Below are 57,671 nucleotides of genomic sequence, written 5' to 3' on the forward strand. Positions count from 1 at the left end.
TCGCCGGCGAGATGCCCGGCCCGACCCCTCCGGCGCCTTCGCGTCCGATCTTGCCGTACAGGTTGCCGCCGGTTGGTGCCGGCAGCAGACGTTTGCTTGGCCACTGCGGAAAATACTCTCGACCGCTCCTGCGGGAGCTATCCTCCGCGGCAGGCTGTCACCGCAGTCCGACCGCGAAGCGGGCGAGGAGTTCCACGTCGTCGAGCCCCCTCACGGCGGGGAGATCGAGCTCAACGCTCCATCTGCGGCCGCGATCGGGGCCGTCGGCGGCCTCGTCCAGGAGCACGGGGACGACTTCCTCGAAAGCCTCGGGCGCCGGCTTCCCGCGCGGCAGCGGGCGCCAGTGCACGGCCTGCAGCTCTGGCTCGAACGCCGCGCGCAGGAGATAGGGAAGGACATCTTCGCCGATCTCGATCGTCGCCGTCGTCCCCGCCGACCTCAGGAGCTCGTACCAGGTGTCGCCGAAATCGTGCCGCAGGCTGAGCATCTGCACGGCGCCGGCGGTTTCTCCCGGGCCGGAAATCGCGTTCAGGCCGTCCCTGATACGCTCCGCCGCCTCGTCTGCGTCGGCGGCGCGGCCGGGCTTCGCCGTGTAGCGGAGGGTGAGCCACACGTCGCTGATCGTCCGGTAATTGTAGTGGCGGATGGGGTAGGGCAGGGCGAGCAGCCACTCCGTGATGACGCCACGCCCCTCCGCCGGAAGATAGAGGTCGTCCTGCAGGGACAGCTCGAAGACGCCCGCGTCCTCCCGCCCGGTGCTGAGAGCGACAGAGACCGCCCCGCCCCTGTCCTCCACGAGATCGGCGCCGGGCTTCAGCCGCCGGAAGCTCCGCTTCAGCGTCAGCGTGCCGGTGATCGGTGCCGTCGGCTCCGCGACGCGCGAGATCGTCACCTGGACACTGGTCAGCCGGCGGTCATAGTGCCGGGGGTGGTCGATGTCGAACAGCACCTCCGGGATCTTGAAGTCTGCTCGACCGCTCTCCCTGAGGCTCGCGAGAGCGGCGGGCGCGATCTGCCGCAGCGAGACCTGCCGGACGAGCTCCGGCTTTCGCTCGTCGGTGGCGTGGAAGCTCCGATCCATCTCCGCAAGCGCCGCCAGGAGCTGGTGCCCCGCCGCGAGTTCCTCTCGCGCGGTCTGCGGCCGGCCGACGGTGACGAAGCGGCGTGCCTCGCGTTCGTAGCCATAGCACGCCTCGGCCTGGCGCGCCCGCTCGAGAGCGAGGTCAAAGAAGCGGCGGAAGAGCTGAAGCTGCTGGGCGATGCGGAAATCATAGAGCTCGGCCGTCGAGAACTTCGTCCTGAGCGTCTCCTCGATTTCGCTGGCGTGGTTGAACGCCTTCTCCTGGTTCGCCTGCTCACCCCGCGCCACGGCGACCCGGATCTCGGCGACGATCGCCTGCCGCTCCGCCCGCAGGGCGTCCTCGGCGGCCTGGTTGAGCTGCAGGACCCAATCCCGCTCGCGGAGCACATAGGCGGCCTGCTTGCCGTAGACGCTGGCGACGAAGCTGTGCATCGCGCCGGCGGCGTGCTTGTTGCGGGAGGCGGCCGACGCGGCGGCGGCGAGCGCCTGACCCCCGAGGTGGATCGCGGCGCCGGCGCCGAAGGGCTTCACCGCGGCCTCGAAGTTCGGAATGAGGCCCAGGACCGAAGCGAGAAGGTCGAGCTCCGCCGCCTCGTAGGTGCGCTTGACGCTCTCAAAGGATTCCTCGAGCTCGGCCTTCTCCTCCTGCAGCACCGAGCCGCCGACGAGCGCGACGCCGCCGGTCGCCTGGTCGAGGCGGCTGCGCAGGGTCTTGTCGAAGCCGCCCACGGGTCCGACGCCGTCGAACTGGATGCGCAGCCCGGGCAGCACGGTGAGAGCGTCGAACTTCACCTGATCGGCCGGGACGAGCAAAAGGTTGCGCTGCGGGCTGCCGAATACGTTCTTCTTGTCCGCCAACGCCTTGAGGCTCGGCTCTTCGAGCTTCGCGCCGAGCAGGCCTCTGTAGTGCCGCCAGCGCGTCACGGGCGCGTCACGGTCGGCGCGGGCTGCGACCAGGGCCGACTCCGCCTCCCGTACCCGTTCCAGGCCCACCTGCCGCACCGCAGCGGCCATGGCCGTCTCGTGGGTGGCACGGCGGAGGGAGAGGTCCTCCGTATCGCGCTTCTCGCGCGCTTCGCTCAAAGCCGCGCCGAGACGGACGACCTGCTCGGCGAGCTCCACCGCCTGCCGGTGGAGCACCCGGTAGCGATGGCTCGGGAGCGGTGCGTCCAGAGCGTCGGCGGCTTCGCGGATGTCGAGCCCGGCGGCAGCCGCCGCGGCGAGGAGGGCGGGATCGATGCGAGGCGGGAAGAGGGGCATCTGCATCTGCACCCCTTCGAGGTTCATCCCGTTCCGCAGCTTGAAGAGACGGTCGTCCACCTCGTCCCAAAGGGCGAGCAGCTTTTCGTTCTTCGGGATCCCGAAATACCCGACCGAGGCGCGCTGCACAGCGCCACTTGCGATCCGGTCGCCGCCCAGACCGGCCGCCGGCGCGACGCCGAACAGCTCGGTCTCCGCCGTGTAGACGACGTTGCCGAGGGCGTCGAGGTGGGGCCGGAGCTCGGCGTAGGTCATGGCCGGCATCGTCGCCCGCTGCGGGACCATCTCCGGCCGTGGACCGAGCACCTCCTTCGCAACGATGTATTCGGGCGTCGCGAGATTGACGAGCTCGGGATCCGGAAACCGCTGGAAGGCGGCGTCGCCACGCGCGATGCGAAGCCGCACGTACTCGGCGAGCGCCCATCGCTTGTATGCGCCAGGCCGGAGCCGGGCGATGCGGTGAGCTTCGAAGGGGAAGAGCCGCATCGCCGTGATCTGCGCCAGCACGGACGCTCTTTCGGGATCCCCGTCCGGCTTTCCCAGAGCGGCGAAGATCCCGTCGATGCGGAGCGCCCGGGCCCGACGCAGGCCCGTGAAGCGCCACGCATCGTCCGGCCTCCCGCCGGACGCGACCGGGTCGAACACGTGGTGGAACACGTCGAGTGCCGCGTCGAGCTGGTTGTTCTCGACGAGACGGCGATAGAGCAGCATCGGCGCGTGGAAGAAGACCTCCCAGTTGTAGTTGCCGTACGCGGTTTCCGCGCCGAACTCGACGCCTTCAGCCCCGGGGGGCGCGACCCGGTCCGCGTTCGGCGCGCATGCTCCGGCGAACGTGGCGGATGCGGCGACGGTGCGGGTCTGCATCGCCGGGTCGAGGAGGGCCGACAGCCCGTCCCGCTTCAGCGTGCGGACGAAATCGTGCGCGAACGGATGGGAGAAGGGGCTGACCTCGAGATCGAGCGCGTCGACCGTGAGTGTCCTCGTCCGCGGCAGGAAGCGCGAAGCGACCTCGACGCCGACGCTTGCCTTCAACTTGCCGATGATTCCGTCTTCGACGTCGGAGGGTCGGGCGGCCGTCTGAAAGCTGCCGACGGACGAGGCCGCGGCCGGAGCGGACTGCATCAGCGGCGCCGCCACGGCCGCGAGCTTCTGCTGCCCCCGCATCGCCCACGGGTTCGCGACGAACTCGCTGACGCGCCCGGAGAACGCCTTCGCGATCGCCCCGCTCGCCGCGCCGGCGGGCTCCACGGCCATGGTCTCGACCGTCGTGGTCGTCCCGGCCCTCGCCTCGGCGAAGTAGCTGGCTCCCGGCAGGCTGATGAAGAGCGGCGCCTCCAGCGGCGCCTGGTACTGCTGGTTGAGGGTCACGATGCGCGTGCCCGGCGGCGCGGTGAACAGCCGGTCGCCCGCGGCCCTCGCCGGCGAGGAGACGGCGGACACCGACCCGCTCACGCCGATCCCCATATACGCCCCGTTCAGGCCGCCCGCGCGGATCCCGGCATGGTCGCCGCCGAGCGTGCCTACCGCATCGCCCACTTCCATCTCGCTCGCGCGGCGGGCGAAGGAGAACTGGAAGCGCGCCCTGACCTCTCCGGTCGCCTCCCGTTCGGCGAGGATGATCGAGAGCCGCTGACCCTCCACGGCCGACTTGAGAACGAGGCTCGCCGGCTTCGGGAACTGCGGCCGCGCGGGGGCGAACAGGATCTGGGGCGCCTCTGAAAACACGAACGAGTCCGCGAACCTGCCCGTGATGGCGGTGGACGTCGCGGCCTGGGCCGGGTTCTTTTCTTCTTCTTGCTCGTTGCCGGAGCCGTTCCCGGGACCCACCACCACGTCTCGCCGAGCGCGGAGGACTGCTCCTTGGGCGTGAAGGATTCGCCGGCGAGCCGCGTCCAGTTGAGCTTCACCTCCCAATAGGGCGAGGAAAAGCGCGACTTCACCGTCGGATTCGTCGAATCGATCTCCGGCGCGTCGTCCTCCGAGGGTTCGTCCACCTTGCGGACGAATGTCGGCCAGAACAGGTGCAGCTCCCCCTGCCAGACGACCGGCAGGACGTGGACGCCCGGCTCGAACAACGCCGCGTCGTCGTCGATCTTGCGGCCCCCCGGCCGGTCCCTCTCCACGCCCTGGATGTCGACCTCCACCGGTATCCAGTCCGTCCACTCGCGGTAGCCGTCGAACGTGTTCAGGCGCCGGTAGAAGTGGCGCCGCCCGACGCCGCCCCGCGACCGTCCGACGACGTGGAGGACGGACCGGAAGATCCCGGCCTCCGCTCCCTCGAAGGCGACCTGGAGAAACGTGCCCACGACCTCGAGTGCGGCGACCGAGGCGAGGTTCTCGAGGTATCTGCCATAGGCGGCGGCGGCATTCGTCGGGGTGGCATCGGACTGGCGGATCTGGTCCTCGAAGTCGCGGAAGGATCTCGTCTTGTTGTCGCGCCATGCGGGATCGAGAAGGTCCTCGGGTGAGATGAGGGTCCTCAGGCGTGCCGCCCAGATCGGGAAGCGTCCGATGACCCGCCACTCCCGCAGGTCGATCTGGTCCGGCAGGATCCCGTTCTTCGCGACGAGACCCATCGCGCAGCGCTGGACATAGAGCTGCACCGCGAAGATCGCCTGGCGGATGCGCGAGGTGAGAACAAACGCATTGATGCCGGTGTCGATCAGGAGCAGGCCGAACAGCTGGTCGGGGTTCCTCAGGCCTTCGCGCTGGACGAGATGGGCGACGAGTGCATCCCTGCTGGCCTCGCGGATAGGGTTGGCCATGCGGCGCGAGATTTCGAGCCAGACGGGGGCCTCGTACCGGGAGCGCACGCCGGTGGCGAGACGGGAGAGCGCGGCTGGCGCGATCGGGTTCTTGACCGTCTCGCCGACGGCGGAGGGCAGGAGCCCAATCCGCGCGGCGAGCGTGACCTGCTCGGCCGCGGCCCGGAACGCGGCCACGGGATCCTCCCGGGCGGCGGCGCGGGCGAGTGCCGCGCTTCCGCCCGCCACGGCATCGGCGGCGAGGAGGGGATCGACACCGAGCGCGCCCGCGAGGGCCGAGAGAAACGCGGCGCTTCCGACGTCTCCGTCTGCCGCCGCGAGCGCCGCGAGCGCTTCGCGGGCGAGCGCTGCGTCCTTCGCGTCCGCGAGCATCGACTTGAACGCGCCGAGACGCGCGATCATGGCGACGAGTGCCGCACGGTCCGGCTCGCCGGCGAGGGAGGCGAGGACCGCGGCGGGCGCGACCCGTGCCGGTCCGGCGAGCAGCCGGAGGGTGGGGACGTCGAGTCCGGCTGTCTTCGCCAACTGAGCCAGACGGGCGAGCCCGGAGAGCACTGCGGTCGCCTCGGGGAGAAGCGCGTCCGCCTGGGCCTGGTCCGGCTTCCTTGCCAGATCGAGGAAGAGCTCGATCGCGGACCGGCCGGCAAGGCGGAAGAGCGGCTCTTCCGTACCGTCCCCGAGCGCCAGCCTCACCAGATCAGGGTCGATGCCGAAAATGGACGCGAGGACGAGCCGCGCGGCCTCCGCCCGCGCGGCCTCCTCTGGCGGCACGGCCGGGTCGCCCTCCGCGCCTTCGCCGTCACCGGGCGCGCCCCGCGCGAGGGGCTGCAGCGCGTCTCCGAGCGCCTTGACGATCCGGTCCGCCTGGAGGGACGGCGGGTCCTCGCCGATGACGACGCGGATCTCCGCCGGCCCCAGACCGGAGGACCCGAGGGCGCGGACACGGGCGAGCGCGGCCGAGAGAGACGCGGCGTCGCGGGGCTTCGTGAGGCAATCCTCCCCGAGGATCGTGCAGAAGGCGACGAGGTCTTCCGGCGACATCCCGAGCGCGCGCGCCAGGACGACGGTCCGGTGGAGGGCGGATATGGCCGGGCGGTCGAGCGTCTCGACGCGAAGCGACTTCGCGAGCGCAGCGAGCTTGCCCGCGTTCACCTGGAGCACGGCGGCGAGGCTCGGGATGACGGGACCGATGGACGCCCCGGCCTGTCCGGGGTCGCCGTCGGCCGCGGCGAGCGAGGGATCGAGACGGGCGACGCCGCTCGCCACGAAGAGCTTCCGCCAGAGCGCCTCGCCGATATCGGCGACGAGCGAGGCCGCGACCGCCGGTTCGAGCGAGAGCTCGGCGCCGAGCGCCCGGAGCCCGGCGAGGCGGACGAGGCGGTCCGGCCGGAAGCTGCGCGGCTCGTCGGCAGGCGTCGCCGCAAGCAGCGTGTCGAGGACCTCGAAGCTGACGCGCATGCGCTTGGCGAGCCGGACGAAGCGGTGGACGGCGAGGAACTCGCCCGCGGCGACCGGCGAGGCGTCCAGATGGCGGACGAAGAGGTGGTCGAGATCGCAGCTGATCGGCGGGTCGAGGACCCAGGTCGTCGCCAGCCTGTCCGCGCTTGCCTCGACGATCGCCCGCACGTCCGCGATGGCCAGACCGCCGCGCTCGAGCGCCTCGGCGATCTGTGGCGGCGGCTCCGCGTCGAAATCTGCGCGCAGCGTCGCAAGCTGCTCGACGGTGAGGAAGAGGCGGGCCATGGGGTCGTCGGGCGATCCCGAGGGCACCTCGCCGCCGACGAAATCCGTGCGCATCAGGGCAACGAGTTCGCCGAAGCTCACGTCGAGGGCCTCGAGGAGGCGGCGGACCGAACTCATCTCGTCCGTCCAGCCGGCAGCGGCGCGGCCGAGGAGGGCGCCGGCGCCCTCCGGCGCGGCCGTGAGCGTCTCGTCGGTCAGGATCTCGACGTCCTTCGGCAGAAGGCCAAGGCGCTCGGTGGCGGCGGCGAGGGCACGTGCCTCTTCGTCGCCCGCGCCGAAGACCCGGATCAGGGCTGCACGGTCGACGCCCGCCTCCTTCGTGATCGCGCGCGCGCTCGCGACCAGCCGGTCGTAAGGCAGCGAGATCGGGTAGACCGCGTCGCCGAGGATCTCGTATGCGCGCGCGACGACGTGCTCCGGCGCGGCCGAGAGCTCGGCGCCCGTCACGCCCGGCGAAGGCTCGTTCGGGGCGAGGACCGGCGGCGCGAGGGGTTCGCCGGCATCGTCGGTCGCGAGCGGCGTCACCTGGCCGAACGCAACGACGCTCTCGAGGATCTCGTTGATCAGGTCGATCGTCGGGATCGTGGTGTTGGTGTTCTCGCAGGTCAGCTTGATGTGCGCGAGGTCGGGCCGCAGCCCCGTCACGGGGTGTCCCTGCCACGACTTCGACGGATTTCCGATGAGGACGTCGAGCGGCGTGAGGCCGTCCTCGTTCGCCGCGCAGCGCTTGTCGAGGAACTCGAAGAGATCGACGAGATAGGCCGCCGGTCCGACGACGGAGCGGCATTCCTCGCACTCGCACATCTCCGCCCCGCCGAAGAAGTCTGCGAAGGAGGCGATCTCGTCCGGGGCTCCGAGAGCGGCCGGCCGGACCTCGCGGGCTTCCTGATACTCGTTGACCAGGAGCGCCGCCACCGTCTCCGCCTGCGCGCGAGCCTTGCTGTGCATCGTGCTGAGCGCTTGCGCCTCGCCGGCGGTCGCCGTCGGGAAGCGGGAGAGGAAAGACCTCTCCCCGAGACGCGAGATGTCGAACGCGCCCTGGAATGTATGGCCACCCGGGCCGGTCGCGCGCAGGACCGCGCTCAGCGTGTCGGGGTCCGGGCTGATCTGATAGAGGCGCTGAATGCGCTTCAGGCCCGCCGCCGCCCTCTCCCGTGCCTCGGGGTCGTTGACCCCCTCGAAGAGCACATCGGCGTGCCGCTCGACGGTCGCCGCGACCGGGTCGCGGCCGAGCTCGAAAGCGGTGTGGCGCACCGCCCGGTCGAGCAGCGCCGCTGTCGCGGGATCGACGGCGGACGGCGCGGCGGCTGCGAGCCCGCGCGCCGCGCGCGCGACGACCGCGGTCGGATGCAGCGTCTCGATGAGGCCGACCAGCTCGGCCGTCAGACGGTCGCGCGCGGCCGGCTCGTCCTCGTCCTCGGTGCGGTCGAGGGGAAGCGCACCGAGGGTCTCGACCGCCTCCGATATCGTCTGCGGCTCGAGATCGAGCGCGAGGGTGCGAAGCGAGGTCGCGTTCGGCGCCTTCGCCTTCAGGGCGTCCGCGAGCCCGAGATCGTTGCGCGTCAGCGTCCCGAGCTCGATCGCGTAGCGGACGGACGGGATGTCGACCTCCGCATGCTCCGCTGCGAAGCGGCTCCAGCCGGCATCGCCGCCGTCGCGCAGGGCGGTCACGAGCGCAGCGCGCGCCTGGGCGTCCGGAAGCGTGGAGCGGAGGACGTCGTCGAGCGAGCCGGCCCCCTCGCCGGTGGGCAGCGACATCGCCTTTGCGACGGCGGCGCTTCGAACCGCCGCGACCGCAGCCTCCAATTCGCCGCCGACGGGCGGGATCAGGTTCCGCTCGTCCGCGCGCCGGACGGCAGCAACGAGGTCGTCGAGCCGCCGGGCCGCGATCGCATGCGGGGCGAGCGCGCCGCTCTCGCGGGCGAGCGCGTAGAGGAGCGCCGGCTCCGTCCCGGGCAGGTCGTCCCGCGCCGACCTGAAGGCGGCGGCGAGGTCCGCGACGAGGGCGCGGGGGGCGCCGATCTCCCGGGCGGCGAAGCTCACGTCGCGCGTCTTCGCCTCGTCGAAGTCGGCGAGGGCGACCGTCCGCGTCAGCGGCTCGAGCGCCGCGAGCAGGCGTTCGAACTCGGAAGGCCCCCGCGGGACGAGCGCCGTCGTCGCGCGGATGCGGACGAACTCGTCGCTGCGCGCGACGATGCCGAGGGCGAGGTCGTCCTCGCCGGCCGGAAGCTCGGCGGTGATCGTGGCGTCGTCGTCGACGGGAAGCCGGACGATGTCGAGCGCGTCGATCAGGACCCCGTCGCGGGAGAGGCCGAAGAGGAGGTCGACCGTCGTGCGCCCGTCGATCAAGCCCTCGCCGTCGGCCGCGTCAGCGGGATCGTAGGGGATCTCGAAGGCACCTTCCTCGTCGGTGTCGTCGCTGCCGAGCGAGGTACGGCCCGGGCCGATGTCGCGGTCGAACGCCTCGACGCGCACGCCGGGGAACCGGCGACCTTCGGCGTCGAAGACGGTGCCGCGGACGCGCGGGCCGGCCGGCCGGCGCGCTTCGGCGGGCAGCGTGAGGTCGATGCGGATCTCCCGCTCCGTGGCGCGGACGGGGTCGGAGCGCGCGGTGCCGGGGCGGTCGCGCCAGGCGGCCGTCGCGACGAGATCGGGCAGGTCCTTCGGGCGGCCGACGCCCGGCCGCTCGCGGCGATAGAACGCGGGGTCGTAGAAGGCGCGATAGCCGCCGTCCGGGCCGGTCGCGGCCTCGGCGCAGCGGAGGTCGTTGTCCGCATCGCCGATGGTGACCGGCACGTCGGCGGCGGCCTCGCCGGACGTGTCGACGACGCGGCCCTCGACGAGGGCGAAGATCTCCCTGTCGAAGGCGACGCGATTGATCGCCTCCGCGCTCTCCGCGTCGAGCTCGCCCGGACGCGCCTGTTCGATGCCGAACTCGTGGGCGAGGCTCTCGACCATCCGGCGGGTGGTCGGACCGTAGCGCGCCTCGTCCCGCTCCTCGGCATCGATGCGGTCGAACCCTAGCCGATCGAGCAGGGCGTGGAGGTTCGAGACGGCCGGCCCGGCGGCGCCGAGGGGAAGAGCGGCGAGGGCGAGGAGGGGAGGGGTTCCATCGGAGCTTTCCTTCTGCAGGCTCGAGTTCGTGCCACCCGCTCGATGCGCCGCGGTTCGCCACGCGCGAGGAGAGAGTCTGGTCAGGCGGTCCAGCACCTTCGGAACCGTCATTCACTTCTTGCTTCGCCAGGCGCTTATCCCCAGCATGGCGATGCCGAGAGGTCCCATCGCCAAGGCACCGGCGACGGTCGCCCCTTCGCCCACCGCCGTGAGACCTGCGGCGCTCGCGCCTGCCACCTGACTCTGTCCTTCCGTCGCGTGCATCTTCTTGGCCAGCGATTCCGCCGCAGTTCCCGCCGCTCGGATGCGGTCATCGCCGCCCGTTCGTTTGATCCCTTCTTCGATGACGAGCGTTTCTGCTGTCGCGACGAGTTCGATCAGCCCTCCCGTCGGATGAAGTGCCATCACGGCACCACCGACGCTCACGACCCCCCGCGTGGTCTCGGCCGTCTCTTCGATCTTGTCTAACGTTGTCGTGGCTTTGGGCCGCGTCGCGGCCTCGGCTGAAGTCGCGCCGGCCGTTAGAAGCAGTGCACCGACCGCGAGAGCAGCCCCCACCGGCCCCACCTTGGGCGTCGATTTCAACCCGCCCGCCACCGTATTGGCCGCTTCCGCCGCATCCTTGGCCTGCTCGAACTCTTTCAGCTTCTGAGCGGTCTGGGCCAGCGTTTGCGTCTCGAAGAGATTACCGAGTTGCCCTAGCAAGGCTTCGTTCACCTGGGTTTCCTTCACGATGGATTGGGTGGCCTTCAATGCATCCTTCATGGCGAGCGCGGCCTCGCCTACTTCGGAAGAAAGGGAAAGCCCTTTTCCTGCCTCGATGGTCTTCTTCGCTGCGAGAATTCGCGCGCTGTCAGCCCTCTGGATGCCTCGACTCGCGTGCGTCTTCATGAGCGCCGTGGCACGCTCAACGACGACGGTAACGTCCTTTTCGTATCGTGCCCGAGTATAATCAGATAATCTTGTGTAAGGATTGTACGTTAGTTTTTGAAGTATTCCCTTCGGCAAGACGTGTTCAGCTTCTGTCACGATTTGACCGAATAGTTTCCTTGGGTTCACTTGTCGAGAGTACTCTTCGACATAGCCCAGGGCTCCCGGCGGAACGCCGGCCCGGCCGGTGGGATCGACCAGGCGAACCGGATTGTTGGAGGCGTAGGTGTACAGCGATAGCCCGCCGGCCAGCCCTGCCGGGTCGCAGGCGAGCCAGCGGCCGAGCCACGGCGCGTAGTAGCGCGCACCGTGGTAGGAGAGCCCGGTCTCCTCGTCCCGCTCCTTGCCGGTGAAGCGGTAGCGCTTCGGCGTCTCGGCCTGGCTGCGCACCGCCTGGTACGACGTCCCGCCATAGGGGGAGAACTCCTCGTAAGTGATGACCGCCGCGGCGTCGTCGAGCTCCACCGTGGCCGAGCCGAGATGGTTGTCGTACTGGAAGCGCCAGAGCCGCGCCGGGCCGGCCTCTACGCCCTGCGTGCGGGTTTCGACATCGAGCATCGCCTTGTCGCCGTCCGACACGCGCAGCGTCTCGCGTTCGAGAAGGAGCGCCCCGCCGGGGCTCCACCGCCGGAAGATCTCGAAGCCGCCGAGATAGAGCCGCTCCTCGACGATGCCCGGGGCGCCGCCGGCGCCCTGACGGACGATCCGCTTGCGCACGCGTTCGCCGTCGGACCCGTAGCCGTAATGGGCGCGGCCGCCGCCGCCGAGGTCGGCGCCGACGAAGCGGTCTAGGTCGTCGTAGACGAGCGACGCGAGGCCGCGGGTCCGGATGACGTTGCCGTGCGGGTCGTAGGCGAAGCCTTCGCTCGCCTCCGTCGCGGCAGCCCGACCCGTGTCGGTCCGGGTCGGCCGGTTCGAGACGTCGCCGGCAGCGAGGGGATTGGGCTCGAGATAGCGGTATGTCCGCGTCCAGCCTCCGCCGTTCGCGACATGGCGGACGCTCTCGATGTTGCCGGCGAGATCGTAGGCGTAGATCTCCTCGTAGCGCCGCATGACGCTTCCGTCGCCGGGATGCGGGCCGCGCCGCGCCTCGTCCGTCTCGGTGGTCCAGGGGCGCGCGACCTGGCCCGGATGCTCGCGGCCGCTCGCATGGACGAGCCGGTCGAGCGCGTCGTAGGTGAAGCTCTGCAGGGCCTCGACGGCGGCGCCGTCGAAGAACACGGTCTCCTGCGCATCGTCCGCCACCTCCGTCACGTTGCCGGCGGCGTCGTAGGTGTAGGCGAGGTCCTGCACCAGGCTCGCCGCACCGGGACGCGTCGTCCGGATGCGGGCGAGCCGGCGCGACAGCGGGTCGAAGGCGACCGTCGTGATCGTGCCGTTGCCGTAGACGACCCGGGTGCGACGACCGTGGGCATCATGGTCGACCGCGTTCACCACTCGTTTCGTCGCCGTCGCGGGATCGAGGGGCCCGGCGGGAGGGGCCGCGCCATCGAGCCAGAGGTCGACGGTGGCGAGCATGCCGGACAGGCCGTAGCGGAGCCCGACGGTGCTCGCCGTGGCGCCCGGCCGGTTCGAGCGCGGCGCAGTCCTCTGCCGCGGGCGGCCGAGCGCGTCGACGCGGACGGCCGTCGTGAACACCTCGCCGGCGAGGGGCGGGTCCTGCGACCAGTCGGGCACGGTCCGGGCATCCGCCACGAACTCGCGCTGCGTCTCCACCGCGACGCCGTGAATGTCGTAGCGGCTCGCCGTCGTCCGCCCCGCGCCGTCCCACGTGCGCCAGACGCGCCCGCGGTGGTTGCCGGCGTCGCCCTCTGCCTCGCCGTAGGCTGTCCGGGTGCGGGTGCGGACGATCCCGCCATCCTCAACGTCGTGCGCGACCAGCCTCCGTGCGGCGTCGTAGCGGAAGCGGTGGGTGTGGCCACGCTGATCGCGGACGAGGACGGGCGCCCCGTCGACGGCGCTCAGGCGGTGGCGCACGCCCGCGTCGATGCTGGCCTCCCGCAGCCGGGCGCCGAGGAGGTCGCACGCATAGACCGCGATCGTCCGACCGCGCGGGTCGATGACGGCGCGCGGATGACCCGCATCGTCGAACAAGGTCGCGACGACGGCGAGACCGGCCGCGCCGCCGTCGGCGACAGCGATCGCCGTCCGCCCCAGCGCATCCATGTAGGCGGTCGACGGCGTGTCCGCATTCGCCTCGGACGCCAGGGCCGCGCGGCCCTGCGGGGTTCCCGGCGCCCCGATGCGCTGCGCGTACCACGTCTCCGGCCGGTCCTGCGGCTCGAGCCGGGCGACGAACGGGCCGAGGTCGGGATCCGTGCGGTGGTCCCTGCTGGTCGCGGTGTCGTTCGCGTCGAAGCTCACCGTCGTCCACGGCGTCGTGCGGGTCTTCGTGAGCGTGCCGTCGGGGTGGAGCGCGCCGACCTGCCGCGAGAGGGGATCGAAGAAGGCGATGGTGGAGACGCCGGCGCGCCGGTCCGGCTCGAACTCGGGGCCCGCCGAGAAGAACGGCTCGTAGGTGCGGACGGGATTGCCCTTGTTGTCCAGGATCGTCCAGCCGCTCGTGATCCATCGGGTCGGGGCCGCGGGGCCGCCGTCCTCGATCGGGCCCGGATCGGTCAGCGTCTTCGTCTGGAGGACGCGGCCGAGCCCGTCGACATGGCTGACGGACACGAGGACGCGGGAGGCCTCGCCGTCGGCGAGATCCGCGACGTGCGTCTCCCGCGTCAGCGCCACCGTCACGGCGGGCTTGCCGGTCCGTGCGAAGCGAAGCGCGTCGACGACGTGGCGCGTGGTCGCGGTGCCGAGGACGGCCGCCGCCGCCGCCTGCTGACGCATCGGATCGGCCAGCGCCTCGAGAAGCGCATCGACGTCCACCGCGGCGAGCGTCTCGGCGTCATCGGGAAGGATGTCGCCCGCCGCCTCGCCCTCCTTGCCGGCGATCGCCGTCGCCGTCACCGTTCCGTCCACCGCGAAGGCCGCAAAGCTGCGGTTCCGGTTCGCGTCCGTCACCGTCCGCGGCGACATGGTTCGCCAGTCGATTTCGGCCGTGACGATGTTCCCGACCGGGTCCTCCGTCCGGAACGGGACGAGATCCCGTTCATGGTCGATGAAGGCGTGGTTGCCGTGGGGATCGCGGACGGAGCGCACGAGGTGGAAGTGGCGCGCGGCCTCAGCGCGCTCTGCCGCCGCGAGGGCCGTTCGGGCGGCTGCCGTCGGCGCGTCTTCCGGGTGGTCGCGCGTTCGCAGGAAATAGGTGCGTCCGGACGGAGCCCAGAGCGCTCCGTCACCGTCCAGGTCCACGAGACCCGTCTGCGCGATCGCCTCCGCGTCGGGCTCAGCGGCGCCGAAGACCGCAGAGAGCCTCCCCGCCGGAAGGGCCAACGCGTAGCTTTCGAAGGCGAGGCCCAGCGGCTCCTGCAGGCCAGCCGGCAGCGGACCTTCCAGATCGTCGCGTCGGAAGAGGGTGCGGTTCGCCGCGACGAGCACCCGGCCGCACGGAGTGGCCGCGGGGTCGAGCGCTTCCGCGTCTGTCGCGGCGGCGACGACGGCACGCAGATCCTTCTCCGCCAGTGGCCACGCCGCCGCCGAAAGCGGCCGGCCCGCGTATGCGTTCCGCCGCGTCTGCCACGGAGCCGGCATCCGCCGCGCCTGCGGCGTGTCTATGTCCTGCGTCAGGTCGGTGACCGTGACGGAGAGGTGCGTCCGCCTCACCTCCTCGGCGGCGTCTCCGCCGACCGGCGGCAAGGGCCCGCCGAAGGCGATCGTCGCCTCCTCCACGACTTCGCCGTAGGGCCCGTGGGCGAGAGCCACCGTCTGGGCGACGCGCGGCTCGTCGTCGAGCGTGCGCTCGAGATGGAGCGTCAGCGTCTCGCGAGGCGCGATGTGGGCGACCGCGGGCCGGCCCGCGGCGGCAGAGACGCGCACGAAGGCGGCGTAGCCCGATATGCTGACGGTGTACGGCACGCGCGAGCCGCCATCATCCGCGCTCACCTCCTCGCGCAGGAGCTTCCCTCTGAGCGCGCGGCAGGCGGCCCGGTGGTCCGCCGCGGAGAGGCCGTCCGGGAAGGACGCCTCGGCGATCGAGAGGCGGGCGTGGAGCGCGGCCGCCGCGGCGCCGCCGCGCCGCTCCGAGGTGCCGAACGCTTCGCTCTGGACGCGCGACGAGGCGTGGCCGCCGCGGATCGTCTGCCCCGTGTGATACCAGCGGCGGGTCAGCACCGGCGGCACAGTGGTGGCCGGGTCGGCGTTGGCGGCAAGGGCGAGCGGCTCGGCCCAGCCTTCCGCGTCCCACTGCTCGACGAACGCGAACCCGGCGAACTCGCGCTCCCGCCCGTCGTAATGCCCATGATGATAGGCGAAGCGGGAGGTGAAGCGGTGGCCGCTGATGCGGTCGCGCGTGGCGAGGCGCTCGACCACCTGGACCGGAAACGGGAGGCATCCGACCCAGCGCCTCCCGTTGCGCTCGTCCTCGAGCGCGAAACGTGTCGACGGCGCGTATTCGATCTGCGTCTCCCCGCCCCGGCCGTTGTCGACGCTTGTGAGGACGTACGGCTTGCGGTCGCCCGCGAGCGCAAGGAACCGGATCTGGCGGTGCACGCCGTGCAGGACGCGGGTCGACCACACGAGGCAGCCCGTGCCGTTTCCGAGGAGGTCGACGGGTTCGATGGCGGACAGCGTGTCGAGCGGGGGCGCGCTTTCCCAGGTGCGCGGGGGGGCGTAGCCGTTGCCGGCGCAGTTGACGTGGAGGGTCCAGCCGTTGCCGCCGTCGCCGAGATAGACGAGATCGGCGGTGCCGGAGCCGTCCGCGTCGACGAGACGGACGCGGGCCGGGTCGAACGCGGAAGGGGCGGCGAGGGCAGGCGGATTGGCCATCGCGACTTTCGGGCCGAAGCGACCGTAGCCGAGGCTGGGCCAGTACTCGACGGACCGGGCGCGGATGCGGACGAGGTCGGGGAGGCCGTCTCCGGTCATGTCGGCGGCGAAGATGCTCTCCCCGTCACCGCGGAAGACGAGCCGCGGTCCGTCGTCCTCGTCGGCCGCGAACGGCGTGAAGCTCGCCTCGCCCCAACCCTCGAGGCCGAGCGCGGAATGCCATACGAGGCGGTCGTCCTGCGTGATCGCAAGATCCGGCAGGCCGTCGCCCGTGAGGTCGATGAAGCGGATGTCGGAACTTGCCCAGTCGATACCCGGGATCGCGCGGAAAGGCTGGCGTCGGCACCAGCCCCCGTCCTCGTCTCGGCGGAACACGCCGGGGTCGGGATGGCTCGTCGCGATCGCCTCCTGCCGCCCGTCTCCGTCGATGTCCGCGAGATGGACCGGGCCTCGACCATCCGACATCGGCGCCGACGGCACCAACACGGCCGCGCCGAGTGCCCCGGCCGGCTCGCCGGTGGCCGCCGTGGCGAGGGGCGACAGGTTCGGCTTGTAGCGCCACGGCATCCCGCCTTCGAGGAGCGCGCCCGGCAGGCCGTCTCCGGCGAAGTCGATCCAGCGGACCTCTCCGCCGGCCGCGCCGCCGGCGATCTCGTCGGGCGCCTCGTCCGTCACCAGGCGGCTTTCGGGCTCGAGCCTGTCGGGCAAGGCCTGATAGGAGAAGCCGAGCGGAGGCGCCAGCATCGCTCCGACGGGGCCTCCGGGGCCGGCGGCGTAGGCTGTCGTGGAGACGCCGGTGAGCAGCGAGGTTGCGGGCGTGCGCGCGTAGGTGAAGGTGGTGGCCCGCACGAGGGTCGCGTCCCCGTCGCGTCCGTCCGGGAAGCGCTGGAACAGAAGTGCCCGCTCGCACAGCGCCGTCGTCCTCACCTCGAAGCCCGGCCGTCGGACGGAGAACGGGTCCGGTCGGGTGGCCCAGTCAGCCGTCGGCTCGCGCCCCGGCACGGGACCGGGGTGGTCGCCGTAGTCGAACACGAGCTCGAAGTGGAAGAGGTCGTCGCCCGGCTGCCCTTTCGGAGCGACGTTCCCGTAGAAGATGCGCTTGAGGTATCGTTGTGCGGCGGCACCGGGGCCGGCCGCGCCGGCGGCGCGTTCCCACTGATACAGGATGCGGTTGCCGCGGTCGTCGTAGGTCTCGGCGATGAGCCAGGAGAAGATCCGCCATCCGTCGGGACCGTCGCTGATGCGGGCTGCGCCGTCGGTTCCGAAGAGGCTCGTGACGTTGCCGTCCGCCGTGACACGCCAGAAGTCGGTGTCCGTCCCGGCCTTCTGCCAGTGCTCGATCCGGGCGAAGCTCCCCTCCGTCCTCGGCGCGAAACGCCGGACCGTGAAGCCATCCGGCGGCTCTTCCGATCTCTCGACGGGGACGAGATGATCCTGTCCGGCGAGCACGAAAGTGTCCGCCTCGTCGAGGTAGCGCGGCAGCCCTCGATCGGTGCGCCGGCTCACGGAGGGCGCGTCGAGCGACCAGCCGAGACCGAACGGGCCGGCTCCGGCGGCGGACCCGTACACGAGCCGATGGCTCGGCGCTCCGCCTCGACCCGGCATGAAGGGGAGCGGAACCGACAGGGAAAGCGTGCCGGTCGCGGGCGAAACTTCAAGCGACTCGCTGATGCCGGCCAGTGCTCCGCCGCCCTTGGGCAAAGCGACGCTCGGAAGAGCCTCGAACGATGCGGTCGCGCCAGCTTGCTCTGCGCGTCCCTCCGGAGAATCGGCGCGCTGTCGAGAGACGGAAGAGGTCGGCTCCGAACGCCGACCCGGACCTGACCCTCCCGACTGCGCCACTCGCTTCCCCCTGTCATTGGGAGGCCAGCTACCGCGCGCAGGACGGCGTCGCAGGGAGCGATTCATAGTCGCGCGCGGATCGTGGCGGCAATGTGACGCTGCGGAACCGCGCCTGAGCCGCGGTGGAGCGCGGCGCCTCCGTCCGCACCGGCCCGCCGATTCTACCGTCGATTTGATCGATGTTGAGCCCGCTCCGGCTCGTTCCGCGCGTTCGACATCTTCCAAATGCGCTCACGCCGCCCCATCTCGAAAACTAGGTCACGCAGTCGGGTTCCCGGATCAGGGAGGCGTTTGATCATGTCGGGCCTGTTTGACACCTACTCGCGCAACTACGAGGCGCGCCGCGAGACCCTGATGACGGTCTCCGAGTATCTGGAGGGTTGTCGCGACGATCCGCTGATGTATGCGGGTCCGCATGAGCGCCTTCTGGCGGGGATCGGCGAGCCGGAACTCGTCGACACCTCCAGGAACCCGCGGCTCGGACGCATCTTCATGAACCGCACGATCCGGACCTACCGGGCCTTCGCCGACTTCTACGGCATGGAGGAGACGGTCGAGCGGATCGTGGCGTTCTTCCGCCAAGCGTCGCAGGGGCTGGAGGAGAGGAAGCAGATCCTCTACCTGCTCGGTCCTGTCGGCGGCGGCAAATCCTCCCTCGCCGAGCGGATCAAGGCGCTCATGGAGGCCGAGCCGATCTACGTCTTGAAGGCGGGCGAGGAGCTCAGCCCGATCTTCGAGAGCCCGCTGCGCCTGTTCGACCCCGAGACGATGGGCGACCTCCTCGAGGACGAATACGGCATCCCCAGACGTCGCCTGACCGGCCTCATGAGCCCGTGGTGCGTGAAACGCCTCGACGAGTTCGGTGGCGACATCCGCAAGTTCAAGGTCGCCAAGCTCATGCCCTCCCGTCTGCGGCAGGTCGCCGTCGCCAAGACGGAGCCGGGCGACGAGAACAACCAGGACGTCTCCTCGCTCGTCGGCAAGGTCGACATCCGCCGGCTCGAACTGCACGCACAGGACGACCCCGACGCCTACTCCTATTCAGGCGGCCTCAACCGGGCCAACCAGGGGGTGCTCGAGTTCGTCGAGATGTTCAAGGCGCCGATCAAGATGCTCCATCCGCTGCTGACCGCCACGCAGGACGGTAGCTATGTCGGCTCCGAGAACATCGGGGCCATTCCCTTCGACGGCATGATCCTCGCGCATTCGAACGAGGCGGAGTGGCGGAGCTTCAAGAACAACAAGAACAACGAGGCGTTCATCGACCGGATCTTCGTCATCAAGGTCCCCTACAGCCTGCGGGTCGACGAGGAAGCGAAGATCTACGAGAAGCTCGTCAGCAACTCGGAGCTGGAAGATGCCCCGTGTGCGCCCGACACGCTCGAGATGCTGGCGCGATTTGCCGTGCTGTCGCGGCTCAAGCCGCACGAGAACTCGAGCCTCTACGCGAAGATGCGGGTCTATAACGGAGAAAGCCTGAAGGAGGTGGACCCGAAGGCACGCACCCTGCAGGAGTATCGCGACGTCGCCGGGGTCGACGAGGGCATGAGCGGCATCTCCACGCGCTTCGCCTTCAAGGCCCTCTCCGCCACGTTCAACCACGACACCGAGGAGGTGGCCGCCGATCCCGTCCACCTGATGTACGTGCTCGAACAGTCCGTCCGGCGCGAGCAGTTTCCCGAGGAGCTGGAGAGCCAGTATCTGGAGTTCATCAAGGCGGAGCTCGCCCCGCGCTACGCCGAGTTCATCGGCAACGAGATCCAGAAGGCCTATCTGGAATCCTATCACGACTACGGGCAGAACCTGTTCGACCGCTACGTCGCCTATGCCGACGCGTGGATCGAGGACCAGGACTACAAGGACCCCGACACCGGTCAGCTCCTCGACCGCGAACTGCTCAACCAGGAGCTGACGAAGGTCGAGAAGCCGGCAGGCATCGCCAACCCCAAGGACTTCCGCAACGAGGTGGTGAAGTTCAGCCTGCGCTCGCGGGCGGCGAACCAGGGCCGCAATCCGAGCTGGACGAGCTACGACAAGATCCGGGAGGTGGTCGAGAAGCGGATGTTCAGCCAGGTCGAGGACCTGCTGCCGGTCGTCAGCTTCGGATCCAAGAGGGACAGCGAGACGGAGAAGAAGCACACGGAGTTCGTGGAGCGCATGATGAAGCGCGGCTTCACCGAAAGGCAGGTCCGGCGTCTCGTGGAGTGGTACATGCGTGTGAGGCAGGCAGGCTGAGGCCGAAGGCAACCGTCCAATGCGGATCATCGACCGCCGCCGCGATACGGTGGGAAAGAGCCTCCCGAATCGCCAGCGTTTCGTCCGCCGCGCCCGAGACCTCCTGCGCCGGGCGGTGAAGGAGGCAAGCGCGGCGCGCGGGATCAGGGAGGCCGACGAGGGCGGTGCCGTCACGATCCCTGCGGATGCGGTCCGCGAGCCGACCTTCCGCGCCAGCCCGTCCGGGGGGCACCGCGAACACGTGCTTCCCGGCAACCGGGATTTCGTCGTCGGGGACCGCATCGCCAGTCCGCCGCGCGGGGGAGGGGGATCGGGGGGCAGCCCCGACGGCGAGGGAGAGGATCCTTTCTCCTTCGTGCTCTCGCGGGAGGAGTTCCTCGACCTCTATTTCGAGGACCTCGAGCTCCCGAACATGGCAAAGCGGCATCTCCTCGGGGAACACCGCGAGACGCGGCGTCCGGCCGGCTACCAGACCTCCGGCCCCCCCGGCGCATTGTCGGTCGGGCGGACATTGCGCAAGAGCCTGTCACGCCGCGTGGCGCTCCGCCGGCCGAAGCGGGAGGAGTTGCTCCGGCTGCGCCAGCAGCTGGAGGAAATGATCGCCGGAGACGCCGGCGAGGAGAGGATCGAGAAGCTGCGGACGAGGATCGAGGCCGAGGAGGCGCGGGCGAAGCGCATCTCCTTCATCGATCCCGTGGATCTGAGGTTCCGGCGAACGGAGGCCGTGCCCGAACCGATCGCCCGCGCCGTGATGTTCTGCCTCATGGATGTCTCGGCCTCCATGGACGAGGAGATGAAGGACCTGGCGAAGCGGTTCTTCAGCCTCCTCTACATCTTCCTGAAGCGGCGCTACCGGCAGGTCGATGTCGTCTTCATCCGCCACACCCAGGAGGCGAAGGAGGTCGACGAGGACACGTTCTTCCACAGCCGCGAAAGTGGCGGGACCGTCGTCTCGTCGGCACTCAGGGAAATGGCGCGGATCGTGGAGGACCGCTACCCGCCGCACGAGTGGAACATCTATGCGGCACAGGCCTCGGACGGCGAGAACTTCTCGTCCGACAATGCCGCGACCGTCGACCTCCTGCGCGGGACGATCCTGCCGCTCACGCAGTACTACGCCTATATCGAGATCGGACGTGGCCCCGAGGCCCGGAGCCAGATGAGCACCCTGTGGAATGCCTATGACGGCATCCTCGCGCCCGGCATGCCGATGGCGATGCGCCGGGTCAGCGACCGCCGCGACATCTACCCCGTCTTCCGTCAGTTCTTCGAGCGCGCGCCCGGGAGGACGGGATCATGACACCACGCATCCGGGCAGGGCGGCCGTATCTTTACGAGGGGCACGAGTGGGACTTCGACACGCTGTCGGGCATCTACGAGGCGATCGAGGAGGTGGCGCACGTCGAGCTAGGGCTCAGGACGTTCGCGAACCGGATCGAGGTGATCTCGGCCGAGCAGATGCTCGATGCGTACGCGTCGACCGGCATGCCGCTGATGTACAATCACTGGTCGTTCGGCAAACACTTCCTGCGCAACGAGACCTTGTACCGCAAGGGCTGGCAGAGCCTCGCCTTCGAGATCGTGATCAATTCCGATCCGTGCCTCGTCTACGTGATGGAGGAGAACAGCGCGACCATGCAGGCCATCGTGCTCGCGCATGCCGCGTTCGGTCACAACCACTTCTTCCGCAACAACTACCTGTTTCGGCAGTGGACGGACCCGACTGCCATCCTCGACTACCTGGCCTTCGCGAAGAAATACGTCGCAACGTGCGAGGAGCGCCATGGGCAGGAGGCCGTCGAGCGCCTTCTCGATGCGGCGCACGCGCTGACGAGCCACGGCATCCATCGCTACAAGGGAAAGCAGAAAGCCGATCTGAGCCTGGAAGAACGGCGCGAGCAGGAGCGGCAGGACTACCGCGCGGCGGTTTTCAACGATCTCTGGCGCACCGTCCCGAAGCGCCGCGAGTCGCGGGAACGCTCCTCGCGCGCCCGTCGCCGCGCCCTGCTCGGGCTGCCGGAGGAGAACATCCTCTATTTCCTGGAGAACGCGGCCCCGCGGCTCGTACCCTGGCAACGCGAGATCCTCCGCATCGTCCGCACGCTCGCCCAGTACTTCTATCCCCAGCGTCAGACCAAGCTGATGAACGAGGGCTGCGCCACCTTCGTTCATCATCGGATCCTGCCGCGGCTGCATGAACGCGGGCAGATCACGGACGGCGCCTTCATGGAGTACCTGCACGCCCATACGAACGCCGTCACGCAGCCGAACTTCGATGATCCGCGCTTCACGGGCCTCAACCCCTACGCGCTGGGATTGGCGATGATGCTGGACATCGAGCGGATCTGCACCGAGCCGGAGGAGGAAGACCGCGCCGTTTTTCCCGATATCGCCGGCTGCGGCGATGCATACGGCGTGCTGCGCGACGCCTGGGCCAACTATCGCGACGAGAGCTTCATCGCCCAGTTCCTGAGCCCGCGCCTCATTCGCCAGCTGCGCCTCTTCCAGGTCGTCGGCGACAGTGCCGAAGGCGATCTCGTCGTCAGCGCGATCCACGATGAGCGTGGCTATGTGCAGGTCCGCCGCGCCCTTGCCCGCCAATACGACGTGTCGAGGCAGGATCCCGACATCCAGATCGTCGACGTGGATCTCGTCGGTGACCGTGAGCTCCTGCTGCGGCACGAGGTCACGAACGGCATCGCGCTCGACGCGGGCAACGCGGGGCGTGTCCTCGCGCATCTGGCGAATCTGTGGGGCTATCCCGTCCGTCTCGAAGAGACGTCGCACGAGAGGGTGCTCGAGACCCACGAGGCCCAGCCCACCCATCCCTTCGGCGACCAATAGGCTTCGCTGTTCCCGACATTCGCCCGCATCGCATCCCGCCGCGCTGCGCCGGCACGTCCCGGCTGCTCCCTCCCGTTCTGCCCCGGGGTGCCCGATGACGGGGCCTCGTGCCCGGTCTCCCGAGAGCTGAAGCGAGACCCGGCCATGGGAGGAGCGATTTCCGTCTCCGGACGCTCAACCTGATGTATGATCGCGGACGGGCTGGCGTGGGATCTACCTCGTGGAGGTTTTCCGATGAAGCGCGTTGACCCTCAAGAACTCGAGCCGAGGTCTCAGCCCCTGGCGGAGCCCATGACACGCGCTCAGCGCCTCGAGCGGTGGGCGGATCTGCTCGAACCCAGCGCCAACCGTCTCTCGCCCCTCCCTCGCATCGAGGATATGAGCGAGGATGAGCGGCGGCAGGTTCGTGGGAACTCCTATCCTATGGCGGTCGCCTTCGCCGATCCCGTGTTCAGGGAACTGGGACTGAAGAGCGACCGGCTCGGCGACGCCATGGAGTTCTTCGCACTCAATGCCCGTGACGTGCACGCGCTGATGTGCGAGTGCATGGGCCCCGCCGCAGGCATTCCGCACCGCCTGAGGCATCATGCGAAGAGGGCGGAACATCCCGGCCTGTGGCGCCGGTTTCTCCTCGCCACCGGTCTGGCCGCGTGAGGTGGCCGCCGAGCCGCCGGCAAACGGGCAGGAAATCTCCTCCTGAACGGATCAGGAGGATCTGCAGACTGCCGGTGGACGCTCGTGGGCCGCGGGCGACGCGCGCAATCGCCGCCTGCGGCCGATCTCGCCGGAGCGACGCCGGCAGGACGGGAGCGAGACATCGCCCACAAGTTCCGTCCAGCCCACGGTTCGCTGTTGCCGTGTCGTAGGCCGGCGCGCCGGAGGACCGGGATTGCCGGCGCACGGGCGAGAGAAACGAGAACGGCGTCTCGTCGAGCACGTGTCGCGGAGGCGCCTTCGAAGCTCTCGAGGAGGCCATTCTTCTTCGGCTGTCCCGGCACGGATTGCAGCAGCCGGTGAAGGATGCCGGTCGGCGACGGCCGGGTGTGCCGAAACGTCAGGCCTCGATCAGAGGCAGGCCGGTCGACGTCTTGACCGTCGAGATGACGATCCGGGACTGCACGTCCGACACGAGCTCGAGCGCCAGAAGGCGGTTCCTCAGGAAGTCGTCATAGGCGCGCATATCCTCCACGATCACCTTGATGAGATAGTCGACCTGACCGGTGATCCGCTCGCAGGAGACGACCTCGGGCCAGTGCATCACGGCGCGGTCGAACTCCTCCATGTTGCTCCGGCTCGGCAAGGCGAGCTTGATGAAGGCATAGCTGACGAAGTCGAGCCCCAATGCGTGCCGGTCGACGACCGCCACGGTCGCCGACAGCACGCCTTCGTCCTTCAGCCGCTTGATGCGTCGCCAGCACGGGGTCTGCGACAGCCCCGCCGCCTTCGCGATCTCCGCCACTGAGCGCGCCGCATCCTCCTGCAGCTCCCGCAGGATGCGCATGTCCGCGACATCGAGATGGATTTTTCTGCTTCTTTGCATTTGCCGGACCATGTGTTCCGCCATTTCGGTCTGTGACGCCGAGATAGGATAGTTATTCCCGCGAAAGGCGCGACAATAAACTCTCAAGTCGGAGGCTCTGCCGCCGGTCGGGCTCCGCTCGCCGAAGGCCGGGCATCAGCCACTCGGGAGACCGGGATGAATGCCGTCACGCGCGCAGTCACGCTCGATGACAAGTATGTGCTCGATCGCGGCGAGGTGTACCTCACGGGGATCCAGGCGCTGGTCCGCCTGCCGCTCGACATCGCGCGGCGCGACAAGCGAGCGGGGCTCGGCACGGCCGGCTATATTTCCGGCTACCGCGGGTCTCCGCTGGGCGGCTACGATCGGGAGCTCGCGAAGGCCGGCAGGTTCCTCGCCTCCCACCACATCGTGTTTCAGCCGGGCGTGAACGAGGAGCTCGCGGCGACGGCGGTGTGGGGGAGCCAGAAGGTCTGCCTCGATGGCCGCTCGGACCGCGACGGCGTCTTCGGCATCTGGTACGGCAAGGCGCCCGGCGTGGACCGGACGCTCGACGTGTTCCGCCACGGCAACAACAGCGGGACGGCGGAGCATGGCGGTGTGCTGGCGATTGCCGCCGACGACCACCTCGCGAAGTCGTCGACGCTGCCCGCCCAGAGCGAGACCGCCTTCATGCACGCCGAGATGCCGGTGCTCAATCCATCGGACCTGCAGGACGTGCTCGACTTCGGGCTGCACGGCATCCACATGTCGCGCTTCTCCGGCGCCTGGGTGGCGATGATCGCGCTCACCGACACGATGGATTCCTCGGGTATCGTCCGCATCGACGACGACCGCCTCTCGATCCGCCGGCCGCTCGACGTCGCCGACCCGCGCCGGAACGGCGACATCAATCCGAAGATGAGCCTCGCCATGCGGCTCGAGACCGAGATCGCGACGCGTCGCCTACGGCTGCCCGCGGCCAAGGCCTATGCCCGGGCGAACCGTCTCGACGGCGTGCGCTTCGGCGGGGAACGGGCGCGCTTCGGCATCGTCGCCAGCGGCAAGGCCTATCGCGACGTCATGCAGACGCTCGGGCTTCTGGGATTGGACGAGCGCCTGGCGCGGGAGATCGGCCTGTCGGTCTTCAAGGTCGGCATGAGCTGGCCCCTCGAGCCCGAGGCCATCGGGGCGTTTTCGCGCGACGCGGAGCGGCTGATGGTGGTCGAGCACAAGCGGGCGCTCGTCGAGCCGCAGCTCAAGGAGCTCATGTACCACTGGCCGGCCGGCGCACGTCCGTCGGTGTGGGGGAAGACGACGCCGGAGGGCGCGCCCTTCCTGCCCGACATTCGCGAGTGCGGCGTGGGCGAGATCGCGCCCTCGCTCCTCGAGTTCCTTCCGAAGCCGCTGCACACGCCGGGCATGCGGCAGGCGGCGGAGCGGATCGCAAGCCGTCTGGCGTCGGCTGCGGAACATGCGGGCGGCCCGACGCGGCCCGCCTACTTCTGCTCCGGCTGCCCCCACTCGGCGTCGACCGTCACCCCCGAGGGAAGTCGCTCGATGGCCGGCATCGGCTGCCACGTGATGACCGAGCTCAACGGCCGCACGACCGACGGCGTCGTGGCGATGGGCGGTGAGGGCGTCCCGTGGCTCGGCCAGTTTCCCTTCTCGAAGGACCGGCACATCTTCGCCAACCTCGGCGACGGCACCTACTACCATTCGGGAACCCTCGCGATTCGCGCGGCGGTCGCCGCCAACGCGCCGATCACCTACAAGCTCCTGTTCAACGACGCGGTGGCGATGACCGGCGGGCAGCGCCACGACGGCCCGCTGACCGTGCCGGCGATGCTGGCGCAGATCCGCGCGGAAGGGGTGACGCGGATCGCTCTCCTGAGCGAGCGCCCGCAGCTTTACGACGGTGAGGAGCTGCCGACGGGCATCAAGGCGATGCCGCGCGAGGAGATCCTGAACGTGCAGCGCGAGTTCGCGCAGCACCCGGGCGTCTCCGTCATCGTTTTCGACCAGACCTGCGCGGCCGAGAAGCGGCGGCGGCGCAAGAAGGGGGAGTACGAGGATCCGCCCAAGCGGCTCTTCATCAACGCGCGCGTCTGCGAGGGCTGTGGCGACTGCTCCGTGCAGTCGAACTGCATCTCGGTGGTGCCGGTGAAGACCGAATTCGGCGAGAAGCGCGCGATCAACCAGTCGAACTGCAACAAGGACTATTCCTGCGCGGGAGGCTTCTGCCCGAGCTTCGTCACGGTCGAGGGTGGCGGCCTGCGGAAGGCTCGCGCCGCGTCGCTCGACATCCAGTCCGACGTCGAGACACTGCCTGAACCGGCGGTGGCCCTGGGCGGGAGGCCGTTCAACGTTCTCGTCACGGGGGTCGGCGGGATGGGCGTCACGACCACGAGCGCCGTCCTCGCGATGGCGGCCCACCTCGACGGTCTCGCCGCAACGACGCTCGACATGACGGGGCTGGCCCAGAAGAACGGGCCGGTGACCTCGCACCTGCGGATCTCGCGCCGCGACGTGCCGATCGAGGGCCCACGTATACCGATCGGCCAGCTCGACGTGCTGATCGCCGCCGACCTCGTGGTGGCGGCGGGCCCGGAGGCCTGCTCGCTCGCGGCTCCCGACCTCACGCGAGCGGTCCACGACACCGGCGTCGCGCCGACGGCGGAGTTCGCCATGCACCAGAAGCTGTCCTACGAGGAGGGGGCCCTCCTGCAGGTGCTGCGCGGCGCCACGGCCGAGCTCGACGGCGCCGACGCGGCCCGGCTCGCCGAGAAGCTCTTCGGCGACGCCATCTTCGCGAACATGATCCTCGTCGGCTTCGCCTGGCAGAAGGGCCTCGTGCCGATCGGCCTGAAGGCGATCGAGCGCGCGATCGACCTCAATGGCGCTGCGGTCGACGCCAACACGACCGCCTTCCGGGCGGGCCGCTTGCTCGCCGAGGATGCCGGGAGATTCGAAAACGTTCTGAAGGAGGAAGTCGCGCCGCGGGAGATGGATCTCGAAGAGCGGCTGGCCTTCCTCGGGACGGAACTGGCCGCCTATCAGGACGCGGCCTATGCCGCGCGGTTCGCGGCGACGATCTCGCGCGTCCGCGCCGCCGAGGCGGCGGTCGGCGCGCCCGACCTGAAGCTCACGCGAGCCGCGGCGGAAAGCCTCTACCGGCTGATGGCGTACAAGGACGAGTACGAGGTCGCCCGGCTCTATGCCGCGCCGGAGTTCCGGAGGGCGCTCGACGCCCAGTTCGAGGGGCACGAGCGGGTCTCGGTGCAGCTCGCTCCGCCGCTCCTCTCCGGCACGGACCCTCGCACGGGCCGGCCGCGCAAGATGACGTTCGGACCGTGGGTCTTCCGTCTCTTCGCGGTCATGGCGCGTCTCAAGTGGCTGCGGCACACGCCGTTCGATCCGTTCGGGCGCACGGCCGAGCGGCGCAAGGAAAGGGCCCTCGTCGTCATGTTCGAGTCTCTCCTGGAGCGGATCGCTGGCGAGCTCACCCTCGAGCGGCTGGCGCTGGCGACCGAGATCGCGGTCACGCCGCAACGGATCCGGGGCTATGGCCCCGTCAAGCTGGCCAATGTCGAGCGCGCCGAGAGGCGGCTCGAGGAACTGCTTCGGCGTTGGGAGACGGGGCCACGCCTCGCTCCCTCCGGCTTCCTCCATGCGGCCGAATAGATTGCGGTCACGGGGAAACGATCGTTCACTGCAACGTCCGGCGGCGGCACCTCTGGAACAGACCGGCCAGGTGGGCGCGGGGAGGATGCGGGTGGGGCGGGCCCTCGAGCTGCGGGACGTGTCGCTGCGGTCGGAGCAGGGTAAGGTCGTGCTCGACGGGACGACAGAGGCCCTTCGGGAGGACGACGACGTCAAGGAGCGTGGCCTATGAGGCGGCGGCGCAGAGCGGAACAGCTGCAAGAATCTCAAGAGCTTCAGGCGCCGCAAGCGCTGGCTCTGACCGGAGACCGCGCGTGCCGATCATCCGTTCGACTGCCGATCTGACCTCGGGCGAGGCGGTCGCCAACCGCGAGGCGTGGGGCCGGATGTCCGCCGATCTCCGCGCCCGCCGGGATGCCGTCGCGGCCGGCGGCAGCGAGCGCGCGCGCGAGCGCCACGTTGCCCGCGGCAAGCTCCTGCCGCGCGAGCGCGTCATGCGCCTGCTCGACCCCGGCTCGCCGTTTCTCGAGCTCGGCAGCCTGGCCGCCTACGGCATGTACGAAGACGCCATCCACGGCGCGGGCATCATCACCGGGATCGGCCGCGTGATGGGCCGGGAAGTGATGATCGTCTGCAACGACAGCACGGTCAAAGGCGGCACCTACTATCCGATGACCGTGAAGAAGCACCTGCGTGCGCAGGAGGTGGCGCGCGAGAACCGCCTGCCCTGCGTCTATCTCGTCGATTCGGGCGGTGCGAACCTCCCGCATCAGACCGAGGTCTTTCCGGACAGGGATCATTTCGGCCGCATCTTCTACAACCAGGCCACGATGTCGGCGGCGGGCATCCCGCAGATCGCCTGCGTGATGGGCTCGTGCACCGCGGGCGGCGCCTACGTTCCCGCGATGTCCGACGAGACCGTCATCGTGCGCGGCCAGGGCACGATCTTCCTCGGCGGGCCGCCCCTCGTGAAGGCCGCGACGGGCGAGGTCGTCTCGGCCGAGGATCTCGGCGGCGCCGACGTCCACACCCGCCAGTCGGGCGTGGCGGACCACTATGCGACGGGCGACGACCATGCGCTCGCGATCGTCCGCCGGATCGTGGGCACGCTCAACACCCGCAAGGGCATGGAGCTCGACCTCGCCGAACCCGTCGAACCGCTTCATGCGGAGAGCGAGCTCGAGGCGATCGTGCCGACGGACCTCAAGCGGCAGTACGACAGCCGCGAGGTGATTGCCCGTCTCGTCGACGGCTCGGAATTCGACGAGTTCAAGCGGCTCTACGGCACGACGCTGGTCACGGGTTTCGCCCGCATCTGGGGCATCCCCGTCGGCATCGTCGCCAACAACGGCATCCTGTTCTCGGATTCGGCGCTGAAGGGGGCGCATTTCGTCGAGCTTTGCTGCCATCGCCGAATCCCGCTCCTGTTCCTGCAGAACATCTCCGGCTTCATGGTCGGCCGGCAATACGAGGCCGGCGGCATCGCGAAGGACGGCGCGAAGCTCGTCACCGCCGTCGCCTGCGCACAGGTGCCGAAGGTGACGCTCCTGGTCGGCGGCTCGTTCGGCGCCGGCAATTACGGCATGTGCGGGCGGGCCTACCAGCCGCGCTTCCTGTTCGCCTGGCCCAATTCGCGCATCTCGGTGATGGGCGGCGAGCAGGCGGCGTCCGTGCTCGCGACGGTGCGACGCGAGGGGCTCGAGGCGCAGGGGCGCGACTGGTCGGCCGAGGAGGAGGAAGCCTTCCGCGCGCCGATCCGGGAGAGGTACGAGGCGGAAGGCTCGCCCTATTATGCGACGGCGCGTCTCTGGGATGACGGGATCATCCTGCCGGGGGAGACGCGGCGCGTTCTGGGCCTTTCGTTCTCTGCCGCGCTGAACGCGCCGACGCCCGAGCAGCGCTTCGGCGTGTTCCGGATGTGAGCGCCATGGCCGATCTTCCGCCCTCCGTCCTGGTCGCCAATCGCGGCGAGATCGCGTGCCGGATCATCCGGACCGCGCAGCGGCTCGGCATCCGCACGATCGCCGTCCATTCCGACGCCGACGCCGGCGCCCTCTTCGTCGAGATGGCCGACGAGGCGCACCGCCTCGGGCCGGCGCCGGCCGCGGAGAGCTACCTCCGCATCGACCGGATTCTCGAGGTCGCGGAGGCGACGGGCGCCGCATGCGTCCATCCGGGCTACGGCTTCCTCTCGGAGCGGGCGGAGTTCGCCGAGGCCTGTGCGGAGGCGGGGATCATCTTCGTCGGGCCTCCGGCCGCGGCGATCCGCGCCATGGGGCTGAAGGACGCGGCAAAGGCCCTCGTCGCCAGGGCCGGCGTGCCGGTCGTTCCGGGCTATCACGGCGCCGAGCAGGACCCGGAGGTCCTTCGGCAGGAAGCGAACTCCGTCGGCTATCCCGTGCTGATCAAGGCGGTCGCGGGGGGCGGTGGCAAGGGAATGCGCCGGGTGGAGCGGGAGGCGGAATTCCTCGACGCGCTCCAGGGCGCCCGGCGCGAGGCCACCGCCGCCTTCGGCGATCCGCGCGTTCTGGTCGAGAAATACGTGCTCTCGCCGCGGCACGTCGAGATGCAGGTCTTCGCCGACGCGCACGGACACGTCGTCCACCTCTTCGAGCGCGACTGCTCGCTGCAGCGCCGCCACCAGAAGGTGATCGAGGAGGCCCCCGCCCCGGGCATGAGCCCCGAGACGCGGGAGGCGATGGGCCGCGCAGCGATCGAGGCCGCGCGCGCCGTCGGCTATGTCGGGGCGGGCACGGTGGAGTTCATCGCCGACGGCCGCGACGGTCTGCGGCCGGACCGCTTCTGGTTCATGGAGATGAACACGCGGCTGCAGGTCGAGCATCCGGTGACGGAGGCGATCACGGGGCTCGACCTCGTCGAGCTCCAGTTCCGCGTCGCCGCGGGCGGACGTCTGCCCTTCCTGCAGGAGGACGTGCGGGCCGACGGCCATGCCGTCGAGGCGCGCCTATACGCCGAGGACCCGGCGGCCGGCTTCCTGCCCTCCACCGGGCGGCTATGGGCGCTCGATCTTGCGGAGGGGAACGGCGTGCGCATCGACAGCGGCGTTCGGGCGGGCGATGACGTCTCTCCATACTACGACCCGATGATCGCCAAGGTCATCGTGCACGCGGGGGATCGGGGGGCGGCGCTCGATCGCCTGTCGCAGGCCCTGTCCGAAACCGTCGTCGCCGGGCCCCGGACAAACGTCGCGTTACTGCGGCGTCTCGCCGACGCGGAGGCGTTCAGGCGGGCCGACTTCGACACCGGCTTCATCGAGCGCAATCTCGAGCAGCTCGGGGTCGCCGCGGCGCCGCTCGACGCGAGCATGGTCGCAGCCGGCGCGGTCCATCTGGTGCGACGGGCGCAGGCGCGGCTCGCCGCGGCGACCTCCCTGCGGCAGGGCGCCCGTCCCGGCCCCTGGCGGGTGACGGACGGATTCCAACTCGTCGGCGCGAGCTCGAGGGGCCTCCTCGTGACGGCGGACGGCGAGACCCTCGAACTGAGAGTCGAATTCGATGCGAAGGGCCCGCGCGTCGCGGGGGCGAGCGAGGATTGCACCCTCGTCGAGGCCGAGGAGGAGGTGCTGGTGCTGCGCGACGGACGGCAGATACGCGTGGCGCTGCACGATCCCTTCGATGTCGACCTCGAGCGTCTCGACCAGGAAGGGGCGGTGAAGGCGCCGATGCACGGGCGGGTCGTCGCGGTGTTCGTCGAGCCGGGCGACCTGGTGGAGAAGGGGCAGCGTCTGGCTGTGGTCGAGGCGATGAAGATGGAGCACACCCTGGTCGCCCCGGCTCCCGGGGAGGTGATCGAGGTCGCGGTCGAGGTGGGCGCCCAGGTTGCCGAGGGCGCGCGCGTCGTCGCGCTGAAGGGAGTGAGCGATGAGTGAGACGAAGCCCGTGCCGGAGGCCGCGCGTCACCCGCGCGGTGGTCTCTTCTACGAGGATCTCGAGGTCGGCAGCGTCATCCCGCACCGCCTGACGCGGACGGTGACGCAGATGGACAACATGCTCTTCTCCAACTTGACGCTGAACCCGCAGCCGCTGCACATCGACGCCCATTTCTGCGCCACCGAGACGGAATGGGGGCGGCCGCTGATGAACTCGCTGTTCACGCTGGGCCTGATGATCGGCATCTCCGTCAACGACACCACCCTCGGCACGACCATCGCCAATCTCGGGATGACCGAGGTGAGGTTCCCTGCGCCGCTCTTCGAGGGCGACACCGTCAGGGTGACGACCGAGGTCGTGGCAAAGCGGGTGTCCCGCTCGCGTCCGGATGCGGGGGTCGTCGACTTCGTCCACCGGGCATGGAAGCAGGACGGAACCCTCGTGGCCGAATGCCGACGCCAGGCCTTCATGCGGCGCCGCGGCAGCGGAGACGCGACGTGATGCGCTCGCTCCTCTTCGTTCCCGGCGACAGCCCGAAGAAGCTCGAGAAGGCGGCGGCCTCCGGGGCGGACGCCCTCATCCTCGACCTCGAGGACTCGGTCTCCCCGGAGCGCAAGTCGTCCGCACGGGGTGCGATCGCCGCCTTTCTCGCCGAGGCGGAGGCGGCCGGGGGCTGGCCGAAGCTCTTCGTGCGGATCAACGCCCTCGCCACGGGCCTGGCGGACGATGACCTCGACGCGGTGGTCGCGCATCGTCCCGCAGGGATCGTGCTGCCGAAGACGGAAGGGGCAAGGGACGTGGCGAAGCTCGCCGCGGCGCTGACGGAGCGCGAGCGGGCGGCCGGCCTGGCCGAGGGCAGCGTCGAGGTGATCGCCCTCGCGACCGAGACGGCGCGCGGCGTCCTGAGTCTCGCGACCCTGGCCGAAGCGGGGCCGCGGCTCACCGGGGTGGCGTGGGGTGGCGAGGACCTTTCCGCGGATATCGGCGCCGAGACGAACCGCTCTGCATCGGGCGGCTACACGGAACCGTATCGGCTCGTCCGCTCGCTGACCTTGCTCGCGGCGGCTGCGGCGGAGGCCGAGGCGATCGACGCGGTTCACACCGCCTATCGCGATCTCGACGCACTCGCGGCCGAGTGCGCGGAGGCCTCTCGCGACGGATTCGTCGCCAAGATGGCGATCCATCCGGCGCAGGTCCCGGTGATCAACGAGGCGTTCACGCCGTCGCGCACGTCGCTCGACTGGGCGCGAGCGGTGATGGACGCCTTCGCGGCATCACCCGGCGCGGGGGTCGTCGGTGTCGGCGGCGAGATGATCGACCGGCCGCATCTCCGGCGGGCCGAGAGACTCCTGAGACGCGCGCCGCATGGGGCGCAGGGGTAGCCGGCGGGCAGGCGCCGGTCCGCCATGGGAGGAAGCTTGCAATGTTTAGGAACGGCATGAGTTTCGGCCTCGACGAGGACGTCGAGGCGCTGCGCGACACCGTCCGGCGCTTCGCTTCGGAGCGCATTGCGCCGCGCGCGGCGGAGATCGACGCGACGAACGAGTTTCCCGCGGGGCTCTGGCGGGAACTCGGCGAGCTGGGCCTGCTGGGCGTCAACGTGCCGGAAGAGTATGGCGGCGCCGGCATGGGCTATCTCGCGCACACGGTGGCGCTCGAGGAGATCAGCCGGGCTTCGGCCTCGGTGGGCCTGAGCTACGGCGCGCACTCCAATCTCTGCGTGAACCAGATCCGGCTCAACGGCACGCGGGAGCAGCGCGAGAGGTACCTGCCGAAGCTCGTGAGCGGCGAGCATGTCGGCGCGCTCGCCATGTCCGAGTCCGGGGCAGGCTCGGATGTCGTGTCGATGAAGCTCCGGGCGGAGAAGCGCAACGACCGCTACGTGCTCAACGGGTCGAAGATGTGGATCACGAACGGCCCGGATGCCGACGTGCTCGTGGTCTACGCCAGGACCGATCCCGAGGCGGGGGCGCGAGGCATAACGGCCCTTCTGATCGAGAAGGGCATGCGAGGGTTCTCGCCGGGCCAGAAGCTCGACAAGCTCGGCATGCGCGGCTCGAACACGTGCGAGCTCGTCTTCGAGAACTGCGAGGTGCCGTTCGCGAACGTTCTCGGCGAGGAGAACAAGGGCGTGCGTGTCCTGATGTCCGGCCTCGACTACGAGCGTGTCGTGCTCTCGGGCGGGCCTCTCGGCATCATGGCCGCGGCGCTCGACGTCGTCTCGCCCTACCTGCACGACCGACAGCAGTTCGGCCGGCCGATCGGCGAGTTCCAGCTGATGCAGGCCAAGCTCGCCGACATGTACACCTGGAGCAATGCGAGCCGGGCCTACGTCTATGCCGTGGCCGCGGCCTGCGATCGGGGGGAAACGACGCGCCAGGACGCGGCGGCGTGCCTCCTGTTCTCCTCGCAAAGGGCCGTGCAGGTGGCGCTCGAGGCGATCCAGGCGCTCGGCGGCAACGGCTACATCAACGACTATCCGACGGGGCGGCTGCTCCGCGACGCCAAGCTCTACGAGATCGGCGCCGGCACGCAGGAGATTCGGCGCATGCTCATCGGCCGCGAGCTCTACGAAAGCGAGGCCGGGCGGGGCTGATGGCTCGTGGTGAAGGCCGAGGCGTCATGCGCAGGCCGCTCTGACGGGTGGCCGAGCGATCGAGCTCGTGCCGGGACCGGATGCCCGGAGGTGGGCGCGAGCGTCCGGACCCGGACGACCGTGGGGGACGGGCAGACTGTCCGCTTGCCGTAGCCGACACCGGCAGGCACGCCGGCGCCCACCGACGGTCAGATGATATACAGTGACAAGCGGGTCGGTGATATCGTCAACTATGTACGAGTGCCGGGTTCGGTGAAGTGAGGAGGATCTATGAGTGGTGAGCCGGTGAACGATGGGATCGGCGCGGAAGGCGGAGATATCCGGGACCTCTTCTCATACAATCTGCAGCGGCTCGCCGGTGTTTCCACGCGCATCGCCCTGCTCGACATCAAGCCGACCTTCGGCCTCAACATGCATGACTGGCGGGCGCTCGCGGTGCTCGACTATCTCGGGGCGGCGCCGCTCCAGGTGCTCGCCCAGCGTGCGGGCGTGCAGAAGAGCCAGATGAGCCGCACGACCGTCGCGCTCGAGCAGCGGGGCCTGATCGGCCGGACCGGCAATCCCCGCGACAAGCGCAGCTCGCTCCTCCAGCTGACCGACGAGGGCAAGCGCATCGCGCGAGAGGTCCTCAAGGTCTCGCACGAGCGCAACCGGCGCATGCTGGCGCACCTCTCGCAGCAGGAGCGGGAGCAGCTCATGGTCCTCATGGAGAAGGTGACGCGCGGCTCGCTCGAGTTCCTGGCCGACCTCAAGGGCGGCAGCGACCCCGAGGAGCTGCAGACCCCGGAGCCCCGCACCCTGTTCGAGACGGAGACGTTCTGAAGATGGGACGGATCCGGCTCACGTAGTTGACATGGTCAACTTCATGGGTAGCATGATCAACCATAACACCGATAACAGGGGGAAACGATCATGCTCACCACGAAGGCGCTCCTTCGGCGCGCGCTGGCGGCCGGCGCCGCACTCGGCCTCCTCGGCGGCCTCGCCGCCGCAGGCTCCGCGCCTGCCGCGGCACAGGATTATCCGAGCCGCTCGGTCGAGCTCCTGATCCCGTTCTCGGCCGGCGGCGCGAACGACCAGGTGGCCCGGGCGCTGGCGGCGCGGCTCGAGCAGCGGCTCGGCCAGCCCTTCGTGCCGGTGAACCGCACGGGCGCCGGCGGCTATGTCGCCGCGCAGGCTATCGTGACCGGCCAGCCCGACGGCCACATGCTGGCGCACCAGTCGCTCGGCACCTTCATCCTGACGTCTCTCTTCAAGGAGCAGGCGATCGATCCCCAGGAGGACGTGCGCTACGTCGCGCAGATGGCGCAGCTCTCCTCCGCCATCGCCGTGTCGAGCGAGAGCCCGTACGAGACGCTGGACGAGCTCATCGCCGCGATGAAGGAGGCGCCGGGCGATTTCAGCTGGGGGCACACGGGGCAGGGCGGCTTCCACCACGTGAACGGCGTGAGCCTCATGCAGGCGACGGGCGTCGATGCCGTGGACGTCCCGTTCCAGGGCAGTTCGGCCTCCGTCGCCGCGCTGCTCGGCGGGCACATCGACATGGCGGTGCTCTCGACCTCGAACTATCTCGGCTTCGAGGACGAGCTGCGCTTCCTCGCCTTCATCAGCGAGGAGCGGGACGAGGTGCTGCCGGACGTTCCGACCGTCGGCGAGCTCGGGATCGACATGGTGATGGTCGAGACGCCGTCGGTGATCATCGTCAACAAGGACACGCCGGACGAGATCGTCCAGACGCTCGAGACCGCCATCGAGGAGGTCGTGGCGCAGGACGACTACAAGGACGCGCTGCGCAAGATGGGCATCACCCCGCAATTCGCGACCGGCGAGGAGGTCACCCAGCGCATCGAGAGGAACATCGACGGCTGGCGCGAGATCATCGAGTCCACCAAGGAAGCCGGGCAGTAAGGGTTCCGGCGGCGGCCCCGGGGGGCGCCGCTGGTTCGCGTGCCGCGCAATCATCATGGCCAGTTCGGCGCCGATCGTCTCGGTCGAGCTCCACGAGCTCGAGATCCCCTATCGCCGGCCCGTGGAATGGACCGTCGGCGGCACCGAGAGCGGTGCGGCCTATCTCGTCCTGCGGCTCGTCGACGAAGAGGGGGCGGCGGGGGCCGCCGAAAGCCTCTGCAAGCCGATATGGAACGGCGTCACGCCCGGCATCCTCGCCCGGCTCGTGAGCGATGTCGCATGGCCGGCGATGAGGCGGGCCGGCCTTCCGGACGAGCACGCGGGACGGCGTATCGCCCGCAACATCCGCGACGTGCTCGCCGTGCAGGCGCTTCTCGACAATGCATGCCGGGACCTGTGCGCCGCACGAACCGGTGCCGATCCCGCGCCGCCCGGGCCCGTCGCCGCCACGCCCGTGCTGACCCGCGCGGCGGCGTCCGTCATGGCGGAGGAAGCGCGCGGGGCGGTCGACCGAGGCTTCGTGATGCTGAAGGTCAAGCTCGGCCAGGGCCTGCGCGAGGACGCCGGGGTGCTCGCCGCGATCCGAGGGGCGGTCGGCGGGGCCGTCGCGCTGACGGCCGATGCCAACGGCGCCTACGCACGGCAGGACCTGCCGGAGCTCATGCGGATCGTCGCGGATGCCGACGTCGCGTTTCTCGAGGATCCCTGCCCGATCGTGCCGCGGGAGGCGTGGCGGGACGTGTTCGAGGGCGCGCCCGTGCCGGTGATGCTCGACAGGCATTGCAGCTCCGCCGACGCGGCCGGCGCGTTCGCCGATTTCGGCGCGACCCATTTCGCGGCCAAGCCCGGGCGGCTCGGTCTCGGCGAGGCCGAGGCCATCGCCGACTGTGCCAGAGCGGCCGGCGGCGGCGTCTGCGTCGGCATGTTCTCCGAAAGCGCGCTCGGAGCCGTCAACCAGATCCGGTTTGCGGGGCAGCTGGCGGGCGATCCGGTGCTCGTCTCGGCGGAAACCGCCTTCCACGAGGGGCTGGCCGTCAGCTACCTCGAAGCCCCGCTCGGCTTCGTGGACGGCGGCCACGTGCTGCCGCCGGCGCCCAATCTCGACGCGCTCGTGGACTGGGAGCGCCTGCGCGCCGACGCCACGACGTCACGACTGCTCGGAGGCTGACCGGATGGATCTCTGCGAATGGGATGCGAAGTCGATCCTGCGCGCGCACGGCCTGCCCGTGCCGCACGGCCGGCTCGTCCGCCTCGAGACCGAGGATCCCGGAGAGGCAGCCGGCATGGTCAAGGCGCAGCTCCTCTCCGGCGGCCGGGGGAAGGCCGGGCTCGTGCGGCCCAATGTCGGGAACGCGGCTCACGAGGTGGGCGAGGCGATGCGGCGCATGGGGGTGCCGCCGGTCGTCCTGCTCGAGGAGCCGGTCGCCGTCGACACCGAGCTCTACCTCGCCTGCGCGCTCGACGACCTCATGGGCTGTCCCGTCCTGCTGTTCTCGGCGGAGGGTGGCGTCGAGGTGGAGGCGGGGCGCGGCGTCGCGCGGCTTCCCGTCGCCTCCGGCGTTCCCCCGGGGAGCCACGAGATCCTGCCGTTCCTCAGGGATGCGGGCGCCCCGCCCGTCATACTCGGGCGCCTCTCGCAGCTTGCTGCCGACCTCTGCCGGGTGATGGCCCGGGAGGATGCGAGCCTCGTCGAGATCAATCCGCTGGCGGTGACGGGGGAGGGCCGACTCGTCGCGCTGGACTGCAAGATGACGCTCGACGACAGCGCCCTCTGGCGCCATCGCGGCCGTCGCTTCGACCTCTCGCGCGACCTCGCCGACCTCGCCCTGTCGCCGGCCGAGAGGGAGGCGCGCGAGCGGGGCTTCCAGCTCGTCGAGATGCCGGGCGATGTCGTGCTCGTCTCCGCCGGCGCCGGGCTCGGGATGCTGTGCGCCGACCTCCTCATGGATGCGGGGTTCCGCGCCGGGACCTTCTTCGAGAACGCCGCCGCGACGCGCGGCGACACCACGGAGGCCCGGCTCGATCTCGCCTGGCGGCTCGCCGAGAGTTCCGGCATCCGGGCGATCATGTTCTACCAGGCTCTCTCCACCCGCGACCTTGCCCCACGGGTGGAGGCGCTCCTCCGCCGGCTGAAGGCGTCGCCCCCGCGCAAGCCCTTCTATTTCGGCCTGAGCGCGAGCTTCCTCGCCGAGCGCACCATGACGGCGGCCGAGGCACGCCGTCTGGTGGAGGCTGCGGGCTTCCCGGCGGAAGAGGATGCGGGCGCGCTCGTCGAACGCATGGCGCGCGACCGGGATGCCGGCCTCATGCCGACGGGAGCCGCGTGATGGCGATCCTCCTGAAGCCCGGCGCACGGGTCGTGGTGCAGAACGCGCTGAGCGCCTATGGCCGCGAGATGATCCCGCTCATGCGCGAGGCCGGAACGCAGCTCGTCGCCGGCGTCGCGCCGGGCCATGGCGGGCGCGAGGCGCAGGGACTGCCGGTCTTCGATACGGTCGCCGAGGCCTGCGCGGCGACGGGCGCCGACACGTCGGTGATCTACACGCCGCCCTTCGGGGTCGCGGACGCCATCGTGGAGGCAGCGGCGGCCGGCATAGCGCTCGCCGTCGCGGCCGCCGAGCATGCGCCGGTGCACGACGTGATGCCGGCGCTCGCCTTCGCGCGGGAGCGCGGCATGTGGGTCGTCGGCCCGAACTCGCTCGGCCTCCTGAGCCCCGGCGTCGGCATGCTGTGCGGCCTGCCGCCGGCGTTCGGGCTTCCGGGGCGTGTCGGGCTCATCTCGCGCAGCGGCACGCTGTCGATCGTCATGCTGCGGACGCTGAGCGCGGCGGGCATCGGCCAGAGCACGGCGGTCAGCATCGGCGGCGACGGCGTCATCGGCCGCCGTCCGGTCGAATATGTCGAGCTGTTCGACGCCGACCCCGCCACGGACGCGGTGGTCGTCGTCGGCGAGATCGGCGGCGGCAAGGAGGCCGAGCTCGCCGAGGCGACTGCCCGCTTCGAGACGCCCGTCGTCGCGATGATCGTCGGCCGCAGCGCGCCGCAGGGCAGACGCTTCGGCCATGCCGGCGCCCTCGCCGGAAGCCCCGCCGAGACGGCCGATGCCAAGATGGCCCTTCTGCGCGAGGCGGGCGCGACCGTCTGTACGTCGCCGGCGGAGGTGGTGGAGGCGTTGCGCGGCCTTCCCGCTCCGGTCGGTGCGAGACGTCAGGGGCGATGCGAGGCCACGACATGACGCGCGACTATCACGACATCGTCGGAGGGCTGCTCCTGATCGCGGCGGGGCTCTTCGTCGCGTCCTACGCGTACGGCCACTACGATATCGGCAGCGTGCGGCGCATGGGGCCAGGCATGTTCCCCATGGGGGCGGGCGCGATCCTTGCCGTCCTCGGCGTCTTCGTCGCCCTGCCGGCCGTGTTCCGCCGCTCCGACGGCTGGCGCCCCCTCTACCTGCGGCCGGCCGCCGCCGTCTGCCTCGGCGTGATCTCCTTCGCGCTGATGGTCAGGCCGTTCGGCCTCGTGCCGGCGATCCTCGTCCTGAACGTCGTGTCATCGCTCGCCGTGAGGAAGCCGAGGCCCTTGCAGATCGCGGTCACCGGGATCGCGCTCTGCGTCGTCGCCTACCTGATCTTCCACCTGGCGCTCCACCTTCCCCTGACGCTCTTCCGGTGGCCCTGGTAATGGATATCTTCGCCAACCTGGTTCTCGGGCTCGAGACGGCCTTCTCCCCGGTCAACCTGTTCTACTGCTTCGTCGGCGTCTTCCTCGGAACGCTGATCGGCGTCTTGCCGGGCATCGGGCCGCTGACGGCGATCTCGATGCTCCTGCCGCTCACCTTCCATTTCGGTCCAACCACGGCGCTCATCATGCTGGCCGGCATCTGGTACGGCACGGGCTACGGCGGCAGCACGGCGGCCATCCTCCTCAACATTCCCGGCACGACCTCGAGCGCGGTGACGTGTCTCGACGGATATCCGATGTCGCGGCAGGGCAGGGGCGGCGTTGCGCTCCTGATGACGACCGTCGCCTCGTTCATCGGCGGCTCGATCTCGATCGTCCTGCTCATGATCTTCGCGCCGGCGATCGCCCGCTACGCCCTTCAGTTCGGCTCGGCGGAGTATTTCTCGCTCATGGTGCTGGGCCTCGTCGCGGCCTCCGCCGTCACCGACGGCTCGGCGGCCAAGGGCCTCGCGATGGTCGTGCTCGGCATCGTTCTCGGCACGGTCGGCATCGACATCTACTCCGGCCAGACGCGCTTCGACTTCGGCTTCCTCGAGCTCGGCAACGGGATAAGCCTCATCGCGCTCGCCATGGGCCTGTTTGGCGTGTCCGAGGTCATCCTCAGCGCGCGCGACGTCGGCACGAAGGCGCTCGACCGCTCGAGCGTGACCCTGCGGGTGATGAAGCCGACGCGGGAGGACCTGAAGCGCTCCTGGCTCCCGATCCTCCGGGGATCCGGCATCGGCTCGTTCTTCGGCACGCTGCCGGGCACCGGGCCGTCGATCGCCTCCTTCATGTCCTACGCGGTGGAGAAGCGTGTCTCGCGGGATCCCGGGCGCTTCGGCAGCGGCGCGATCGAGGGCGTCGTCGCCCCGGAGGCGGCCAACAACGCGGCCGACCAGACCGCCTTCATTCCCACGCTCGCGCTCGGCATTCCCGGCAGCGCGACGATGGCGCTCATGCTCGGCGCGCTGACGATCAACGGGATCGCCCCCGGGCCCACCTTGATGACCGACCAGCCGAGCCTCTTCTGGGGGCTCGTCATGAGCTTCTGGATCGGCAACATCCTGCTCGTGATCCTGAACATCCCGATGGTCGGCCTGTGGGTGCGGCTCCTGCTCGTGCCCTACCGGATCCTGCTGCCGGCGATCCTGATGTTCATCTGCATCGGCACCTACAGCGTGAACAACAGCGCCTTCGACGTCTGGCTCGTCGTTTGTTTCGGCGCGCTCGGCTACGTCATGCGGATCCTGCAGTTCCCGGCCGCGCCGCTTCTCCTCGGCTTCGTCCTGGGGCCCATGATGGAGGAGCACTTCCGCCGCGCGATGCTTCTGTCGCGCGGCGACTTCATGACCTTCTTCGACCGGCCGATCAGCGCTGTCGTCATGTCGCTGTCGCTGGCGCTCCTCGCCTGGGGGCTGTTCTCGGCCTTCCGCGTGCGGCGCCGGGACGCCGCGGCGCAATCGGGGTAGTAGGGTAGATAATAGTTGACGATGTGAACTTAATTGGTTCATATCGACAACGATGTCGCCCGCAAAGAGGCGACGGAAGGAACTCCCGGGGAGGCCCATGGGCGGCGCGGTCACGATATGCGAGTGCTTCGCGCGCGACGGGCTGCAGCACGAGACGGTCTTCGTCCCGACCGAGGAGAAGGTCGCGCTCATCGAAGCCTTCGCGGATGCGGGCTTCCCGCGCGTGGAGGCGACGAGCTACAGCCACCCGGGCCGCGTGCCGGCCTTCGCGGACGCCAGCGAGTTGCTGCAGCGCCTGAAGCGGCGCGACGGCGTCTGGTACAAGGCGACCTGCCCGAACGAGCGCGCGGTCGTCCGTGCCGTCGCCGATCTCGACCAGGGCTTCGGCGCGAACGAGCTGAGCCTCCTCGTCTCCGCCACCGAGAGCCATACCGAGCGCAACCTGCGCGCGACGCGACAGGAGCAATGGGCTCGCGTGGAGAGGATGGTCGAGGCTGCCGGCAGGCGCTTCCGCCTCGTCGGGGTGATCTCCGTCGCGCTCGGCTGTCCCTTCGAGGGCGACGTCGATCCGGCCTCGGTCGCGGCGGACGCCGCGCGGTTCCGCGAGCTGGGGGTGACCCACGTCACGATCGGCGACACGATCGGCGCCGCGAGCCCGCGCTCGACGAAGGCGCTGTTCTCGCGGCTCGCGGCCGACTTCCCCGACATGGTCTTCATCGGCCACTTCCACGACACGCGCGGCACCGCGCTCGTCAACTGCCTGGCCGCCCTCGAAGAGGGGTGCCGCTGGCTCGATTCCGCCTTCGGCGGCGTCGGCGGGCACCCCGCCGAGATCGAGTACGGCAAGGGCTTCACCGGCAACGTCGCGACGGAGGACCTAGTGGCGCTGCTCGAGGCGGAGGGATTTCGGACCGGCGTCGACCTCGACCGGATGATGCGCCTTTCGGAGCGTTGCGAGCACGCGCTCCGGCGACCGCTCTACAGCAAGGTCGCACGTGCGGGACTTCCACCGAGCCTGGAGAGACAAGCGGCCTATGGCTGACATGACCGGAGCTTCGCAGACAGTGCTCGTCGAGGATCGCGGGGCGGTGCGCATCGTCACCATGAACCGCCCCGACAAGCTCAACGCGCTCAACACCGAGCTGACGCAGGCGCTGCACGATGCCCTTCTCGCGGCCGACCGCGACGAGGCCGTGCGCGCGATCGTGCTGGCGGGCGCCGGGCGGGCCTTCTGCGCGGGCGCCGACCTGGCCGAGTTCAAGGACCTTAGGCCCGAGAACCAGGACCTCGTCCTGAAGCGGGCCGACCTGACGTGCCGGCTCCAGTCGATGCTGCAGGGCCTGTCGAAGCCGATCGTCTCAGCCGTGCAGGGGGCGGCGGTCGGCGGCGGCGCGGGCCTCGCCATCGGCTGCGACATGATGGTGGCCGGCGAGACGCTGAAGTTCGGCTATCCCGAGCTCAGGCACTCGATCGTCCCCGCGCTCGTGATGACGGGCCTGCAGCGCAGCCTCGGGCGGAAGGCGGCCTTCGAGATGGTGAGCCTCGGCCGGCTGATCGGGGCGGAGGAGGCGAGGGCGCTGGGGCTCGCGAACCGGGTCGCGGCCGACCCGATGGCCGAGGCGCTGGAGATCGCGGACGCCTGGGCGGCCGCGAGCCCGATGGCGATGGCCGCGGTCAAGTCGCTGTTCTACCGCGTCGCCGATCTTCCCCACGAGGCGGCGATGGCGGCCGGCCGCGACGTCAACGCGCTCATGCGCGGCTTCCGGGAGAAGGGCCGGTGAAGCCGCTCGCCGGTATCCGCGTCCTCGACTTCTCCCGCGTGCTCGCAGGGCCGATGGCGACGCAGATCATGGCCGAGTTCGGCGCCGAGGTGATCAAGGTCGAGCGCCCGGGCACGGGCGACGAATCCCGGAGTTTCGAGCCGAAGTTCGAGGGAGGCGAGAGCGGCTACTACTTCGCGTTCAACCGCGCGAAGCGCTCCATCACGCTGAACCTGAAGGCCGACGCGGGGCGCAGGATCGCGCGCGACCTGGCGGCGCGGTCGGACGTCGTCGTCGAGAACTTCCTGCCCGGCCAGATGGACCGGATGGGCCTCGGCTTCGCCGACCTGTCGGCTGCGAACGACCGGCTGGTCTACATCTCGAACACGGGCTTCGGGCAGAGCGGGCCCTACCGCGACCGCAACGGCTACGACACGATCTTCCAGGCCCTGTCGGGCGTCATGGACCTGACGGGGCATCCCGACGGCCCGCCCGCGAAGGTCGGTCTGCCCTTCGCCGACCTCACCTCGGGCCTGTGGATCGCCATCGCGGCGATGACGGGTCTCCTCGGGAGGGCGCAGACGGGCAAGGGCTGCCACATCGACGTGGCGATGATGGACGTCCAGACGAGCCTCCTGACGATCGCGGCGCAGCGCTACTTCGCGCTCGGCGAGACGCCGACCCGCACCGGAACCGAGCATCTCGGCCGCGTCCCGAGCGCCGCCTTCGAGTGCCGCGACGGCGGGTGGCTCCACATCAGCGGCAGCGACCAGCACTGGGGGCCGCTCTGCGAGGTCCTGGGCCTCGACGATCTCGCCCATGACGAGGAGCTGAAGAGGAACGCCGCCCGCGTCGCCCGGCGCGACGAGGTGATGACGGCGTTGCGCGAGGCGATCGGCCGGCGCGACCGCGCGCCGCTCGCCGAGGCCCTGCGCGCGCGCGGCGTGCCGGCCGGCGAGGTGAACTCCGTGCCGGAGATCCTGAACGACGCGCACATCAGGGCGCGAGGCATGGTCGGAACCTTCGAGCACCCCGTCAGCGGCGAGGTGCCGGCGCTGCGCACGCCGCTGCGCTTCGAGGGGTTCGACGACCCGGAGATCGGCGTCCCGCCCCTGCTCGGCGCGGACACGGAGGAGCTCCTGCGCGAGGAGCTCGGCTACGACGACGCCGCGATCGCGGCGCTGAGGGAAGAGGGAACGATCTGAATGGCCGGCGAAACCACCATCGCGGTGACGAGGGAAGGGGCCATCGCCCGGATCGTCCTCGACCGGCCGGGGGCGCGCAACGCGCTCGACCTGCCGATGTGCCACGACCTCGCACGCGCCTTCGAGCAACTCGATGCCGATCCCGATATCCGCGTCGTCGTGCTCGGCGCGAACGGTCCCGTGTTCTGCGCCGGCGCCGACCTCAAGGAGCGCACGGGGCGCGACGGGACATGGGTCTATCAGCGCCGGCTCGCCGCGTTCCGCGCCTACGAGACGATCGAGCGCTGCCGCAAGCCCGTCTTCGCGGTGGTGCAGGGCCCCGTCGTCGGCTCCGGCGGCGAGATCGCCATGGCGTGCGACTTCATCGTCGCCTCGACGGAGGCGAGCTTCCGCTTCCCCGAACCGCAATGGGGCACGGTCGGCGCGACGCAGCGCCTGCAGCGCGTGATCGGCAAGTCGCGCGCGAAGGAGCTTCTGTTCACCGGACGCACGATGCCGGTCGAGGAGGCCCACGCTCTCGGGCTCGTCGCCCGCGTGGTCGCGCCGGACGAGCTCGACGCGCTCGCCGAGGAGACGGCCGCCGCGATCGCCGCGGCCCCGCCGCTCGCGATGGCCCTGACGAAGCACTGCGTCGACATGGGATCGACGACGGATCTCGCCTCCGGGATCCGCATCGAGCTGGCGGCGATCGAGCGCAACCTCGCCGAGGGCGACTGGAAGAGCGGCATCGAGGAATTCAACAGCAGCGTCGGCAGGAAGGCCTCCGCGGGGGAGTGAGCGAGATGATCGACATCGACCGCATCTGCCCCACGACGCTTCCCGACGCGCTGGCGCGCACGTCCGCTCTCGCGCCGGACCTCGAGGCGATCGTCGCGCCGGACGGGCGGATGACCTTCGGCGCCGTCGCGGCCGAGGTCGCGCGGCTCAGGGCGAGCCTGAAGGCGCTCGGCGTCTCGCGCGGCGACCATGTCGGTATCTGCCTCGGCAACTCGTGCCGCTGGGTCGCACTGTTCTTCGCCGTCGCCTCGCTCGGCGCCGTCACCGTCCCGATATCGACCCGGTTTCGCACAGCCGAGATGGCGTACGCGCTGAAGCAGTCGCGCGTGTCGTTCCTCTTCGTCGCCGACCGCTTCCTGAAGATCGACTTCGTCGGGATGCTCCGCGAGATCTGCCCCGGCGTCGACACGGGCCTGCCCGACGAGGCGCTGCCGGACCTGCGCGAGGTCGTGGTCGTCGGTGACGACGTGCCCTCCGCCGGGCGCGGCTGGGACGACTTCGTTGCGATGGGTCGGGAGCCGGCCGAGCCAACGGCCGCACCGGATGACGTTCTCCTCATCCAGTACACGTCCGGTACCACCTCTTTCCCGAAGGGCGTGATGCTGACCCATCGCAACATGCTCGGGAACGCCTTCGTCTCGGGCGGGCGCATGGGCTTCCGGCTCGGCGACCGCTTCCACTCGGCGCGGCCGTTCTTCCACGTCGCCGGCACCACGCTCTCCGTGCTCTCGGCGCTTCAGCACGGGGTGACGCTCGTGACGATGTCGCGCTTCGAGCCGTCCGAGGCGCTGAGGCTGATCGAGGAGGAGGCGTGCACGCATGTCTCCGGCAACGACACGATGGCGCTGATGCTGCTCAACCACCCGGAGCGGACGATGCGCCGCTTCAGCCTGCGCGGCGGCTGGGTGGCGGCGTCGCCGGAAGTCGTGCGGCGCGTGATCCGCGAGCTCGGCGCGCGCGAGTGCGTCGTCGGCTACGGCCTCTCGGAAGCCTCGCCGAACATCGCCCAGTCCTGCTGGTGGGAGCCGGAGGAGGTGCGCGTCGCGGCCCGGATGCGGCCGCAGCCGGGCCTGGAGCTCGAGATCCGCGACACAGAGACGGGGGCGCCGGTGGCCGCGGGGAAGCGCGGAGAGATCTGCGTGCGCGGCTGGAGCGTGATGCGCGGCTATTTCGACAAGCCCGACGAGACGAAGGCCGCGCTGTCGGACGACGGCTGGCTCAGGACCGGCGATCTCGGCCGGCTCGGCGACGACGGCCGGCTCGAGTTCCTGGGCCGCGTGAAGGACATCATCCGCGTCGGCGGCGAGAACGTCTCGCCGGCGGAGGTCGAGGACATCCTGCACCGCCACCCGAAGGTGCGCCTGGCGCAGGTGGTGGGGGTGGCCGACCCGCGCCTGATGGAGGTGCCTGTGGCCTTCGTCGTCGCGAACGAGGGAGCAGTGGTGGATCCCGCCGAGCTGATCGCCTGGGCGCGCGAGAACATGGCGGGTTTCAAGGTGCCCCGCCACGTCTGGGTCGTCGAGGATTTCGAGGCGATCGGGATGACGGCGAGTTCGAAGGTGCAGAAGTCGAAGCTCGCCGCCCATGCGGCGAGCCTCCTCGACGGCGAGAGAGCGGGAGCGCTCGGATGAGGATCGAGACCTCCGTCACGAGGCTCCTCGGCATCGACCTGCCGATCGTCCAGGCCGGCATGTCGTGGGCCTCCTCGAACGCCGCGCTGCCGCTCGCGGTGTCGCGCGCCGGGGGGCTGGGCGTCATCGCGGCCGGGCCGATGTATCTTCCCGATCTCGCCGCCGCCATCGGCGCGGTGAAGGACGGCACCGACAGGCCCTTCGCCGTGAACGTGCCGCTCTACCGCAAGGGCGTCGAGGAGGTGCTCGATCTGGTGGCGGAGCGGCGCGTGCCGGTCGTGGTCGCGTCGCAGGGCGGGCCGAAGAAGTACCTCTCCCGCTTCAAGGATCTCGGCACGATCTGCATCCACGTGGTGGCGAGCGCGGAGCATGCGCGGAAGGCGGCCGACGCCGGCGTCGACGCGCTCGTCGTCGTCGGCGGCGAGGCGGGCGGCCATCCACCGCCCGACATGGTCTCGACGCTCGTCCTCGTGCGCGCGGTGGCGCGCGCCGTCGACATTCCGGTCATCGCCTCGGGCGGCTTCGCCGACGGGGCGGGACTGGCCGCCGCGCTGGCGCTCGGGGCGGGGGCGGCGAATTTCGGCACGCGCTTCATCGCGACGCCCGAGGCCGGCGTCTCCGAGGCCTACAAGAGGATGGTGGTCGGGGCCGGCGCCGCCGACACGCGCGCGGTCGGTCGCGGCCTCGGCGTGATCCGTGCCCTCAGGAACCGCTTCACCGACCGCATGGCCAAGCTCGAGGCCGCTGCCGCCCCTCTGGAGGAGCGCAAGGCGGCCTTCCAGGCGGCGTCGCTGAAGATGGCGGCCTTCGACGGCGACGTGGAGGACGGCAAGGTGGAGGCGGGGGAATCCGCCGGCCTCGTCGACGACATCGTGCCCGCCGGGGACCTCGTGCGCCGTATCGCATCCGAATACCTCCAGACGGTGCGGCTGATGCCGCAGCCGGCCCTCGTGCCCCTCTAGAGGCGCCTGCCGCGGCGCTCGGCAGGGCCGCGGCTTCGACGGTGACGGCGGCCGACCGGAAGACAGGCCGAAGATGAACCAAGGGAGGAACGGAAGATGACGTTCAGGATCCACCGCAGGACGTTCATGGGCGGCGCCGCCGCGCTGGCCGGCTCGGCCATGCTGCCGCGCGGCGCGTTCGCCGAGCTGCCGGGCACGATGCAGTGGACTGCGTCCGACGTCGGCTCGTCGGGCTATGTCGAGGCCACCGCGATCGCCAACGCCCTGATCGAGAAGCACGGGACGCGCATCCGCATCGTCCCCTCGGGCACCTCGATCGGCCGCATGATGCAGCTCAAGCAGGGCCGCGTGAACATGGGCTTCCTGGCGAACGAGTGCTTCTTCGCCACCGAAGCCATCTTCGACTTCGAGACGCGCGAATGGGGACCGCAGGACCTGCGCGCCCTGATGGGCCGCGAGGCGCTGTTCGGCATCGTGACGGCTGCGGATTCCGGCGTGAAGACGCTGGCCGACCTGAAGGGCAAGCGCGTCGCCCGCATCCAGGCGCACCCCTCGACGAACTTCAAGGTCGAGGGCGTCCTGGCCTTCGCCGGGCTGAGCTGGGACGATGTCGAGGTCGTCGAGGTGCCGGCCTACAGCGCGGGCATCCAGGCGGTGATCGACGGCAACGTGGTGGCGGCCGGCGCCGTCATCGGCGCGAGCCTCCTGCGCGAGCTCGAGGCGAGCCCGCGGGGCATATACTGGCCTCCCGTGCCGGCCGACGACCAGGAAGGCTGGGACCGCATCAACCGGGCGGCGCCGCTCTTCGCGCCCTCGACGATGGTCAACGGCCCGGGCGCGACGCCCGAGAACCCGGTCCCGCTCGTCGCGTACCGCTATCCCATCCTCTCGGTCTATGCCGACCGTGACGCCGACGAGGTCTACGAGCTGACGAAGGCGATCGTCGAGGCGTACGGCCTCTACAAGAACGCGGCGCCCGTCATGTCCGCCTACGACGTCAAGGAAGCGGGCCACCCGCCCTTCGACGCCCCCGTGCACGAGGGGGCGAAGCGCTACTACCAGGAAATCGGCAACTGGACCGAGGAGGACGAGGTCTGGAACGAGGCCCGGCTCGAGCGCCTGAAGGCCGTGCAGGCGGCCTGGGACGGCGCCGTCGAGGAGGCCGATCAGAACGGCGTGCCGGATGCGCAGTGGCCCGAGTTCTGGGCCGAGTACCGCGCCACGCATCTCGGCTGACCTGAGGCGGCCGCGCCGAGGCTCCTGGTCCCGGCGCGGCCGCGCTTCACCCCACAACCCTTGACCTCCGGGGACCTCCCATGACTGGCGAAGCCGTTTCGGATCCCGACAGCCCCGTCGGCCCCGGCCGAGGACGGCTCGCCCGTGCCGCCGTTTTCGTGCTCACGGTCGCATCCCTGCTTCTGGCGGTGAACCAGGTCTTCCTGATCCGCGCCTTCGGCTTCCAGCTCATCTCGACGGGCTACTACTACGCGCTGATCGGCACCTTCCTCAGCATCGTGTTCCTGCAGTTTCCCGCGCGCCAGAAGGACGCCGACCGGCTGCCGCTCTATGACGTGGCGCTGGCGCTGACGGTGCTCGCCTGCGGCCTCTATTTCGCGGGCCAGGCGGAATCGATCATCAGCCGCGGCTGGGATTTCATCGCGCCGCCCCTGCCGATGACGCTGGCCTGCGTGCTCTTCCTACTCGTGCTCGAGGCGCTCAGGCGCACGAGCGGGCTCACCCTGTTCCTGCTGTGCACCTTTTTCGGCCTCTTCCCGACCTTCGCGGGCTGGATGCCGGGAATCCTCTGGGGCACGCAGTACACACCGCTCGAGGCGGTGGCCGCGCACGTCATGGGAGTGGGCTCCATCGTCGGCATCCCGATCGGCGTCGTCAGCGACCTCCTGATCGGCTACCTCCTCTTCGGCGCCACGCTCACCGCCACCGGTGGCGGCAAGTTCTTCATGGATCTCGCCAGCGCGCTCCTCGGGCACGCCCGCGGAGGTCCGGCGAAGGTGTCGATCATCTCTTCCGCGCTCTTCGGCAGCCTCTCGGGCAGCGTCATCTCGAACGTCATCTCCACGGGGTCCTTCACGATCCCGACGATGCGGCGCTGCGGCTATCCCCCGGCCTACGCGGCGGCGGTCGAGAGCTGCGCCTCCACGGGCGGCACCATCATGCCGCCGGTCATGGGGGCGGCCGGATTCATCATGGCCTCGTTCCTCAACATCCCGTATGCGACGGTCGTGTCGGCGGCGATCATCCCCGCGCTCCTGTTCTACGCCGCCCTTCTCCTGCAGGTCGACGCCTATGCCGCGAAGCAGGGTCTCGTCGGCATGGCGCGGGACCAGATTCCGCCGCTCGGCCGCACGCTGAAGACGGGCTGGCCGCACCTGATGGGGCTCGTCCTCCTCGTCGTGCTCATCCTCTTCTTCCACATGGAGAAGACCGGCCCGTTCATCTCCTCGGGCCTCATGCTCGCGGCCGCGATCGCGAAGGCGCCGCGCCGGACGCTGCGCATCGTCGAGGCGATCATCTTCGAGACCGGCCGCAGCGCGGCCTACCTCTTCGGCATCCTCGCGGGGATCGGGCTCATCGTGGGGGCGCTGTCGATCACCGGCGTCGGCAGCTCGATCTCGCGCGAGCTCATCTTCCACGCCGGCGGCTCGGTCCCGCTTCTGCTTCTGTTCGGCGCGATCACGAGCTTCGTCCTCGGCATGGGGATGACGGCGAGCGCCTGCTACATCTTCCTCGCCATCATCCTCGGCCCGGCGCTGACGAGCCAGGGGCTCGACGAGGTGGGCAGCCACCTCTTCATCCTCTACTGGGGCATGCTCTCCTACATCACGCCGCCCGTCGCGCTCGCCGCCGTCACGGCGGCCGTCATCGCCGGCAGCAACAGCCTGCAGACGGGCGTGAAGGCGATGCGGCTCGGCAGTGTCCTCTTCGTTTTGCCCTTCGCATTCGTGCTCAACCCCGCCCTGATCGCCCGCGGCGAATGGCCGGAGGTGGTGATCGCGATCGCCACCGCGTCGGCCGCGATCTGGTTCGTCAGCTGCGCGTTCGAGGGCTACCTCCATCACTACGGCAGGATCGAGGGCATTCCGCGCATCGTTCTCGGCGTCGGCGGCGCTCTGATGCTCGTCCCCGAGCTCGCCACGGATCTCGCCGGTCTCGCGATGGCGCTCGCCGTCTACGTCCACGGCCACGTCTTCGGCGCCGCCCGCGGCCTTGCCCCGGGGCCGAGGCCGGAATGAAGATCGAGGCGTGGTCGGTCGAGCCGGCGGAGTTCGAGAACCTCGATCCGGACTGGCGCTACGGCGACACCCACGTGCCGCGCCTCGCCGGCGTCTTCGTCGCGCTCCGTGCCGAGGACGGGACGCTGGGGGAGGGGTATGCGCCGGTCCTCGGCCACCTCGGACGCAGCCAGGGGGAACTCGTCCGAGAGGTCGAGAGCCTGGCTGCGGCCTGTGTCGGAGGCGATGCTCGCCAGTTCTCCGTGAACGCTGTCGCGGCGCGGCGTTCGACCGGCATCTCCGGACCGGCTCTCTCGGCGCTCGACATGGCGCTGCACGACCTGGCGGCGCGGATCGCCGGAATCCCCGTCTCCCTCCTGCTCGGAGGCCGGCACCGCGAGCGCATTCCCGTGGTGCGGATCGTGCCCATCAAGCCGCCGCGCGAGATGGCGGCCGCTGCGGCGGCGCTCGTCGAGCGAGGCTACCGTGCCGTGAAGCTGAAGGCGACCGGCGAGCTCGACGACGACCTCGCGCGCGTCGGGGCCGTGCGGGCCGCGATCGGCGAGGGGCCCGACATCTATGTCGACCCGAACCAGGCCTACGACGTCGACGGCGCCATCCGCTTCTGCCGGAATGCCGCGGAGCTCGGCGTGTCGCGGGTGGAGCAGCCGGTTCCGGCGCGCGACCGCGATGCGATGGCGCGGGTGGCGCGGGAGCTGAGCGAGCTCTGCGTCGAGGCGGACGAGAGGCTCTTCACGCCGGCCGACCTCGTCGACGTGCTGGAGCGCCGCGCGGCCCACGGCGTCTGCCTGAAGCTGACCCGCTCCGGAGGTATCGCGCCGACGCTCGCCATGGCGGGGATCGCCGAAGGCTTCGGGGTCAAGGCGCGCATGAGCACAGCCTTCGGCGGGGCCCTCGTCTCGCTCGCCGCGGCGGAGGTCGCCGCGTCGCTCGGCGCACTGGATGGATATGCGGAAGTCGGCGAGTTCGACCATTTCCACGACACCTGCCATCACGCGCCGAAACTCGTGGAGGGATCCCTGCTCCTGGGGGCCGAGCCCGGCTTCGGCCAACGCCGGAAGCGGGCGTGGAGCGCGCCCTGGCGGGCCTGACGATCGATTGCCCGGCCCGACGCCGCGAGCCACGCGAACAGTTTCACCCGAGGGAGACGCCGATGTTCTATCGAGAGGGAGAGCCGAGCGGGCTGCCGTTCGACCCGTTCAAGGCGATCGTCGCTCCGCGACCGATCGGGTGGATCGGAACGCTCAATGCCGACGGCGTCCCCAACCTCGCCCCATACTCCTTCTTCAGCGCGATCTCGAGCCGCCCCAACATGCTCGGCTTCTCGAGCGAGGGCCTGAAGCACACGGCCCGCAATGCGCGCGACCGGGGAGAGTTCACGTTCAGCCTGGCGACGCTGCCGCTCGCCGAGGCGATGAACATGACCTCGGCGAACCTGCCCGACGGCACGAACGAGTTTGAGGCCGCAGGCCTCGAACCGGGTCGGCCCCGCGTCGTCTCCACGCCCTTCGTGAAGGCGAGCCCCGCGGCGCTCGAATGCCGGACCGTCCATTTCGTCGAGCTGACCGACATGGCCGGGGAGACGACCGGCCGCTTCTTCGTGATCGGGCAGGTGGTGGGCGTCCACCTCGCCGACGAGTTCATAACCGAGGGCCGGTTCGACATGGCGAAGGCGCTGCCCATCGTCCGGGGCGGCTACCGGGACTACGCCACCGTGGAGAGCGTGTGGGAGATGAGCCGGCCTTCGGAGTGAGGCGCCCGCGCGTCACGGCCGGGACCGGGTCTCGCGTGACGGCGGCGCTCGCGTGAACGGGCTTCAGGTGGGAGCTCGCGCCCCCCGCGAAGCGTCTTCAGTGGCCGGTGAAGACCGCCTCCGGCTGCTCGAAGAAGGACTGCAGGATGTGGTAGACCATCATGTAGTTCTTCTGCTGTATCGAGGCGTGGGAAATGCCCTGCATGACGGAGAACTGCTTGGCGGGATGCGGCAGCGCCCGGAAGAACTTGAGGAGATCGTCGATGCCGGCGATGCCGTCGAACTCGCCGCGCATGATCAGCGTCGGCATCGTCAGCTTCTCGGGATCGGTCAGCGGCAGGTTGGCGCACATGTCGAAATAGGTGCCCGTGGGGACGCTGTCGTCGAGCTCGAGGATCGCGTCGGCGAAGGCTTCGATCACCGCGTCGTCCGCGCAGCCCGGATGGTCGCGGTTGAAGATCGACCAGACGAAGTCGCGGTCGATCGGCCGCCGCTGGCCGGTCCGCCACTTGTCGAGGTTCTTCCGCCGCTGCTCGAGCGTCGGGCTGCCTTCGCCGGTCCACACCATCGCGTCGAGCGCGAGCCGCGCGACCCTGTCGGGCTTCCGCTCCGCGAAGTTCGCCGCACGGAGCGCGCCCGACGAGATGCCGTAGACGAGGAACGACCGCACGCCCGTCTTCTCGATGATGTAGTCCGTCGCCGCGATCAGGTCGTCACCGCCGTCGGAGATGTTCGAGGTGATGTCGCGGTTCTTGTCGGACTTGCCGTAGCCCTCCATGTCGACGCACCAGGTGTCGTAGCCCTGCGACACGAACCAGTCCATGGCCGAGGAGTAAGGCCGTCCCTCCACCTGGAGGTCGAAGGTGGGCGTCGAGGCCATGGACGAGCCGTGGACGAACAGGACCGTGCCCTTCGGCTCGCCCGACGGCACCTTCTTCTGCCAGAGGAACAGGTTGACGTCGCCCTTCTTCGTCCAGTGCTCGTGGCCGTCATAGGTCTGGGGCGGCAGAACGGGAGTAACCATAGGCGTCCTTTCGTCTCGGCTTTCGGGCGTCAGATGCCCAGTTTCTTCAACTGGAATTCGGGGTAGCGCAGGCCGGAGGCCGCGCCGGGCGGCAGCGCCCGCGAGAGGCTCTCGATCTCGTCCGGCTCGAGCGTCACGTCGAGCGCGCCGAGATTCTCCTCGAGGTAGGTGCGCCGCTTCGTGCCGGGGATCGGCACGAGCCCCTCCCACTGCGCCAGGAGCCAGGCCAGCACGACCTGGCCGTTCGTGGCGCCGCGCGCGGCGGCGATGTCGCGGATCGGCTCGAGGAGCGCGAGGTTCTTCTCGAAGTTGCCTTCCTGGAAGCGGGGATGGGCGTGGCGCCGGTCCGTCGCGATCAGGTCGTCGCGGCTGCCGAAGGCTCCCGTCAGGAACCCGCGCCCGAGCGGGCTGTAGGGCACGAGGCCGATGCCGAGCTCCTTCAGCACCGGCAGGATCTCCGCCTCGGCGTCGCGCGTCCAGAGCGAGTATTCCATCTGCACCGCCGACAGCGGATGCGTCGCATGCGCCCGGCGGATCGTCTGGGGACCGGCCTCGCAGACGCCGAGATAGCGGACCTTGCCCTCTTCGACGAGGCGTCCCATCGCCCCGACCGTGTCCTCGATCGGCACGTCGGGATCGACGCGGTGGATGTAGTAGAGGTCGATCACCTCGACGCCCAGCCGCGCGAGGCTCTTCTCGCAGGCCTGCGGGACGTAGTCCGGGTGCCCGTTCGTGCCCCCGCGCTCGCCGTTCGGGCCGCGGATGTTGCCGAACTTTGACGCGATGACGAGCCCGTCGCGCCGCCCCTTGATGGCGGAGCCGAGAAGCTCCTCGTTCCGGCCCGCGGCATAGGCGTCGGAGGTGTCGAACAGGGTGACGCCGAGCTCGATCGCCCGGTGGACCGTCGCCGTCGACTCCACGTCGTCGCGGACGCCGTAGTCGGACGACATGCCCGAGCAGCCGAGGCCCAGGGCCGAGACCGTCAGCCCCTGCGAGCCGAGCTTGCGATACAGCATGGCGTGTTCCTTCGCGCTCAGAGGTTCACCCGCTTCATCTGCCCGGCCGGATAGCGCGTGCCGGCGCCGGCACCGGGCGCGAACGCCCTGTCGAGCGCCGCGAGCGTCTCGGCCGACGGGGCGAGGTCGGCGGCGGCGGCGTTCTCCTCGAGCCAGCGGCGGCGGCGCGTCCCGGGGATCGGCACGATGTCGTCCCCCTGCGCCAGGACCCAGGCGATCGCGAGCTGCGAGGGCGTGCAGCCTTCCCGCGCCGCGCAGTCGCGCAGCACCTCCACCAGAGCCATGTTCTTTGCGAGGTTGTCCGCCTCGAAGCGCGGATGGTCGCGCCGGCGGTCGTTCTCCTCCATGTCGTCGACGGCCGCGATCGTGCCGGTCAGCAGGCCCCGGCCGAGCGGCGAGTAGGCGACGAACCCGATGCCGAGCTCGCGGCAGAGCGGGATGTGCTCGGCCTCGACGTCACGGGCCCACAGCGAGTATTCGGTCTGGAGGGCAGCGATCGGGTGGGTGGCGTGCGCCCGCCGGATCGTGGCGGGCGCGGCCTCTGAGAGGCCGAGATGCACGACCTTTCCCTCTTGCTTCAGATCCGCCATGGCGCCGACCGTGTCCTCGATCGGCACGTTGGGGTCGATGCGATGGATGTAGAAGAGGTCGATCCGGTCCGTTCCGAGGCGCTTGAGGCTCGCCTCACAGGCCGCGCGGACGTGGTCGGGCGAGCCGTTCACCTCCCGCCGCCCGTCGGGATAACGGATATTGCCGAACTTGGTGGCGAGGAACGCCTTGTCGCGGTGCCCCTGCAGGGCGCGGCCGACGAGCGTCTCGTTCTTGCCGTCGTTATAGGCGTCCGCGGTATCGATCATCGTGACGCCGATCTCGAGCGCGCGGTGGATCGTCGCCACCGCCTCGTCCGGGTCGGGCGTGCCGTAGATCGGGGTCATGCTCATGCAGCCGAGCCCGATGGCGGGCACCTCGACGGGACCAAGCCGACGCGTCTTCATCACTGTATCTCCCCGACTGTTGCAGCGCTTCGGCCCGAACCGGCCCGGCCGGCCTTCGCCGGCGGATGGTTCTCTACCTCGGCCTCGAAGACGGCCTGTCCGGTCCGCCGGTAATGCTCGAGCAGCGCCGCCACGGCCTCGTCGCGCCGGCGCGCCAGGGCGAGGTCGCGCAGCCTCGTGTGCTCGTCCTCCACGACCCTCGACCGCCCGTGCATACGCCGGGCGAAGAAGCGGTAGCGGTTGTTGCGCTCGTGCAGCTTGTCGCAGTTCGAGAGCAGGATCTCCGACCCGCAGGCCGAGAGGAGCGCCATGTGGAACCGCTTGTGCGCCGCCTCCCACGCGGGGTTCGGAGCGGGGCCGTCCGGGCCGTCCTTCTCACGCGACAGGCCGTGGAGACGGAAGTGCGTGATCATCACCGCCTCCTCCCAGTCCTTGCCGCCCCGTTCGATCGAGCGGCGCAGCGCCTCCCCCTCGAGGAAGCAGCGGTTGAAGAGAATGTCCTCGAACTCCCCGCGCGAGATGCCCGACACGTAGAAACCGCGCCGGTCGATGCGCAGGACGAGCCCGTCCGACACGAGCTGGTTCAGCGCCTCCCGAACGGGGGAGGCGCCGCAGGAGTTCATGTCGCTCAGCATTTTCACCGTCAGCTTCGTCCCGGGCTTCAGCCGCGCCGTCAGGATGTCGGCGCGGATCTTCTCTACCAGAGAGATTCCGAGGGACTGCGGCACGTTCGTCATCGAGTGTCCTTGCTTCGTCGTCCGGCGGCGAACCGCCGGACGACCTTCTTGAGATCAGCTCTCGCGGATCCGGTCCTTGTAGCGCCGGGCGAGCTCGATGGTGTTCTGCACGATTTCCGCGCAGACGGTCTCGTCGCCGTACTCGACGCCCTCGAAGGGGTAGTTGACCGCCTCGAACTGGGCCTTGAGCTCGGGATTGTCGAAGGCCGCCCTGATCGCGGTCACCAGTCGCTCGCGCACCTCCGGCATGTTGTTCCAGACTTCGGTGTGCATGGCCCATCCCTGCGACAGCTCGAGCTCGGGAATCGAGGTGCCGAAGACGCTGTTGACACCCGGCGGGTTGCCCATCTGCGCGTCGAACTCCGGTGTCGGGCGGAAGGTGCCGAGGATGCGGACCTGGTCTCCGAGGCTGATCGCCACGCCCGCCGTCAGCACCGCGGCGTCGGTCTCTCCCGTGATGGCGGCCATCGAGGTGGGGTTGCCGCCGCCGAAGGGGATCAGGTTGAAGTCGGCCCCCGTGGCCTCCGCGAGGGACAGCATGCCGATTGTGCCGGGATGGGGCAGGCGGCTCGTCGCGATCGTGACCGTCCGCTTCTTGCCTTCCTCGACCAGCTGCTCAAGCGACTGGATCGGGCTGTTGGCACCGACATAGGTGACGATGGGGGTGCCACCGGTCTTGGCGAAGTGGATGATGTCGCCCGGCAGGTCGTAGGTCGTCTCCTGCGTGGCGAAGGTGATGATCTCCGGGTGCATGTTGCTGTAGAGCAGGTTGTACCCGTCCTTGTCGCGGCGGTTCGCGTAGAGCTCGTAGCCCACCTGGCCGCCGGCGCCGGGGTGGAACTCGAACTCGAAGTCCACGCCGAGATCGGTCCGCAGGACGTTCGTGAAGCACCGTGCGGTCGTCTCCGCGCCGCCGCCCTGGCCGGTCGCGATCACGACGTTGATGTTCCGGGTGGGATAGCTCCCTTGCGCCCGCAGCACGGAGGGGGCGAAGAGCGCGACGGCGGCCCCCGCCGTCCCGGCGCGGATGAGGCCGCGGCGGGTGATCGTTCCTGTCGTTCTTTTCATGTGGTCCTCCCTGTTTTGTCGTTGTGCACGTCGCCGCCCGGCGCGAGGTCAGC

Annotated in this window: 37 protein-coding genes and 1 pseudogene (1 of these 38 running past the window's edge); 28 read left to right on the top strand and 10 right to left on the bottom strand. The window is 70.0% G+C overall.

The genetic code is table 11. From position 1 onward, the window contains the following. Positions 1-157: 157 nt before the first annotated feature. From N177_RS22335 to N177_RS14750, 3 genes are read right to left on the bottom strand one after another with little or no spacing between them, the layout of a single operon-like run. Positions 158-3,883 (bottom strand): Tc toxin subunit A-related protein, encoded by a 3,726-nt coding sequence (locus N177_RS22335; protein ID WP_341872340.1) that lies wholly within the window; start codon positions 3,881-3,883, stop codon positions 158-160. Further along, entirely contained in the window at positions 3,862-10,074 is a 6,213-nt protein-coding gene (locus N177_RS14745; protein ID WP_023433171.1) for a neuraminidase-like domain-containing protein, read from the bottom strand. The genes N177_RS22335 and N177_RS14745 overlap by 22 nt, the downstream gene beginning before the upstream one ends. Further along, complete coding sequence (locus N177_RS14750; RefSeq protein ID WP_081718567.1) at positions 10,075-17,676, bottom strand: SpvB/TcaC N-terminal domain-containing protein; 7,602 nt, start codon at positions 17,674-17,676, stop codon at positions 10,075-10,077. 231 nt (positions 17,677-17,907) lie between these two features. Here N177_RS14750 and N177_RS14755 point away from each other — a divergent pair, with 231 nt between their 5' ends. The 4 genes from N177_RS14755 (at position 17,908) to N177_RS14770 (ending at position 23,343) form a co-directional block, all read left to right on the top strand. Continuing rightward, positions 17,908-19,845: a PrkA family serine protein kinase gene (locus N177_RS14755; protein WP_023433174.1), complete on the top strand. Its 1,938-nt coding sequence runs from the start codon at positions 17,908-17,910 to the stop codon at positions 19,843-19,845. Positions 19,846-19,864: 19 nt separating this feature from the next. Beyond that, the gene (locus tag N177_RS14760; protein WP_023433175.1) at positions 19,865-21,145 is read left to right on the top strand and encodes a YeaH/YhbH family protein; all 1,281 of its coding nucleotides are present in this window, start codon (positions 19,865-19,867) and stop codon (positions 21,143-21,145) included. Then, positions 21,142-22,689 (top strand): SpoVR family protein, encoded by a 1,548-nt coding sequence (locus tag N177_RS14765; RefSeq protein WP_023433176.1) that lies wholly within the window; start codon positions 21,142-21,144, stop codon positions 22,687-22,689. Before N177_RS14760 ends, N177_RS14765 begins: the two co-directional genes overlap by 4 nt. 291 nt (positions 22,690-22,980) lie before the next feature. Continuing rightward, positions 22,981-23,343 (top strand): hypothetical protein, encoded by a 363-nt coding sequence (locus N177_RS14770; protein WP_152527937.1) that lies wholly within the window; start codon positions 22,981-22,983, stop codon positions 23,341-23,343. Between the two features lie 400 nt (positions 23,344-23,743). Here N177_RS14770 and N177_RS14775 read toward each other — a convergent pair whose 3' ends face one another. Next, complete coding sequence (locus N177_RS14775; RefSeq protein WP_341872336.1) at positions 23,744-24,253, bottom strand: Lrp/AsnC family transcriptional regulator; 510 nt, start codon at positions 24,251-24,253, stop codon at positions 23,744-23,746. 132 nt (positions 24,254-24,385) lie between these two features. Between N177_RS14775 and N177_RS14780 the strand changes: the two genes are divergently transcribed. The 24 genes and pseudogenes from N177_RS14780 (at position 24,386) to N177_RS14890 (ending at position 52,778) form a co-directional block, all read left to right on the top strand. Beyond that, entirely contained in the window at positions 24,386-27,871 is a 3,486-nt protein-coding gene (locus N177_RS14780; protein WP_023433179.1) for an indolepyruvate ferredoxin oxidoreductase family protein, read from the top strand. Between the two features lie 133 nt (positions 27,872-28,004). Next, positions 28,005-28,151: pseudogene (locus N177_RS22105) on the top strand (ABC transporter ATP-binding protein); the annotation flags it as partial. Between the two features lie 13 nt (positions 28,152-28,164). Then, positions 28,165-29,772, top strand: a complete 1,608-nt coding sequence (locus N177_RS14785) for a carboxyl transferase domain-containing protein (RefSeq protein ID WP_023433181.1) — start codon at positions 28,165-28,167, stop codon at positions 29,770-29,772. 5 nt (positions 29,773-29,777) lie between these two features. Then, positions 29,778-31,739, top strand: coding sequence for an ATP-binding protein (locus tag N177_RS14790; RefSeq protein ID WP_023433182.1), 1,962 nt, complete (start codon positions 29,778-29,780; stop codon positions 31,737-31,739). After that, positions 31,732-32,241 (top strand): MaoC family dehydratase, encoded by a 510-nt coding sequence (locus N177_RS14795; RefSeq protein WP_023433183.1) that lies wholly within the window; start codon positions 31,732-31,734, stop codon positions 32,239-32,241. Before N177_RS14790 ends, N177_RS14795 begins: the two co-directional genes overlap by 8 nt. Continuing rightward, complete coding sequence (locus N177_RS14800) at positions 32,241-33,122, top strand: HpcH/HpaI aldolase/citrate lyase family protein (protein ID WP_023433184.1); 882 nt, start codon at positions 32,241-32,243, stop codon at positions 33,120-33,122. Before N177_RS14795 ends, N177_RS14800 begins: the two co-directional genes overlap by 1 nt. Before the next feature lie 56 nt (positions 33,123-33,178). Then, positions 33,179-34,336, top strand: a complete 1,158-nt coding sequence (locus N177_RS14805; RefSeq protein WP_200863421.1) for an isovaleryl-CoA dehydrogenase — start codon at positions 33,179-33,181, stop codon at positions 34,334-34,336. Positions 34,337-34,606: 270 nt separating this feature from the next. Next, complete coding sequence (locus N177_RS14810) at positions 34,607-35,158, top strand: MarR family winged helix-turn-helix transcriptional regulator (protein WP_023433186.1); 552 nt, start codon at positions 34,607-34,609, stop codon at positions 35,156-35,158. Between the two features lie 90 nt (positions 35,159-35,248). After that, positions 35,249-36,244 (top strand): tripartite tricarboxylate transporter substrate binding protein, encoded by a 996-nt coding sequence (locus tag N177_RS14815; RefSeq protein WP_023433187.1) that lies wholly within the window; start codon positions 35,249-35,251, stop codon positions 36,242-36,244. Positions 36,245-36,299: 55 nt separating this feature from the next. Further along, positions 36,300-37,412, top strand: a complete 1,113-nt coding sequence (locus tag N177_RS14820; RefSeq protein ID WP_023433188.1) for an enolase C-terminal domain-like protein — start codon at positions 36,300-36,302, stop codon at positions 37,410-37,412. Positions 37,413-37,416: 4 nt separating this feature from the next. Beyond that, positions 37,417-38,571 (top strand): ATP-grasp domain-containing protein, encoded by a 1,155-nt coding sequence (locus tag N177_RS14825; protein ID WP_023433189.1) that lies wholly within the window; start codon positions 37,417-37,419, stop codon positions 38,569-38,571. Continuing rightward, positions 38,571-39,479 carry a succinate--CoA ligase subunit alpha gene (locus tag N177_RS14830; RefSeq protein WP_051402414.1) on the top strand — a complete coding sequence of 303 codons (909 nt, stop codon included), beginning with the start codon at positions 38,571-38,573 and terminating at the stop codon, positions 39,477-39,479. Before N177_RS14825 ends, N177_RS14830 begins: the two co-directional genes overlap by 1 nt. Then, entirely contained in the window at positions 39,476-39,925 is a 450-nt protein-coding gene (locus N177_RS14835) for a tripartite tricarboxylate transporter TctB family protein (protein WP_040485996.1), read from the top strand. The genes N177_RS14830 and N177_RS14835 overlap by 4 nt, the downstream gene beginning before the upstream one ends. Then, the gene (locus N177_RS14840; RefSeq protein ID WP_023433192.1) at positions 39,925-41,436 is read left to right on the top strand and encodes a tripartite tricarboxylate transporter permease; all 1,512 of its coding nucleotides are present in this window, start codon (positions 39,925-39,927) and stop codon (positions 41,434-41,436) included. Before N177_RS14835 ends, N177_RS14840 begins: the two co-directional genes overlap by 1 nt. A gap of 97 nt (positions 41,437-41,533) precedes the next feature. Further along, a complete protein-coding gene (locus N177_RS14845; protein ID WP_023433193.1) occupies positions 41,534-42,478 on the top strand; it encodes a hydroxymethylglutaryl-CoA lyase in 945 nt (314 codons plus the stop codon). After that, positions 42,471-43,217, top strand: coding sequence for an enoyl-CoA hydratase/isomerase family protein (locus tag N177_RS14850; RefSeq protein WP_244444292.1), 747 nt, complete (start codon positions 42,471-42,473; stop codon positions 43,215-43,217). The genes N177_RS14845 and N177_RS14850 overlap by 8 nt, the downstream gene beginning before the upstream one ends. Continuing rightward, positions 43,214-44,401, top strand: coding sequence for a CaiB/BaiF CoA transferase family protein (locus tag N177_RS14855; RefSeq protein WP_023433195.1), 1,188 nt, complete (start codon positions 43,214-43,216; stop codon positions 44,399-44,401). The genes N177_RS14850 and N177_RS14855 overlap by 4 nt, the downstream gene beginning before the upstream one ends. Continuing rightward, entirely contained in the window at positions 44,402-45,178 is a 777-nt protein-coding gene (locus N177_RS14860) for an enoyl-CoA hydratase/isomerase family protein (protein ID WP_023433196.1), read from the top strand. 5 nt (positions 45,179-45,183) lie between these two features. Beyond that, a complete protein-coding gene (locus N177_RS14865) occupies positions 45,184-46,809 on the top strand; it encodes an AMP-binding protein (protein ID WP_023433197.1) in 1,626 nt (541 codons plus the stop codon). Continuing rightward, the gene (locus tag N177_RS14870; protein ID WP_023433198.1) at positions 46,806-47,771 is read left to right on the top strand and encodes an NAD(P)H-dependent flavin oxidoreductase; all 966 of its coding nucleotides are present in this window, start codon (positions 46,806-46,808) and stop codon (positions 47,769-47,771) included. The genes N177_RS14865 and N177_RS14870 overlap by 4 nt, the downstream gene beginning before the upstream one ends. Before the next feature lie 96 nt (positions 47,772-47,867). Continuing rightward, positions 47,868-49,007, top strand: coding sequence for a TAXI family TRAP transporter solute-binding subunit (locus tag N177_RS14875; RefSeq protein WP_023433199.1), 1,140 nt, complete (start codon positions 47,868-47,870; stop codon positions 49,005-49,007). A gap of 80 nt (positions 49,008-49,087) precedes the next feature. Then, on the top strand, positions 49,088-51,025 hold the full coding sequence (locus N177_RS14880) for a TRAP transporter permease (RefSeq protein ID WP_023433200.1): 1,938 nt from the start codon (positions 49,088-49,090) through the stop codon (positions 51,023-51,025). Then, on the top strand, positions 51,022-52,116 hold the full coding sequence (locus N177_RS14885; RefSeq protein WP_023433201.1) for a mandelate racemase/muconate lactonizing enzyme family protein: 1,095 nt from the start codon (positions 51,022-51,024) through the stop codon (positions 52,114-52,116). The genes N177_RS14880 and N177_RS14885 overlap by 4 nt, the downstream gene beginning before the upstream one ends. Positions 52,117-52,178: 62 nt before the next feature. Then, a complete protein-coding gene (locus N177_RS14890; RefSeq protein ID WP_023433202.1) occupies positions 52,179-52,778 on the top strand; it encodes a flavin reductase family protein in 600 nt (199 codons plus the stop codon). A gap of 97 nt (positions 52,779-52,875) precedes the next feature. Here N177_RS14890 and N177_RS14895 read toward each other — a convergent pair whose 3' ends face one another. The 6 genes in view from N177_RS14895 to N177_RS14920 are tightly spaced (at most 54 nt apart) and all read right to left on the bottom strand, a layout consistent with a single transcriptional unit that may run on beyond the window. Next, positions 52,876-53,802 (bottom strand): alpha/beta hydrolase, encoded by a 927-nt coding sequence (locus tag N177_RS14895; RefSeq protein WP_023433203.1) that lies wholly within the window; start codon positions 53,800-53,802, stop codon positions 52,876-52,878. 29 nt (positions 53,803-53,831) lie between these two features. Then, positions 53,832-54,818, bottom strand: a complete 987-nt coding sequence (locus tag N177_RS14900) for an aldo/keto reductase (protein WP_023433204.1) — start codon at positions 54,816-54,818, stop codon at positions 53,832-53,834. Between the two features lie 17 nt (positions 54,819-54,835). Next, entirely contained in the window at positions 54,836-55,813 is a 978-nt protein-coding gene (locus tag N177_RS14905) for an aldo/keto reductase (protein ID WP_040485919.1), read from the bottom strand. After that, the gene (locus N177_RS14910) at positions 55,813-56,550 is read right to left on the bottom strand and encodes a GntR family transcriptional regulator (protein WP_023433206.1); all 738 of its coding nucleotides are present in this window, start codon (positions 56,548-56,550) and stop codon (positions 55,813-55,815) included. The genes N177_RS14905 and N177_RS14910 overlap by 1 nt, the downstream gene beginning before the upstream one ends. Before the next feature lie 54 nt (positions 56,551-56,604). Next, on the bottom strand, positions 56,605-57,618 hold the full coding sequence (locus tag N177_RS14915) for a Bug family tripartite tricarboxylate transporter substrate binding protein (protein WP_023433207.1): 1,014 nt from the start codon (positions 57,616-57,618) through the stop codon (positions 56,605-56,607). 48 nt (positions 57,619-57,666) lie between these two features. Beyond that, positions 57,667-57,671 carry the final stretch of an LVIVD repeat-containing protein gene (locus N177_RS14920; protein ID WP_023433208.1) on the bottom strand. It continues 1,267 nt past the right edge of the window, so only the last 5 of its 1,272 coding nucleotides appear in the window; its start codon lies beyond the right edge, outside the window; its stop codon occupies positions 57,667-57,669.

Origin of the sequence: Lutibaculum baratangense AMV1, from assembly GCF_000496075.1 — a bacterium.
GTDB lineage: Bacteria > Pseudomonadota > Alphaproteobacteria > Rhizobiales > Tepidamorphaceae > Lutibaculum > Lutibaculum baratangense.

Bases quoted from the DNA above. Each gene is read 5' to 3' on its own strand.
- N177_RS22335 (WP_341872340.1), bottom strand. From the start codon at position 3,883: ATGGAAGTGGGCGATGCGGTAGGCACGCTCGGCGGCGACCATGCCGGG.
- N177_RS14745 (WP_023433171.1), bottom strand. From the start codon at position 10,074: ATGACGGTTCCGAAGGTGCTGGACCGCCTGACCAGACTCTCTCCTCGC.
- N177_RS14750 (WP_081718567.1), bottom strand. From the start codon at position 17,676: ATGAATCGCTCCCTGCGACGCCGTCCTGCGCGCGGTAGCTGGCCTCCC.
- N177_RS14755 (WP_023433174.1), top strand. From the start codon at position 17,908: ATGTCGGGCCTGTTTGACACCTACTCGCGCAACTACGAGGCGCGCCGC.
- N177_RS14760 (WP_023433175.1), top strand. From the start codon at position 19,865: ATGCGGATCATCGACCGCCGCCGCGATACGGTGGGAAAGAGCCTCCCG.
- N177_RS14765 (WP_023433176.1), top strand. From the start codon at position 21,142: ATGACACCACGCATCCGGGCAGGGCGGCCGTATCTTTACGAGGGGCAC.
- N177_RS14770 (WP_152527937.1), top strand. From the start codon at position 22,981: ATGACACGCGCTCAGCGCCTCGAGCGGTGGGCGGATCTGCTCGAACCC.
- N177_RS14775 (WP_341872336.1), bottom strand. From the start codon at position 24,253: ATGGCGGAACACATGGTCCGGCAAATGCAAAGAAGCAGAAAAATCCAT.
- N177_RS14780 (WP_023433179.1), top strand. From the start codon at position 24,386: ATGAATGCCGTCACGCGCGCAGTCACGCTCGATGACAAGTATGTGCTC.
- N177_RS14790 (WP_023433182.1), top strand. From the start codon at position 29,778: ATGGCCGATCTTCCGCCCTCCGTCCTGGTCGCCAATCGCGGCGAGATC.
- N177_RS14795 (WP_023433183.1), top strand. From the start codon at position 31,732: ATGAGTGAGACGAAGCCCGTGCCGGAGGCCGCGCGTCACCCGCGCGGT.
- N177_RS14800 (WP_023433184.1), top strand. From the start codon at position 32,241: ATGCGCTCGCTCCTCTTCGTTCCCGGCGACAGCCCGAAGAAGCTCGAG.
- N177_RS14805 (WP_200863421.1), top strand. From the start codon at position 33,179: ATGAGTTTCGGCCTCGACGAGGACGTCGAGGCGCTGCGCGACACCGTC.
- N177_RS14810 (WP_023433186.1), top strand. From the start codon at position 34,607: ATGAGTGGTGAGCCGGTGAACGATGGGATCGGCGCGGAAGGCGGAGAT.
- N177_RS14815 (WP_023433187.1), top strand. From the start codon at position 35,249: ATGCTCACCACGAAGGCGCTCCTTCGGCGCGCGCTGGCGGCCGGCGCC.
- N177_RS14820 (WP_023433188.1), top strand. From the start codon at position 36,300: ATGGCCAGTTCGGCGCCGATCGTCTCGGTCGAGCTCCACGAGCTCGAG.
- N177_RS14825 (WP_023433189.1), top strand. From the start codon at position 37,417: ATGGATCTCTGCGAATGGGATGCGAAGTCGATCCTGCGCGCGCACGGC.
- N177_RS14830 (WP_051402414.1), top strand. From the start codon at position 38,571: ATGGCGATCCTCCTGAAGCCCGGCGCACGGGTCGTGGTGCAGAACGCG.
- N177_RS14835 (WP_040485996.1), top strand. From the start codon at position 39,476: ATGACGCGCGACTATCACGACATCGTCGGAGGGCTGCTCCTGATCGCG.
- N177_RS14840 (WP_023433192.1), top strand. From the start codon at position 39,925: ATGGATATCTTCGCCAACCTGGTTCTCGGGCTCGAGACGGCCTTCTCC.
- N177_RS14845 (WP_023433193.1), top strand. From the start codon at position 41,534: ATGGGCGGCGCGGTCACGATATGCGAGTGCTTCGCGCGCGACGGGCTG.
- N177_RS14850 (WP_244444292.1), top strand. From the start codon at position 42,471: ATGGCTGACATGACCGGAGCTTCGCAGACAGTGCTCGTCGAGGATCGC.
- N177_RS14860 (WP_023433196.1), top strand. From the start codon at position 44,402: ATGGCCGGCGAAACCACCATCGCGGTGACGAGGGAAGGGGCCATCGCC.
- N177_RS14865 (WP_023433197.1), top strand. From the start codon at position 45,184: ATGATCGACATCGACCGCATCTGCCCCACGACGCTTCCCGACGCGCTG.
- N177_RS14870 (WP_023433198.1), top strand. From the start codon at position 46,806: ATGAGGATCGAGACCTCCGTCACGAGGCTCCTCGGCATCGACCTGCCG.
- N177_RS14875 (WP_023433199.1), top strand. From the start codon at position 47,868: ATGACGTTCAGGATCCACCGCAGGACGTTCATGGGCGGCGCCGCCGCG.
- N177_RS14880 (WP_023433200.1), top strand. From the start codon at position 49,088: ATGACTGGCGAAGCCGTTTCGGATCCCGACAGCCCCGTCGGCCCCGGC.
- N177_RS14885 (WP_023433201.1), top strand. From the start codon at position 51,022: ATGAAGATCGAGGCGTGGTCGGTCGAGCCGGCGGAGTTCGAGAACCTC.
- N177_RS14890 (WP_023433202.1), top strand. From the start codon at position 52,179: ATGTTCTATCGAGAGGGAGAGCCGAGCGGGCTGCCGTTCGACCCGTTC.
- N177_RS14895 (WP_023433203.1), bottom strand. From the start codon at position 53,802: ATGGTTACTCCCGTTCTGCCGCCCCAGACCTATGACGGCCACGAGCAC.
- N177_RS14900 (WP_023433204.1), bottom strand. From the start codon at position 54,818: ATGCTGTATCGCAAGCTCGGCTCGCAGGGGCTGACGGTCTCGGCCCTG.
- N177_RS14905 (WP_040485919.1), bottom strand. From the start codon at position 55,813: ATGAAGACGCGTCGGCTTGGTCCCGTCGAGGTGCCCGCCATCGGGCTC.
- N177_RS14910 (WP_023433206.1), bottom strand. From the start codon at position 56,550: ATGACGAACGTGCCGCAGTCCCTCGGAATCTCTCTGGTAGAGAAGATC.
- N177_RS14915 (WP_023433207.1), bottom strand. From the start codon at position 57,618: ATGAAAAGAACGACAGGAACGATCACCCGCCGCGGCCTCATCCGCGCC.